The following is a 55,739-nucleotide window of genomic DNA, read 5'->3' as shown; positions in this document are numbered from 1 at the left end:
CCACGTCATTCCGCTTTACACCCCCGAATGCCGCCAGTGCAAATCGTGCCTGAGCGGCAAGACGAACCTTTGTACCGCGATCAGGGCCACTCAGGGTAAGGGCTTGATGCCCGATGGTACGACGCGCTTTTCCTACAAGGGCGAGCCGATTTTCCATTATATGGGCTGCTCGACCTTCTCGAACTTCACTGTCCTGCCCGAAATCGCGGTCGCCAAGATTCGTGAGGATGCCCCCTTCAAGACGAGCTGCTATATCGGCTGCGGTGTCACAACGGGCGTCGGCGCAGTGACCAATACGGCCAAGGTCCAGGTTGGTGACAATGTCGTGGTCTTCGGCCTGGGCGGGATCGGTCTCAATGTCATTCAGGGTGCGCGGCTCGCCGGCGCCGGCATGATCATCGGCATCGACATCAATTCTGATCGCGAAGAATGGGGCCGCAAGTTCGGAATGACCCATTTCCTCAATACCAAGGGTATGAGCCGGGACGAAGTGGTGGCCAAGGTCGTCGAGATGACGGACGGAGGAGCCGATTACACCTTCGACTGTACGGGTAATACGGAGGTGATGCGCACGGCCCTGGAGGCTTGCCATCGCGGCTGGGGTACATCCATCGTCATTGGCGTTGCCGAAGCGGGCAAGGAAATCTCCACCCGGCCCTTCCAACTGGTGACCGGTCGCAACTGGCGCGGCACGGCGTTCGGCGGAGCCAAGGGCCGCACCGATGTTCCGAAAATCGTCGATTGGTACATGGACGGGAAGATCGAGATCGACCCGATGATCACTCACGTTCTCAGCCTAGAGGACATCAACAAGGGGTTTGACCTTATGCATGCAGGTGAAAGCATCCGCAGCGTGGTGGTGTTCTGATGGCCGGCAAGATCTATTCTGACGCCGCCGCGGCGCTCGACGGGGTGCTGCGCGACGACATGCTTATCGCAAGCGGTGGCTTTGGCCTCTGCGGAATTCCGGAGCGCCTGCTCACCGCTATTCGTGATAGCGGGGTCAAGGGGCTCACTTTCTGCAGCAACAACGCCGGCATCGACAATGAAGGCATCGGTATGCTGTTGCGCACCCAGCAGGTGAAGAAGATGATTTCTTCCTATGTTGGCGAGAACAAGGAATTCGAGCGGCAATTCCTTTCCGGCGAGCTGGAGGTCGAATTCTGCCCGCAGGGCACGCTGGCCGAACGCATGCGGGCAGGTGGGGCGGGCATTCCCGGTTTCTACACCAAGACTGGCGTCGGCACACAGGTCGCTGAAGGCAAGGAGCACAAGGGTTTCGACGGCGAAACCTATATCCTCGAACATGGGATTTTCGCCGACCTCGCAATCGTGAAGGCATGGAAGGCCGACGAAACGGGCAATCTCGTTTTCCGAAAGACCGCTCGTAACTTCAATCTCCCCGCCGCAACGTGCGGCAAGGTCTGCGTCGTCGAAGTCGAGGAAATCGTGCCGACCGGTAGCCTCGATCCCGACTGCATTCATTTGCCCGGGGTCTACGTCCAGCGCATGATCGTTGGGTCACCTTATGACAAGAAGATCGAATTTGTGACGACCCGCGAAAGGGAGGCCGCATAATGGGCTGGGATCGCAACCAGATGGCCGCCCGCGCGGCCAAGGAACTGGAAGACGGATATTACGTCAACCTCGGCATCGGTATCCCGACGCTGGTGGCCAACCACATTCCTGACGGCATGCATGTAACGCTGCAGAGCGAGAACGGCATGCTCGGCATCGGACCATTCCCTTACGCCGGTGAGGAAGATGCCGATCTGATCAATGCTGGTAAGCAGACCATCAGCGAACTTCCACATAGTGCCTATTTCGATAGTGCTGCCAGTTTTGCCATGATCCGCGGCGGGCACATCGATCTGACTGTGCTCGGTGCGATGGAAGTCGCTCAAAATGGCGATATCGCGAACTGGATGATCCCCGGCAAGATGATCAAGGGCATGGGCGGCGCGATGGATCTTGTGGCCGGCGTCAAGAAGATCATCGTTGTTATGGAGCACACCGCCAAGGACGGAAGCCCGAAGTTCATCTCCGAATGCACGCTGCCTCTGACAGGGCAGAACGTGGTCGACATGATCGTGACGGATCTCGCCGTATTCCAGCGGCCCGACCATGACAGCGCATTTCGTTTGATCGAACTGGCGCCGGGCGTGACCGCCGAGGAAGTAGCCGAAAAGACGACCGCGCAGTACGAAGTCGCTCTCTAGGGATGGCTACCGCATTGGAAACAGTCGAGGAGCACCGTAGCCACGGCGGCATTCAAGGCGTCTATCGCCACGCCTCTTCTAGTACCGGCACCGATATGACGTTCTCGGTGTTTGTACCCGAACACAAAGAAGGCACGAAGCTGCCGGTCCTGTGGTTCCTTTCCGGACTTACGTGCACCCACGCCAACGTCACCGACAAGGGCGAGTTTCGTGCTGCCTGCGCCGAACATGGGATCGTCTTTATTGCGCCGGACACCTCACCGCGCGGCGAGAACGTGCCCGATAATGAAGCATATGATTTCGGCCAAGGGGCCGGGTTTTATGTCGACGCTACGCAGGACCCCTGGGCAGAGCATTTCCGCATGCGCAGCTATATCGAACAGGAACTGCCGGAGCTGCTTGGCGAGCACTTCCCCATCGATATGGAACGTCAGAGTATCACGGGCCATTCGATGGGCGGTCACGGCGCGCTGACTGTCGCACTCCGCAACGCGGACCGCTTTCGTTCGGTCAGTGCATTGTCGCCGATCGCAAGTCCGATTGCATGTCCGTGGGGAGAAAAGGCGCTTGGCGGGTATCTCGGGGCGGATCGCCAGGCTTGGCGTGAATATGACGCCTGCGCACTGATAGAAGACGGTGCGAGATTGCCTGCGCTCCTAGTGGATCAAGGCACGGCCGATGGCTTTCTCGAAGAGCAGCTCAAGACCGAACTGCTGATTGAAATCTGCGAAAAAGCCAGCATGCCCGCAGACATCCGGTTCCAGGATGGGTACGATCATTCGTACTACTTCATTTCGACATTCATGGCCGAACACGTGGCCTGGCATGCGCGACATTTGAAACAGAGCGGCGTCGAGTAGCACTCCCCACGGCATAAAAGCTCTGCCGCGCCCGATGACTGTGGCTTTGCGGGATTTCCCTGCTAGACATGGCGCGATGGGATCTGTGGGAGGCATCATCGGAACGTTTGGCGGCGCGGCTGCCCTGGCACTGTTCGCCTGTGCGTCACCTTCTCGTGCCCAAGAGGCTGGCGAAGATATCCCGGCCTACAGCAACGCAACCGATTTGCCCTCTCCGGTCGCCGACCCCCTCGATGTCGACTTCAGTTCAGATCCCATTCTGGCACTTGGCTCGTCCTCTGCCGATCCGGGGCAGTTTCGCCGCATCGTAGTCGCAGCCGTTGAACAAAACGCTTCCAGTCGTGAAGCCGATGCCAATGTCGCCGTGGCGTCTGCACAACTCGACGAGGCGGAAGCAGGCCGGTTGCCCACCGGGGATGTCACGGTCAGCTCCTACCGGACAATCGCTCGTAATTTCAGCGACGACCCCTTCAACATCATCGAACGTTCGCGCGCGACGCGCCGTACCGATGTATTGGGCGAGGTCGAGTACGTGCTGCTCGACTTCGGCGCCACTTACTATGGTATCGCCGCGGCCCAGGCCCGTCTCACTGCCACGGGGCATGAGCGGGAAGCAGCGGTTTCTGGGACGATTACGCAGTTCGTGTCTGTCTGGTACGCCGTGTTCGCATATCAATCTCTGGTCAGACTGGGTGAGAGCTTCGTATCTTCGCAGGCCGACATACAGGATGCGGTCGAGCGCCGGATTGCACAGGGTGCATCCGCGCGCAGCGACCTCGCTCGCGTCGCTTCGCTAAGAGCGCAAGGCGAAATCCGTCTTGCGCAGTTTCGCCGCCAACTTGCGAGTGCAGAAGCGAGGTTCGAAGAACTCAGCGGAATCGCGCCGCCTGCGCGCCTTCTCCGGGCGCCGCAACTGGTCGATGGCGCGATCAGCCGCGACTACGCTATCAACGCGGCCCAGGCGATACCCGAGGTCCGCAGTGCGGAAGCACAGGCCAGGGCAGCTCAGTCCGAAGCGAAAGCGACCGAAGGTGCCAATCAACCGCGTGTGGCCGCACGTCTCGATGCCGGAAGGTACGGCGTCTACGAGAACGATGGCGATTACGACGTTCGCGGTAGCATCAACCTTCGCTACCGCCTGTTTGGCGGCGGAGGAAATGCGCGACTGAGTGCCGCTCGTGCACGGGCGGATGCGGCCGATGCCGCTGCAGATCGAGTGCGACAGGAGGCCGAACGCGACGCTGCGGTGACGTGGGCCGATGTGCGTGCGCTGGAAGACCAACTGATCGCCCTCGATGCTGCCTATAAATCCTCGCGTCAGACACGCGATGTCGTTGTCACGCGGTTCGGCGCGCTGCGCGGTTCGTTGTTCGATGTTACCGAAGCCGAAAGCGCATATCTTCAGGCCGCAGTGGCCTACATCGAGGGATTGTCCCAACTCGATGCCGCTCGTTATTTGCTGCTTGCCCGTACCGGACGGTTGCTGGAAGCCTTCGACGTGGACGATTTGGAGAACGGGGTGATGGTTGATGGCTGACGAACCAATAGTACAGGTTCCCGGCAAGAGACTGGCCGACTGGCTCGCCGATCCGATCCGCGCCAACTGGCGTACATATTCCAAAGTCGCGTTGGCGGCGACTTTGATCAATCTGTTCGGTCTTGTCACAGCCCTCTTCACGATGACGGTTTATGACCGGGTTGTGCCGAACGCCGCGTTCTCCTCGTTGGCGGCATTGTCGATCGGTCTCGCCATCATTGTCATTTTCGACTTCGGCTTGAAGCTGCTGCGGGCGTATTTCGTCGATCACGCTGGCATGAATATCGACCGCGAAGTCGGCGAAAGGGTCTTTGGGCGCCTGATCGAAATGAGGCTCGAACTGCGTAAGGGGTCGACTGGCCAGCTCACCGGGCTCATGCGCGAACTGGAAACGATGCGTGATTTCTTCGCATCTGCCACTTTGGCGGCAGTTGTCGATGTGCCTTTCATCATAATCACCCTGATCGTGGTGGCATTGATTGGGGGCTGGGTCGTCCTGGTACCGGCAATCATGGTGCCGATCGTCATTCTGGTTGGCCTCTCGGCTCAACCTGCGCTGCAGCGGCTTTCTGCCCGCGCCATGGAGGAAGGGCTGCAGAAGCAGTCGGTACTGGTCGAAACGGTCGGCAGTATCGAGGCGGTCAAGACTGCGGGTGCGCGCCATCTGTTCGAACAGCGCTGGAACCGCGCGGTCGATGGGCATGCGCACGTGTCTTTGAGGCAGCGTCTGATTGCCTCCGTCGGCACAACCTTCGCCACATCTGCGGCGACCATCAGCTATGCGGGGGTGGTAATAGTGGGCGTGTTTGCCGTGGCCGACAATCGGTTGACGCTGGGTGGTCTGATTGCCTGCTCGATACTCGCTGGCAGGGCGATCGCTCCGTTGACGCAGATATCGCAGCTTGTTTCGCGAATAACCGCAACGCGGACCGCGTATCGCCAGGTGCGTGAGCTTATGGAGCGTCCGCCCGAAGGGCCGGATACAAATCCTATCGAGCTGGCCAATCCGCTCGGCGCAATCGAATTGCGCAATGTCAGTTTCCAATATCCCGGTGCGGCGTCAAAAGCGCTCGATGGAGTAAGCTTGGCGATAAAGCCGGGCGAACACGTGGCCCTCATCGGCCGCGTCGGCTCGGGCAAATCGACGCTCGCTCGGATGGTGCTCGGCCTTTATCCCCCGCAGGACGGCATGGTCCTGCTCGACGGCTTGGATATCGCTCAGCTTGATCCCAATTCTCTGCGTAAATCGGTATCTTCCGTGCTGCAGGAACCGTCGCTGTTTTCAGGTACAATCCGGGAAAATATTGCCTTGGGCAGACCCAAGGTCGATGACGAAGAAATGCTGAGGTCCGCCAGAATTTCAGGAACGGATCTTTTCGCAAGTCGAATTCCCCGGGGGTACGACATGAGGCTCGTCGACAGAGGGGAGGGATTGTCTGGTGGGCAACGGCAGTCGATCGCCATCGCCCGCGCTCTTGCTGGCAAGCCTCCCGTCCTGGTCATGGACGAGCCGACCAGTGCGATGGATGCTCAGACCGAAGCTGACCTGATAGACCGTTTGAAGGACGAACTTAAAGGTCGCACGTTGATCGCAGTCACCCATCGACAGCCGTTGCTGGCCCTCGTCGATCGAGTGATCATCGTCGCTGATGCCAAAATACGAGCCGACGGACCGCGCGACGAAGTGTTGGCTCAACTGGCGCAGGGCAATCAGCAAACTCGCGCCGTGGAGAAAAAATCGTGACTGCGCGTGCTGGCGAATCTGGCTCGACCCATTCACCCGCCTCTGATCACGAGGTCGACCGTCCGATCGAGCAAAGTGATCGGGAAACTGAAGAATTGCAAGGTATCGAGAAGATCATCGAGGGTCTCGAACCTTCGGTGGTTTCCCGTATCCTCTTTTGGGGAATTCTCGGCTTCTTCGCCCTCCTGTTTTTGTGGGCAGCGTTCGCCGAAATAGACCGCACCGTGCGCGGGCAGGGCAGGGTGATCTCGAGCAGCGAGCTGCAAGTCGTTTCCACCCTTGGGGGGGGTGTCGTCGAGGACATCTTCGTCAGGCAGGGGCAATCGGTGTCTGCAGGGCAGGAACTGCTTCGTCTTGACCCAACGGAAAGCGAGGCAAATCTCGGCAGTACATCCGCCACGGCAACTGCGCTGGAAATGAAGGTCGCACGATTGCGCGCTGAAGTTTCTGGCGGGTCGCCTCGTTTCCCGGCGCCAGCGGACGAGGAAGCTGCGCGCCAGCGCGAGATCGAGCGTGCGTTGTTTGCGTCCCGACAGGCCAATCTGGTCAGCGCCACCAGCGCAGCGCGCGCAGCGGTCGCCAGTGCGCGCCAATCAGTTGCAGAAGCCGAACGACGCGCGGATTCCTTGGCCAGCGCCGGTCGTGCAGCCAGGGATGAGGCAGAGATGCTGCGGCCGCTGGTTGAAAGCGGCATCGAACCCCGCCTCTCTCTTGTGCGGGCGGAGAGTCAGGCAACCAGCGCAGAAGCCGATTATTCCGGCGCTCTTGCTGCTATCGAACGCGCAAGGGCCAATGTTGCTGAAGCCGAGGCCAATTTGGCGCGAACGCTGCAGGATTGGCGCTCACGCGCGGGCGACGAACTCGCTGCAGCACAGGCCGAGTTGGGCGCGAACGAAGCTACTTTACCTGCTTTGGAGGAACGTCGCGAGCGAACGGCGGTTCGCGCTCCCGTTGCCGGAACAGTAAACCGCGTTCTGGTTACCACACGTGGGAGTGCGGTCGGATCGGGTCAGGAATTGGTTGAGATCGCACCATCGGACGATGCGCTTCTGGTGGAAGTGCGGATCCGTCCGCAAGATATTGCTACTGTCTATATCGGCCAGCCAGCGAAGGTTGGTATCACGGCCTTTGATCAAGCGGTCTACGGCAGTTTCGATGGAAAAGTGGAATCGATCTCGCCAGATTCGATCGTCGATGAAAGAGACGGCGGAATATATTATCTGGTCCGCGTGCGGACACAGGCTGAGGAAATTGAAACAACCCGCGGAGACCTTAGAATCGGAACCGGCATGGTCGCCGATGTCAGCCTATTAGGGGATAAGCGCACCGTGCTGGAGTATATCCTTACTCCGCTCAACCGCTTTTCCAGCAGAGTTTTCCGCGAATAGCGAAGTTCTCGGATAGCTTATCGCGCTTCAGGCGTTGAACGGGCATGATACTGGAAAACACGGTGCTGGATATCGCTGCGCGCGGCATCATTCTGTCTGCGGGAGCCATTTTTTGGGTCGTCATCCTGATCCGCATCAACGGTTTGCGATCCTTGTCCAAGATGACGAATTTCGATTTCGTCATGACCGTTGCCTTGGGCAGCTTGGTGGCTGGGGCGGCACAGGCCAGCAGCTGGAGCGGGTTTGCCCAGGCATCGGCCGGAATGCTCGGCCTGTTTCTGGTCCAGTTTATCGCTGCTTACATCCGCAAGACGTCGGATGTCGCAGAAGCGATTATGCAGAACGAGCCGGTCTTTCTGATGCGCAACGGCAAATTCCTGGAGGACGCGTTACGCAAAACCCGGGTGTCGAAAAGCGATCTGATCGCAAAACTGCGCGAGGCGAACGCGCTTGACCTTTCGTGCGTACGAGCGGTGGTTCTGGAAACCACGGGCGACGTTTCCGTACTGCACGGTGACGCTCTGGACGAAACCCTGATCGGGGATGTCCGGCGTCTCTAGCGCCGGTCCAGCCAGCGTGCAAAAGCCACGCCGCCTGTAATCAGAAACGGAACCAGCACGAAGCTGAGCGCCACCTTGGCGATGACTTGCCCGATGAGCAGATTGGTTATCTCGAATTGCCCGTAAAAGGCGAGCGTGATGAAGATGACCGAATCGATAGCTTGGCTGAGTGCGGAAGCAATTGCGCCGCGCATCATCAGCGAGACGGTTGAGGTACTCTGCGATGAGCCGCGTAGACGCGAAAAAATCCAGACATTGAGTAGCAGCGATACGATGTAAGCCGCGGGCCCGGCCATCCATACGCGCCACAGTGTAGCATGGACGCGCTCGAAAGCTGCGAGGTCCTCACCGCGGAACTCGACCATCTCTACTGAAGCAGGAAGATTCAGTACCAGTTGCATCAGTAGCGAAGCGATGAGCAGCGGAATGAACCCCCACCAAACGATCCTATTGGCGAGCTTTTCGCCGTACAGCTGTGCGATGGTGCTCGATATTACGACCAGCAGCAGAAAGGCGAAGATGCCGGATTCCACGGCCAGTTCGGTCGGCCACAACTGAACCTGCTTGTACGCGAGCACGCCTGCCAAGACGGTCATTCCCCCGTAGATCAAAGTGTAAACGAACAGGCCGAGCGGCATGGCGGCAGCAGCAGGCCGGATTTCGTTGGCGGGTTCTGTCATGGATGGATCTCGTGGAATTCGGGGACGGCGTGGCCATCGGTGAGCAGTGAAAATTGACTAATGGGACGGTGCAAGCAAGACAGCGGCTAATTTCATCCGCAACTTGTAGCGTCCGAAGGGAAGCCGATGTCGCCCATCTTTATCAATATTATCGGCATTCTGGCGATTTTGCTGGTCGCATTCTTGCTGTCGACCGGCAAGCGGAGGATCAAACTCAGGGTCGTCGGTGCAGCTTTCGCGCTGCAGACTCTGATGGCTTTTCTCGTACTGGCCACGAGCGGCGGGCGTGCCGTGATCCAAGGCATGGCCAATGGGGTGGCCGCCCTCCTTTCCTATGCGGACCAGGGAACGCAGTTTCTTTTCGGCCCGAACGAGACGAACCCGTTGGCGAACACCTTTGCACTGGGCGCGTTGCCGGTGATCATCTTTTTCGCAGCCTTGGTCTCGATCCTCTATTATCTCGGCATCATGCAGCGTGTCGTGCGTTGGGTCGGCGGTGCAATCGGCTGGGTGACGGGAATATCGAAGGTCGAATCGCTAGGGGCCGCGGCGAATATTTTTGTCGGCCAATCCGAAAGCCCGCTTGTCGTACGCCCGTACCTCGCCGCACTTGCGCCCTCTCGGCTGTTTACGCTCATGGCGGTGGGCATGGCCGGGGTCGCCGGTACGATCCTTGCCGCTTATGCCGGGCTGCTCGGCAATGCCTATCTGCCCTTTCTCCTGGCCGCCGCATTCATGTCTGCCCCTGGCGGCATATTGATGGCGAAGATCATCATGCCCGATGACGGCGAGCCCTCCCCCGAAGCGGAGGGTGAGTTGCCGTTGCCGCGTGGCCGGATCAGCGGCGAGGGGCCTGCCGCGCTCACCGAGAGCGAGAGGGAAGTGGAGATCGCAGAGACCTTCGAGGAGGGCGAGCGTCCGGCCAATGTCATCGAAGCCGCCGCGCAGGGCGCGCAAACCGGGGTCAAACTTGCGGTCGCCGTTGGCGCGATGGTCCTTGCATTCGTCGCGCTGGTAGCCATGGCCAATGGTCTTCTGGCGGGCGTTGGCGGATGGTTCGGCTATTCGGACCTCAGCTTCCAGAAGCTGCTCGGCTTCGTCTTCGCTCCCATGATGTATCTGATCGGCATTCCATGGGATCAGGCGGGCGCTGCGGGCGGACTGTTCGGGACGAAGATCGTGCTGAACGAGTTTGTCGCATTCATCGAGCTGGGGACGATCGGCCCCGAGGTCCTGACGGAACGCAGTCGCGCTATTATTACCTTCGCCTTGTGCGGTTTCGCCAATTTCAGTTCGATAGCCATTCAGATGGCTGTGACCGGCGGGCTCGCTCCCAACCAGCGGCCCGTCATCGCCAGGCTTGGTTTGCGAGCGCTTGCCGCCGGTTCTCTCGCCAACCTTATGAGCGCCGCGCTGGCAGGTCTTTTCCTACCGCATTAAAGGGCTTCGCCATGACCGATTCGAATACCGATATCGCGGTAGTGTCGCTGGCACAGCCGCTGGACAGCATAGCCGATGAACTGGGCCGTAGCTTTGAGCAATACGGTTTCGCGGTCATCCGCGATCACGGTATCCCGCAGGAGCTGATCGATCGCGCTGAGGCGCTGTCCAAAGAATTCTTTGCGCTCCCCGATGATGTGAAGAAGGCGTATCACACGCCTGGTGGCGGCGGGGCTCGCGGGTACACGCCGTTCGGGACCGAAAAAGCCAAGGATGCCAAGGTCCATGACTTGAAGGAATTCTGGCACGTCGGTCGCCAGCTGCCGGAGGGCCATGATCTGGCAGAGTATATGCCAGCCAATATCTGGCCGGCCGAGATCGACGGATTTCGCGAAACCTTCCTCGAACTTTACGCAGCATTCGAAGAAGCCGGCGGCAGGGTGCTGGAGGGGATCGCGCTTCATCTGGGGCTACCGCGCCAGTTCTTTGCTCCTACGGTAGAGGATGGCAATTCCGTCATGCGCCTTTTGCGGTATCCTCCCCTCGAAGGCGCAGAAGCGGAAGGTGCGATCCGCGCAGCCGCGCATGGCGATATCAACACGATCACATTGCTGCTCGGTGCGGAAGAGGCCGGTCTGGAACTCCTCACCGCGCAAGGCGAATGGAAACCCGTCGCACCGCCGGAGGGTGCGCTGGTGGTCAATATCGGCGATATGCTTGAAAGATTGACCAATGGCCGACTGCGTTCGACCAAGCACCGGGTGGTCAATCCGCGAGGCGAAGCGGCCTATCGCGCGCGGTATTCGATGCCGTTTTTCCTGCATTTCCGCCCCGATTATGTCATCGAGACGCTGCCTTCGTGCATCGACCCCGAGCATCCGGAGAATCGACCCGATGCAATCTCCAGCCATGAATTCCTCATGCAACGCCTGCGCGAGATAAATCTCGCGTAATCTGGTGCAGTGCACCAATTTGTGCGTTGCAAAAAAACCATAATCAGGAAAATTTCAGTCGTTGCCTGATTGCAACACCATCAACGTGTTGTTTCTTAAGTGCAATTTTGACGGGACACCTGAACTCTCGGCAGAAGTATCACGGTTGTCTTGACTCTGTCATATTTCCATCGCTTTGCGGAAACGTGTCCCGCCTAGCGGGGGCTCACCTCTCGCATTGCAATCCCGCATCAAGAGACTGAAGGGGTCTACTCTGATGAAATTCAAGTTTCTCCTGGCCGCATCGGTGGTCAGCACCGCCAGCGCCATGGTCGCCGTTCCTGCCGCCGCGCAGTCGACCGGCTCGCTCAACTTCGACGACGACGTCATCGTCGTTTCGGGTGCGCGCAGCACCGATGTTGGCGGGGTCGATATACCCGATTCGCCGAAGGCCAAGGTTCAGCTCGATTCCGAACTGATCCTGCGCCAGGCACCCGGCCAGACGATCAACGACACGTTGAACCTCGTCCCCGGCGTCAGCTTCACCAACAACGATCCCTTCGGTTCGCTTGGTGGCAACTTCACCATCCGTGGCTTCAATTCGGATCGTATTTCGCAGACGTTCGACGGCATTCCGCTGAACGATTCGGGCAACTACGCTCTTTACACCAACCAGATGGTCGATCCGGAAATCATTGAAGCGGCCACTGTGACGCTCGGCTCGACCGATGTCGACAGCCCGACCGCCGCGGCCGCTGGCGGTACGATTAACATTCGGACGAAGGTTCCGGACGATGAGTTCGGCGTCTACACCGCCACAACGTACGGCAATATCATTTCGCGCGGCAATCCGGGCGATCGCATGATGTATCGCTTCTTCGGCAAGGTCGAAACCGGCGAGCTTACCCCTGGCGGCCTCAAGGCCTTCTTCAGCGCTTCGACCACCGAGAACGAATCCACTTTCTCGAACTATGGCGGCGTCAACAAGCAGCAGTATAACGGCAAGATCTTCCAGCCGCTGGGCGACAACGGCGACTTCATCTCGATCGCTGCTCACTACAATGTGAACCGCAACAACTTCAACGGTTCGCCCTTCCGCTACTCCGGTGAACCGAGTCCCATTCAGGACCCGGAAGACCGTTTCTACGACCTTTCCGACGGCACGCCTTGTACGGTTGTTGCTGGTGTGACAGGAGTTCAAGACGGTTATAACAGTTGCGGCACCCCATTCGAACGCCGTTATAATCCTTCGAACACCGGTAACGTTCGCATCAACTCGCTCTTCACGCTGAGCGACAAGCTGACGCTCACTGTTGATCCAAGCTTCCAGTACGTTAAGGCGAATGGCGGTGGTACTTCGATTGGGTTCGAAGGCGCTTCGCCTGATGGGTTTAACGGCGGTATTTTTGCTGGTGATCCACGCAATCCACAGCGCCTCGATGATGCTGGTAACCCACGGTCGGCTCAGTATTACTATTTCGGCGGAGTCGATCTTAACGGCGACGGTGACGCTCTCGACTATGTCACGATACTTTCGCCGAGCCACACGCGCACCAACCGTTATGGTGTGATCGCCAACCTGATCTACGACATCAATCCCGATCACCGCGTACGTCTGGCCTATACGCTCGACCACGCGCGTCACCGCCAGACTGGCACTGCAGGGCTTCTGCGCCAGAATGCAGAGCCGTTCGACGTTTTCCCTGCCAATGATCCGCTTCTCGATGCGGACGGCATCGCTCCGCAAAAGCGGAACCGGAAATCGTTTGCGATCCTCAACCAGATTTCTGGTGAATATCGCGGACAGTTCGGCGACCTGACTGCTACGCTGGGTGTGCGCGCACCGTTCTTCGAACGCGAACTCAACCAGTACTGCGTAACGACCGACCCGTCGGGCAACGTGAACTGCATCAACGGCGATGCAGCGATCGCCGACTACGTGGCTGCAAACCCGGGCTTCGTGGCGCCGACTTCGGCTACTTACAAGTATGACAAGCTGCTGCCGAATATCGGCCTGAACTACGACATCACCCCGTCGGCCAGCATTTTCGCCAGCTATGCCAAGAACCTGTCGGTTCCGGGTACGGACCCACTTTACGGTTCGTTGTTTGTCGGCGTTGCGCCTGTTCCGGAAACCTCCGATTCGTTTGATCTCGGTGTTCGCTACCAAACTGGCAACATCCAGGCTCAGGTCACCGGTTGGTACAATCAGTACAATGACCGTCTTGCGACGGCGTATGATCCGATCTTGGACCGCGCTATCACGCGCAATCTCGGCAAGGTCGAGAAATACGGTGTCGATGGCAGCATTGCCTGGAAGCCGTCCGATCCGTTCCTGCTGTATGTTTTCGGCTCTTACCTGAAATCCGAAATAGATGAAGACGTGCAGACGGGCGAGACTACCTTTGCTCCGACTGCTGGGAAGCGTGAAGCAGGTGCTCCGCGTTACACGCTGGGCGCTCGCGCACAGGCTGATCTTGGACCGCTCGAACTGGGCGTGCAGGTCAAGCGCACCGGTTCGCGCTTCTTGAACGACATCAACACTATCGAACTGCCGGGATATACGGTGGCCGATCTCGATGCCCGCCTGTCGCTTGGCTACTTCAACGAGGACTTCGACAAGGCGTTCATTCAGATCAACGTCGTCAATCTCCTCGACGAAGTCTATATCGGCTCGGCTCCGACCGGTCTGACCACCTCTGGCGAATTCGTGAATATCGGCGCACCGCGTGCATTCACGGCATCGTTGATCTGGGGATTCTAAGCTTCCAGTTCGTGTAAAGAATGTAGGGCGGCTCTCCTGCTTGGAGGGCCGCCCTTTTTCGTGTGGATCATCGATGGTGACCGGAACGGGCACTGGAGCTATGCGGTTGTTCAGAAATGAACGAGCAAATCACTCGCTACTCCCAGATCCGGCGAAAACCCAACCCATGGGTGATCGCGCTGATCGTGCTCCTTCATGTCGCCATTTTTTATCTCCTGATACGCAGCTTTGCGCCGTCCGCGGTCTCGCAGGTCGAACAGAAGGTCGTGTCTGCCTTTACCGTGACGGTCACGACTCCCGAGCCGGAGCCAGAACCCGATGAACCTGAGCCTGCGGGCGCGCAAGGTGACCCGGGTCGCGAAGCGGTGCCGCAACCCGTTACTGCACCCGAACCGCCCATTCGCAGACCTGAAGCCCCCCCTGCACCCCGCGCGTCGTCGACCGGCACAGCGGAAACATCGGGAGCTACAGACGACGGGGCAGGCACTGGTCGCGTGGGTGACGGCGACGGCACGGGGAGCGGTACGGGCGGTAACGGTCAGGGCGGCGGGATCGCAACCAAGCCAGTCCTGACTCGGGCGATTACCAACGCCAGTGCCTTTCCAGTCCCTCCCGGGGGGAGGCAAGCCCGCATTGGTCAATCGGTCGTTGTCCGCCTGACCGTCTCGGCGGAAGGGCGTGCAACGCAGTGTAGCATCTACCGTCCAAGCCCCTTCCCGGAAACCGACGCGACCGTATGCCGCTTGGCATTGGACCAGCTACGGTTCGAACCGGCAAGGGACTTTGCCGGCAATGCAGTCAGTGCGACTTTCTTCTACCAGCAACGCTTCTTCAATTAAGAAGCTAGCTCTTTGGATCAGGACAGACTGCCGACCATTTCGACAAGCTCATCCTTGCCGTAGGGTTTGGTAAGGAGGCCCGAGGCTCCAAGCTCTTCCACACGGTCCTGCATTTCGCCGTACCCGGTCGCTAGCCAGAAAGGTATGCCCAGTTCCTGCAGCTTGCGGGCCACCGGCTCGCTGTTCTCCCGTCCGAGATTGTAATCGAGAATGGCCATGGCGGGAGGAGACTTCGCCAGCGCATCCAGAGCGCCGGCGACGGAGCTTTCTATGCGGACCTTCGCGATGCCCATCTCTTTCAGACAGTCTTCCGCATCGAGAGCGATAATCATGCTGTCTTCAACCAGCAGGACGCTTTCGGGAAGATTATCCAACGCTGTTGCCTTTCGTTGCTTTGCCTGGGCAGCCGCGCCGGCAGTTTCGCGCGCGCGCCATTCGACGAAGCGGGCAGGGATGCAGAAGCGCGCCTCTACCCCTTCCAGCCGGTAATCGATTTCCGCAGTGCCTTTGAGTTCATAAGGGATGGAGCGCTCGATGATGGTGCTGCCAAAGCCCCGCCGCTTGGGCGGCTTGACCGGTGGTCCCGCGCTCTCGCGCCAGGTTGCACAGAAATTGTCGTCGTCATCGCGGCTGACGATCACTTCCAGCTGACCGGACTGATCGCTGAGCGAGCCGTATTTGGCGGAGTTTGTCATCATCTCGTGAATGACGAGCGCCATCACCGTATAGGCTTCCGGCGCGATCATGGCCTCGGGCCCCTGCACATCCAGGCGGTCCTTCTTGCCTGTCAGATAGGCATTGGCTTCGGTTTCGATGAGTTCCGAAAACGGGGCGTGAGACCAGTTGCCCTTGGTGATATTGTCATGGGCCGATGCGAGTGAACTGATCCTTCCACCAACGATCTGAGCGAAGGTGTCGATATCGGGCGCATCGTGCTTCGATTGGTTGATCAGGCCACGGATAAGATTGAGGATATTGCGAACGCGGTGATTCAGTTCCGCAATGAGCAGTTCCTGCTGCTGCTGAGCCTTGGCCCGCTCTGCGACGGCCTCGTCGGTCAAACGCAGAATGATTTCGAGCAGGGTGACGCGCAGGCCTTCAGCAATGTCCAGTTCTGCTTCCGACCATTTCTCCGCACGGCCCTCTACGGTTTCCTGCCACGCTTCGAAGCTCTTTCGTGGCGTGAGGCGATCGCCATTCGGACCTGTTTCGACCGGTTTTTCCGGATTGCCCGCCCATACGACCGTTTGCGTAAGCGGCTTGCGCCAGAGGACCAGATAATCGCGCGGTGTGCGCGATACGGGAATAATCAATGCCCCCGCCGCGCGATCGGCAAACCGCGTCGCCCGTGGCATTCTTTCCGCGATCTGTTCGCTTGCCAGCAGCCGGCTCGTCGCAGCGGCATTCAGGCCAGGTACGATGGCGCGGAATTCTTCCTCGTTCGGGGCAGACCCACGTGAATCGTAAATATCCTCGACGAAGATACTCACGCCGTCATGCGGAATGACCTGCTGGATGACCGGTTCGATCATGGGCAGGCTGGAAGACAGGGGCGTCCCTGCTGCCACGTCACGCATCAGACGCGTGTGGATATCGCGCCCTAGTTCGCGCCGGTTGGCGATCTGGCGCGATAAGGTGCGGTCCAGTACCAGTGAGAACAGTTCGGAGAAGAGCTCCGCCGCTGTTCGCTGCGTGTAAGGCAGCAGTTTGGGGCCGTAATGATGGCAGGCGAAGAGCCCCCACAGCTTGCCACCCACTATGATCGAGATGGAGAGCGAGGCTCCCACGCCCATATTGTGCAGATATTCGATATGGATCGGTGAGACTGCACGTAGTGCGCTCATGCTGAGATCGAGCGGTTCACCTTCGAGCGAAATGCCGGGCTCGATCGACACGGGTTCAGCTTCGACATCGGCGATGATCCGAAAGCGATTACGCACATAAAGGGCGCGGGCCTGCGTCGGAATATCCGATTTGGGATAACGCAGACCGCGGAATTTCTCGAGATCTTCCCGGGCTGCTTCGGCGATGACCTCTCCTGAAAGATCGTCGCGGAAGCGATAGACCATGACCCGGTCGATTTGCAGCGTGTGACGAAGCTGCCGGGCAGCCTCCTCGACGAGTGGCAGCAAATCCGCGTGCTTCTCGAGGCGGCTCATGATTGGCCGCAGGACGGCCAGCTGGCGGTTGAGATCGCCCGCCGCGTGAGGCTCGATTTCGATTATCGTGTTCGCACCTGACGAATGCAGCGCACAGTCGAACAGATCGTCCGTACCGAACAAGGCTACCCCGAAAAGTCGTTCGACCTGATCGGGAATGGCCAGGTTCGCCGCCGCGCTGCGCAGCAGATCCATCGCGCCTGGCGTCATCAATCGCGTCAGGCTGGCACCTATCTCGACGGTGCGTCCACGCCCGAAGATGTCTTCCAGATTGGTTGATCGATGCGCGACAAACCAATCCGAGTTGACGGCGATCAGTGCGCCGAAAGCCTGAATCTGGCCCAACTGGTGGATTGGTTCACGATCGCAATTGGACAGCGTGACATTGGATGGGTTCGTCATGCTGGCTCAATTACCCGAGTGTTCATGGCTACTTGCTGAAAATGGGAGAATGTCGCTTGCGCTGCCATTAGGACCGCTTGGTCGTCCGGCAAACTATGCGGCCTTTCTAGTGCGGGTCGCAGATCTTGCCAGAACTGCACCATCCGGGGATCGGAGAGGAACGCGGTCGGAAGTGCAGTGCCTGTCTTCTTCAACCGCTTCAAAAGCGCGCGATTACCTAGTGAAGAACCGGCCAGCACCCAGACCGTACCCATGGGATCGGCATCTGGCGACGGGGCGAAGGCAGGCGGGTTGTCCGGCAGCGCGCAGCGCAGCGCCGCCAGATCGCGCGCGATCAGGTCCGTCTGGTGCGGAGGCATGGCCTCGACTTGGCTTTCCTGAAGCCAGTTCTCGACACCGACCCGGGCATGCCATTGGATTTGAAGAAACTCTGCATAAGCTGCCTCGTCATCGACGACGAGCTCGCCCATTAGCAGATCCAGCCGTTCATGGCTGTCCGCGGTCGCTTCCCTGAGATAATCCCTAGTGGTGCGACCCACTGCCTTAGATATCGGCATTCGCTCGGCCTCGCTTTCCCTACCGCTGCGCCCACGGAAGCGGATGCAATAAACAATCGATGGCCGAATGCACGCCCTTCCTCGACGCAAAGCGAACGGGGTTGCAAATGGTTCCTGAGAAGCGAAATTTGGACTGTGTAGTGCGCCTTGGTTACTTCGGCGCGATCAGCTTTTGCCCTTGCTGGCGGATAGCACTCGCAACCATGGGTTCGACGAACGAAAGCGCAGGGGGCAGGTTTACTTCGAAGATAACCTGCGCATCCTCGATGATGACGCTGCCGTCGATGCCCTGACCCATGGCCTTGACCGACAAGTCCATCCGGTCCTCGTTCGGCCAGGCCGTCTGCACATCTGCCACGCCCCCGGGAACGAACTGGCCGATTTCATGGCTGCGTGCGTGGAGGCGGCGCCGCACCTCTTCCTTGCCGATGTCGTGGGGAATAGGAACGCGCATCAGCTCTTGTTCTCCAATTGCGGGCTCGTCTGGGCCCCTTCGCCGAATTTGTAATCCAGATAGCGGTGCTTGATCGCGAGATCGTCGAGCGAGCCTTCCGCAAGCTGCCGGGTGATGGAATCGATTTCGCCGCTGATCTTGCCGAGGCTGTCGGTCAACTGCTCGTCCGGCGTAGAACCGGCGCGCTGTTCCTTGCGCAGATGGGCAGGGATGCGGCGATAGCTGTCGATCATCTCGGGCAGCTGCTCGCCCACCAGGCTGCGCACTTCGCGCGCCTTGGGGTGGTTCTGGTCGAGCCCTTCGAGTTGCAGGCCCAGCGCATCGAGCTGCACGCCCATGTCGTCGATTATCCGCGCGGCTGGCGCAGGGAGGGCGGGGCGCTGCGCTTCGAGCCACAATTCGGTGCGGCCGACCATCTGCCGGACGTTGCCCTTGTTGATGTCCGCCCGCTTGGGCGTGCCCATTTTCGGATAGCTGGAAAACACCGCAATCGCGATGATGCTGGCCACCAGAACACCCATCACGCCCCAGAAACCGATGCCGCTGAAGATCGCCCCGGCGACGCCGCTTGCCAGCCAGATCGCAAATACCGCGATCACGACGTTGCGGACCTTCTTCAGCAGATGATCGCGCTTCGCCTTGGCCGAGCCCTGCCCGATCGAGGGCGCGCGCCGGTGGCGGCCGCCTTCGCGGTTGTCGCGCACCAGCGCCTTGCTTTCGGACAATATCCGGTCGCTGTCGCGGGTGAGGTCGTTCACGATGCCGCCCTCAGCCCTCGATGCTCAGCAGGCCGCTTTCGGCAACCTGCTTCTGGGCCTGCGCCTGGCCTTCGGCGCGAGCGATATAACCTTTGGACTTCTCGACCTCGTCGGTCAGCAGCGTAACCGTCTGCTTCATGCTGTCGAGCGCGCGCAGCTTGAAGCTGTCGACCTCGTCCATCGTGTCGTAGATGTTCTGGAACGCGCGCTGCAGCGTTTCGAGCGGGATCGTGCTCGCGGCGGCCTGTTCGTGGATCTTGCCGGTCTGGTCGCGCAGCAGAGTGCTGGTGGAATCGATGATGCCCGCAGTCGTTTCGTTCAGGGCCGTGATCTGTCCCAGCACAAGGCGCTGGTTCGTCATCGCTTCGGCCACGGTTACCGCGGTGCGCAGCGCACCCACGGTCGTGGTGCTGGCACGGTCCACCCCTTTGACCAGCTCGACATTGTTCTTCTTCACAAGGTCGAGCGCGAGGTAGCCCTGCACGCTGACCGCCATCTGCGTGAGCAGGTCCTGCGTACGCTGGCGGACATAGAACAGCGCGGTTTCGCGAACCGCCTTGGCTTTGGCCGGATCGGTCGCGTCGAGTTCGGCGGCCTTGTCTTCCAGCTTCTGGTCCAGCGTGTTGGAAATGTGGATCATCTGTTCCAGATTGCCCATCGCCTCCCACAGCTTCTGCCGCTCCACGTCGATCGCGGCATTGTCCATGATCAGTTCGTCCTTGCCGCTGGCAAGGTTGTTGAGGATCGACTGGATGTGCGTCTGCGCGCTCTGGTAGCTGCGGAAATAATTGGTCAGCTTGTTGCCGAACGGAATGATGCCGAGGATCTTGCGCGGGCCCGCCAGCTTGCCGCGCTTGCCCGGATCGAGATCTTCGACGACCCGGCGCAATTCGGCCAGATTGGCGCCGACGCCTTCGTCCTTGTCCATGGCCCGCACCGGGCGGTCCAGGAAACGGTTGGACATGCCGGCCGCGGCCATGATTTCCTTGCGGCCCATATTGGTGAGCTGGTCGACCTTCTTGCCGAACTCCGGCGAATTCGCATCCTGCGAAATCAGGTCTTCGACAAACCCGTCGACCTTGGTTTCCAGCTTGCTCTTCACCTCGTCCGAAACCGGCACCAGCCCGGCAGCCTTCTCCGGCTTGACCTCGGGCACCGGATCGGGGGGCGTCAGGTCGAACGCGGTTTCGGTGGCAGTCTGCGTTTTCGTATCGCTCATGGGCGCAGGTCTCTCCAAGCGGCTATGATCCTGTATTAGGGTGGCAATACACGATCTTCAAGCGCACTGTCACCCGGCGCGGCGATAGTGCCGCGCCCTGGCGGGCAAGCGCAAGGCAATTCTGCTGCCGGAAAATCCTCAGGCAGCCAGGTCGAGCGGGGTGATCTCTCCCGATAGGTACTGCTTCTTCGCTTTCGCCCGGCTCAGCTTGCCGGAACTGGTGCGGGGCAGGGTGCGCGGGGGGACCAGTTCGACGACGCAGCTCATGCCGGTCACGCCGCGCACCTTGTCCGCGATCTGGTCGCGCAGCTTGATCCGTTCCTCGGGGTCGGACACCCGGCAGTGGACCAGCACGGCAGGCGCTTCTTCACCGCCTTCGGTATCGATGGAAAAGGCCGCGATGTCGCCGTGGTTGAAGCCCGGCAATTGCTCGACCGCCCATTCGATGTCCTGCGGCCACAGGTTCTTGCCGTTGATGATGATCATGTCCTTCGCACGGCCGACGATGAACAGGTAATTGTCGGCCATGTATCCCATGTCGCCCGTGTCCAGCCAGCCATCGACCAGGCAGTCGTTGGTGGCTTCCTCGTTGCGGAAATAGGAATGCATGACGCTCTTGCCGCGGCACCAGACCTTGCCGATCTGGTGATCGCCGCGGATCTGGTCGTTCTCCCCGCGGATTTCGACTTCCATGCCCGGGATCGGCTTGCCGCAGTTCACGATGGCGCGATACCGTGCGGGCTTGGACAGGTCGCGCGGACGCCCCGACAGGCGCTCTTCCTCGACCAGTTCGACCCGGATGCCTTCGCCCGGGGGCATGACGGTAACGGCAAGCGTCGCCTCGGCCAGGCCGTAGCTGGGATTGAAACTGCTCGCCTGAAAGCCTGCATCGGCAAAGGCGTTGACGAAGTTCTGCATCACGTCGGGGCGGATCATGTCGGCCCCGTTGCCTGCAACTCGCCAGCGCGACAGGTCGAACCGATCCTCGACATGCGTCTGGCTCGAAATGCGGCGTGCACAGATGTCGTAACCGAATGTCGGCGAATAGCTCAGCGTGGTGCCCTTGTTGCGGCTAATCAGATCGAGCCATGCAAGCGGGCGGCGCGCAAAATGTTCGGTCTTGAGATAATCGACCGAAACCTGGTTGGCGATCAGCGACAGGAAACAGCCCACCAGGCCCATGTCGTGATACCACGGCAACCAGCTGACCACGCGGTCGTTCGTGCCGATTTCCATCGATTCCGCATGGCCGCGCAGATTGTGCAGCAGCGCTTCGTGGGTTACCGCAACGCCTGTGGGAAAGCGGGTCGATCCGGACGAATATTGCAGATAGCAGATGTCTTCCGGCTTCGCTTCGGGAAGCTCGGCCTGGGGCGCAGGGCGCTGGTTGAAATCTTCCCAGCTTTCGCCCGCGCAGCCCTGGCGATCGGCCGCGGCCTTGGCCATGTCCGCAATCTCGCCCGGATAGATCAGGATTTTGGGATCGGAACTCTGCAACTGAACGGAAAGCTGGTCGATATAGCTTTCCTTGCCGCCGAAGGTGGTCGGCAGCGGCAGCGGAACCGGCCATGCCCCCATCAGGGTACAGGCACAGAAAAGCGCCGCGAATTCCGGGCTTGTTTCCGCGACGATTGCAACGCGGTCTTCCTTTTCGATGCCCATCGCAACCAGGCGGTATGCACCCTGGATCGCATCCTCGCGCATCTGCACATAAGGGTAACTGCATTCCAGCGTGCCACGCATGTCATGGAAGTTGAGACCCTTCGCACTCCGCGCAGCGTAGTCGATGGCTTCGTTGAAGGTCGCGAAATCCGAACGGCGACGCGGCAGGTCGCAATCGTTCGGCGTCGGCGAAATTTCGGCGTCGGTCATAATTTTCGGCGATACCCGTGAATAGCTGGTGCCTTACGGCTTACCTCATTGCGCTGTTAATGCGCAAACCGGCGGCTGCGCACTCTCCCACGTTTCCCATTCTTAAAGGACTGTGGCAGGAATATGGCCGATGAATGATGAACGCGCAACATCTGGTCACACTCGCCGCCGCGCAAAACCGCTTGATCGCAATCGACTGGAAGAATTGGCGCTCGCCTATGTGGCGCGATTTGCGACGAGCGCGGGCAAGCTGCGGACCTACCTCAGGCGTAAATTGCACGAGCGCGGATTTGTCGATGGCGAAGAACCCGACATCGAAACGCTGATCTCCAGCTTCGTGGACAAGGGCTATGTCGACGACGAAGCCTATGGCCGCGCCAAGGCCAACGATCTGGTCGCCCGCGGCTATGGCGGGCGGCGTGTCGAACAGACCTTGCGGTCCGCCGGCATCGCGGAGGATCTTCGCGAAGTCCTGCAACCGGACGAAGCCCACATGCGACAGGCGGTTGTGGTTCTCGCCCGCAAACGCCGGTTCGGGCCGTTCGGGCGACTGGGCGAAGCGAGCGCCGAAGACGCCCGCAAGCTTCGTGAAAAGCAGCTTGCCGCAGTGGTCAGGGCGGGCCATGATTTCGACATGGCACGGCGCGTCATAGAAGCGTCCACGGTCGAGGAACTGGAAGAATGGGTCACGGAAGCTTCGGACGAACTCGGCTGAGGGGATCGGGCTGCGCTCTCGCCATGCTGGCGGCGCTGGCCGCCTGCTCGCCCCAGACCCAGGCCGAAGCGTCGGCGGACAAGGGGCCGGCTGCCGCTGGCACCGCGGCGGCTGGCAATCATCCGATATCCGGTTTGCGGGTGGTGCCGCTGACCGTGACGAGTGGGGACGAACGAATCGGCTTCAAGGTCGAAGTCGCCGATACGCCCGAATCTCAGGCGCGGGGACTGATGTTTCGCACCGAACTCGGTGATTTCGAAGGCATGATCTTCCCCTATGGTGGGGTGACGGCGCAGAGCTTCTGGATGAAGAACACGCCGCTGCCGCTCGACATCATCTTTATCGGCCCGGATCGGCGGATTTCCAACATCGCCGCGATGGCAGAGCCTTATTCGCTCGAATCGGTCTATTCCGTCGGTCCGGTGCTCGGTGTGCTCGAATTGCGCGGCGGCCGGGCACAGGAACTTGGCATAGAGCCGGGCGATTTGGTGGAATGGTGATCATCGAATGGCTTGGCCACCGCGTGCGAATCCGCTAACCGCGCGACCATGAACTTCCTCGGCAAGATTTTCACCTGGTGGGACGGCGCCACGATCGGCACTCTCCTGTGGTCCTCACGCAATGGGGAGCATGTCGGCACAGATGTGCAGGGCAACCGCTATTATCGTTCGAAGAAGAAGACCGGTGACGGCCGGGAACGTCGCTGGGTCATTTACGAAGGCACCAATGACGCAAGCCGCGTTCCGAGTGAATGGCACGGCTGGCTCCATGGGGCGTTCGACGACATACCGGAAAGCAATCTTCCGCCTGCTCGTATCTGGGAAGCCGATTATACTCCGAATGCCACTGGCACGGTAGGCGCCTACCGCCCTGCCGGTGCGCTCGAAATGGGTGGCAAGCGGGCCAAGGCTACAGGCGACTACGAAGCCTGGTCGCCAGAGGCGTGACCATGCGCAGGGCATTCGCCCTTGTCGCTGCGACGGCGGCTGTTGCGGCCTGCGGGCAGGAAACTGCCGAACCCGAAGATGCCATCCGGACTACGATCCCGGAAAGCGTGCAGCAGGCGGAAACGCCTGTGCAGCCTGCCGACGAAGCGAATATCGGCACACCCATGGCGGAACGGGTCGCGACGCTCGGCCTCCTCAACAAACGCAACAATGTCAGCCAGGATCTCGAAATGCGTCCCGGCGAAGAACAGCGTATCGGCGACGTCATAGTCCGCCTTCAGGCGTGCGAGCGCACGGCTCCCTGGGAAATGCCGAAGGAAACGGGCGCATTCGTGCAGCTGCTCGTCCGGCAACGCGGCACCGAAGACCAGTTCGCGAAAGTCTTTTCGGGCTGGCTGTTCAAGAATTCGCCCAGCCTGAATGTCGTGGAACACCCGATCTACGATGTCTGGGTCAAGGACTGTGCGATGGATTTCCCGGGCGAAGAAGAGGCTGCGAATCGCGCGACGGCGTCGGGTAGCGACGCTGCGGGATAGCCGTCTGCGGCGATCAGCATGTCCATATACCGCGATTGCGGTACGGCGACGGCCCCCATGGTGGCCAGATGATCAGTCATGAACTGGCAGTCGAGCAGGGCAAAACCTGCCTGACGCATCGCCGCGACAAGCCATGCCAGCGCGACTTTGCTGGCATCGGTGGTGCGGCTGAACATGCTTTCACCGCAAAATACCCGCTCGAAGCTGACGCCGTATAGCCCGCCGACAAGCTCGCCGTTCTGCCAGCATTCAATGGAATGGGCGTGTCCGGCCGCATGCAGCGCGCGGTAGCTCGCCTCGATCCTGTGGCTGATCCAGCTTTCGGCATGTTCCTCGCGCGGGGCGGCGCATTCGGCAATGACATCGGCGAAACGGGAGTCGCAAGTGACGTGAAAACGATCTTGCCGCAGCACTTTCTTCAGGCTTTTCGAAAGACGAAACCCGTCGAGCGGAATGATCGCTCGCTCGCGTGGCTCCACCCAGTAGACTTCGGGATCGCTGCGGTGGTCGGCCATGGGGAAAACGCCGCCACGATAGGCGCGGAGCAGAAGTTCGATCGGAATTGGGGGCGAAACGGGAGCATGCATAGGCTGGAATAATAGCACTTCATCTCAACAAGCGATATGCGCCTTGCCAAGTGTCGGCGGCCATACTAATGCGCGCCCTTCCTGCAGGGGTGTAGCTCAGCTGGTAGAGCATCGGTCTCCAAAACCGAGGGCCACGGGTTCGAATCCTGTCACCCCTGCCATTTCCTTGTCCTTCAGCGCTTGTGCGCGGCTTGCCTGCGCCCTATCGCGCTGCCCATGACCGACAAGAAAAGCGAACGCGATCTGTCTGATCGCAAGTTCTATCCGGCCGACAAAGAAGCCGAATTCGAAAAAACGCAGCTGCAAACGCCGCAGACGGCCCATCCTGCCTATAAACTGGCATTTCAGGATACGGACTTTCTCCTGCGCGATGAATTGCGCCCGGTGCGGTTCCAGCTCGAACTGCTGAAGCCGGAAATGCTGCTCGACGAAGCGGGCGTGGGCTCCACGCTGGTGATGTACGGCAGCGCGCGCATTCCTCCCGAAGATGCCTGCGAAGCGGCGCTCGAAGGGGCCAAGGATCTGCCCGAAGACGAACGGCGGGTCGTCGAAAACCTCGTCAAGAAAAGCAAATATTACACCGAAGCGTACAAGCTGGCGCGGATCGCTTCCGAACGTTCGATCATCGAAAATGGGAAGCGCCAGTTCGTGGTGTGCTCTGGCGGCGGTCCTTCGATCATGGAAGCGGCCAACAAGGGCGCCAGCGATGCGGGTGCCGAAAGCGTCGGGCTCAACATCATCCTGCCGCACGAACAGGCGCCGAACCAGTATGTGACGCCGTATCTATCGCTGAACTTCCACTACTTTGCGCTGCGCAAGATGCATTTCCTCCTGCGCGCCAAGGCGGTTGCGGTCTTCCCGGGCGGCTTCGGCACGTTCGATGAATTTTTCGAACTTCTCACGCTTATCCAGACCGGCAAGATGAAGCCGATGCCGATCCTCCTGTTCGGCAAGGATTTCTGGACGCGAGTCATCGATTTCGAGGCGCTGGCCGACGAAGGAACGATATCCAGGAAGGATCTCGATCTGTTCCGCTGGTGCGAAGATGCCCAGGAAGCCTGGGATCACATCAGCGCCTTCTACGAACTCTAGCGAGGGATTTCTTCGGGCGGTTCCAACTTGCGGACCGCCTGATGTCCCATCGGGCCCGATCCCTCTCCGAAGCCGGGCGCATTCTCTATCGCGGCATAGGTGAAGGCACGCGCAATGCGCACAGCGTTGACCAGGGGCTGGCGATATCCAAGCATGGTCGCCAGCGCCGAAGACAGCGTACACCCCGTCCCATGCGTATGCCGCGTCTGGATCCGTGCATGGGCGAAGCTGGCTAACTTGCCGGTGGGCGACACGATCCGGTCGAAGACCTGCGTTTCGTCGCCCGCATGGCCGCCCTTCGCCAGCACTTGAACCCCGAAGCGGCTGGCGAGCGCTGCTGCCGCATCGAACACCTCGTCATCGGCGATCGCTTCCCGCCCGGCCAACACGCCCAGTTCGGGCAGGTTGGGGGTGACGACAGTGGCGATGTCCATCAGTGCCGCGAAGCTGGCGATGGTGTCTTCATCGGCCAGAATCGACCCGCTGGTAGCCACCATGACCGGATCGAACACGATAGGTCCTGCAAAGGTATCGAGCCGCTCAGCAAGCAAGGTTGCTGTCTCGGGCGAACCAAGCATACCGATCTTGATTGCATCCGCACCGATGTCGGACAGGCAGCTTTCGACCTGATCGAGAACAAACTGGGGCGACAGCGCTTCCACGCCGATGACACCGCAGGTGTTTTGCGCCGTTACGGCGGTAATGGCCGTCATGGCATAACCGCCCAGCATCGTGATCGTCTTGATGTCTGCCTGAATGCCGGCGCCGCCGGAGCTGTCCGAGCCGGCTATGGACAATATGCGGGGGGGTGGGGGAGCGTTCTCGCTCATCCGGCGCCTGTCGAAGTGCTCTGAGCGCGCAGGCTGGTTGGGGGGTATTTATCGTGAAGCCTCTTGGGGCGTGTCGGGCGGTCCATCAGCTCGCCCTTGCAATTGGGGCAGATGTCATCGAGTTCGTCAGCACATGTCGCGCAAAAGGTGCATTCTAAACTGCAGATGAAGGCTCCAGCGCCTTCGGCAGGCAGTCCAGTACCGCACCGCTCGCATTCGGGTCGCATCTCAAGCATCAGGCGGCAGCCTTTACGGCTTCGCAAATCCGGTCGACTACCGCCTCGACCTGAGCTGCATCGTCACCCTCGGCCATGACACGGATGACCGGCTCGGTACCGGACGCACGAATGACAAGGCGGCCCTTGCCCGCCAGTTCGTTCTCGGAATCGGAGATCGTCTGTTTGACCACTGCATTCTCCAGAGGTGTGCTGCCAGAGTAGCGGACGTTCTTGAGAAGCTGCGGTACCGGATCGAAGACATGAAGCAATTCGCTGGCCGGTTTGCCTGTGCGCACCAAGCTTGCCAGTACGCTGAGCGCGGCCATGGTTCCATCACCGGTCGTGGCATGGTCGGTCAGGATCATATGTCCCGATTGCTCGCCGCCAAGGTTGAAACCTCCAGCACGCATGCGTTCAAGTACGTAACGATCGCCTACCTTGGTGCGCTCAAGTGTCAGGCCCATGCTTTGCAAATATCGTTCGAGACCAAGGTTCGACATGACGGTGGCGACCACTCCGCCACCTCTTAGTGCGCCTTGCTCGTGAAGGCGGGTAGCGATCAGACCCATGATCTGATCTCCATCGACGGCCTTGCCCTTCTCGTCGATCACAATCAGCCTGTCCGCGTCCCCATCCAATGCAATGCCGATATCGGCACCTTCTTCGACCACGCGTTTCCGTATGGCATCGAGCGAGGTCGAACCCACCCCATCGTTGATATTGGCGCCATTGGGCGAGACACCGATTGCGATGACGTCCGCGCCCAGTTCCCATATGGCGCTCGGTGAAACTTCGTATGCTGCACCGTGGGCACAGTCGACGACCACCTTAAGCCCATCAAAACGCGTGTCGGAAGAAATGGACTGCTTTACTGCGTGAATATAGCGACCGCTTGCGTCGTCAATCCGGCGGGCACGGCCGATCTGATCGGGTTGGACCAGCACCGGTTGCTGTTCCAGAAGAAGCTCGATTGCGGCTTCGGCTTCGTCTGAAAGTTTGTACCCGTCCGGCCCGAACAATTTGATGCCATTATCCTCGAACGGATTGTGGCTGGCGGAAATCATCACGCCTAGGTCGGCGCGCATTTCGCGCGTCAGCAGCGCGATTGCGGGTGTGGGAAGGGGGCCAGTCATGATGACATCCATGCCCACGCTGGTGAAACCTGCGACCAGTGCGCTTTCCATCATGTAGCCCGACAAGCGTGTATCCTTGCCAATGACCACACGGTGACGATGGTCGCCGCGTAGAAAATGGGTGCCGGCAGCCTGCCCGACGCGCATGACAGTAGCGGCCGTCATTGCGCCTTCATTCGTGCGACCCCGGATACCGTCGGTACCGAAAAATTTGCGTGTCATTTGTTGGCGATCCCCTTTTTGCCGATTGACCCATGGCCCGATTGGAGCATGAATAAAAGACCGACCGTCCCCCTTTTCGCGCGTAATATCGTGGCTATGTGCAACCACGCGCGCGCCAATACGTTAGGGACGCGAGTACGAAATTCTTTCACACCAACCCAAGAGGGGAAAATCAATGGCTTTTGAGCTGATCGACCTGCCTTACGAAGACACCGCGCTGGAGCCTGCCGTATCGGCAAAGACCCTGTCGTTCCATCATGGTAAGCATCACAAGGCGTATATCGACAAGACCAACGCGGCGATCGAAGGCGGCGATCTGGCAGACATGAGCCTAGAAGACGTCATTGCTGCCGCTCGTGGCAGCAATGCAGGCCTCTTCAACAACTCGGCACAAAGCTGGAACCACGGTTTCTACTGGCATTCGATGGCAGCCGACGAAACCGGCGCTTCCGACGAGCTGAAGAGCATGATCGATGATGCCTTCGGGTCGACGGACGGTTTGAAGGAAAAGCTTGCCGAGCGCGGAGCCGGACATTTCGCCAGTGGTTGGGTGTGGCTCGCCGTGAAGGGCGGCAAGCTGAGCATCGAGGAAACCCATGATGGCGATACGCTCGCAGATCAGGGCGAATTCAATCCGCTTCTGGTGATCGACCTTTGGGAACACGCATATTACCTGGACCATCAAAACGCGCGTCCGGCTTATCTTGATGCGGTTAACGGCAAGCTGAACTGGAAGTTCGCAAGTGAAAACCTTGCGCGCGGAACAACTTGGAAATATCCCGGCTGATCCAAGCTTCATGTGAAGTTTTAAAAGCCCGTCGCCAGGAATGGCGGCGGGTTTTTTATTCGGCGCCCTGTTCCGCGGTGTCTGCTTCGTCGAAAAGATTGGCAGTGAATAACGGTTCGCCAAAAATGAAGCCAACCAGATTGGGCCTGCCGATATGGTCAAATAACGCGGTCAGCATCAACAGGATCGGAACGGACAGCAGCGCCCCGAATACGCCCCAGATCCATGTGAAGTAGGATAGCGCAATGAGGATCATGACCGGATTCATCGTGAAGCGAGCACCGAGTATGGAAGGCGTTACCAGATTTGCTTCAACGGTGTGTAGCGCAAGGTAAGCAAGAGCCGGCACAAGGCCCAGCAAGATTGTATCCGAAGTCCCGATCCCGAGAAGCCCCAGCAATGCAATCATCACAATGGGGCCAACATAGGGGAGGAAATTAAGCAGCGCCGCAAGACCGCCCCACATGATCGGCGCGTCTATGTCTAGGGCCCAGGCGCCCAAGGCTACTATGACACCGACCACAGCGTTGATCCAGCCGACCGTCAGAATGTACGCAGCGACGCGGTCCTGCACTTCGCGAATGACGCGCGCTGCCTTGATGCTGGTACCGAAACTCGCACGACCGAACAGTAGCCGCTGACGAAGGCGCACCCGTGCCTCAATCATGAAATACGCCATCAGGAGCGTCAGCACCACTTCGAGAACCACACTTGGGGTGGCGAACGCCACCTGCTCCAGCAGGCTGGGTGCCGCCAGTACCACTTCGCGCGTGCTGTCGGTGTTCATGAATGTCGCCAGCTGTTTATTCAGCGAGGCGACCCAGGCAAATTGCTCGCGAACTTCGCCGAAGCGGGCCATTACCTGCTGGGCCATGGCCGGAACATCGTCGAACAGCGCGATTGCCGGCTGCAGGATCGTTGCCAGTGCCAGCACCAGAATTGCGAAAAAGATGATGAGAGCGGCAAATGAGGCAAGGGCGTTGGGAAGGCCCCAGCCGTTGAGTTTGTCCGCCAGTGGCGACAGAATAACCGTAAGGACCAGCGCGGTTACCACCGGCAGAAAAACCACGGAGCCGATCGAAAGGACGAATGGCAAGGCAAAGAAAAGACCTAGTCCGATCAGCAAGACGAGCGAGGAAATAAGGCGCAGTTCCTGCTCGGCAAAAGCACGACGACGCGACCGGCGTGGTATCGCCGGCGCATCGCCTTGCTGAGGTGACTCCGTCTCGTTCATAACAGACTATCTGCCTCGCGCTGCAAGATGTGACAAGCGGCCCGAACGCAAAGATAATCTAGCTACGGCTGGAACCCTGCCCTGCGGCCACATCGTCCAATTCTTCGAGAATTGCGCGGTGGGCGGCATCGTCCCCGATCGACCGCTTGGGAATGTTTCCATCCGCCAGCATCGCATTGAGTGCAGCGCGCGCTCGTCCCACACGGCTCTTGATCGTGCCGACCGCGCAGTCGCAGATAGTCGCTGCTTCTTCGTAGGAAAAACCGCCGGCGCCAACCAACAGCAGCGCTTCGCGCCGTTCCGGTGGAAGGGTAAGCAACGCCCTGTGCATATCCGACAAATGGATGGGTTCTTCCTGTCCGGCAGGCGCTGTCAGCACGCGCTCTGCAACGGTTTCGTCATACTCCCCGCGAAAACGGTTGCGGCGCATATCTGTCAGATAGGCATTGCGCAGAATGACGAAGGTCCAGGCTCGCATGCTTGTACCGGGCTGAAAACGCTCCTGTGCGGCCCACGCCTTCAGCAGCGTCTCCTGCACCAGGTCGTCCGCCATGTCGGCGCGCCCGCAAAGACCGCGTGCAAACGCACGAAGGTGGGGCACGACGTCGGTCAGTTCACGCTTGAAATCGGCTTTTTCGGAGGCCGTCCGTTCTTCGGGCGGCATCAGCTGTTGGAATCCAGCTTGTCGATCAGATCCTGAAAGCTGTCAGGCAGCGGCTCTTCGACTACCGAGTCGTAGAGCTGCTTGAGGCCGTTGGCCCAGTCAGGGTCTTTTTCTTTTCCGGACCCGCTGGAAGCGGCAGGTGAACCGCTGGCGGGTTGCCGCTGCGGATTTCTCGGCGTGTGTGATGTCATGGCTTAAAAGATATTGCCCTCTTAGAATTCCCGCCAGGGCCTCTGAACAGACGCAGCAGCGGAAAAATTCGATCCCGAACGTGCTTCGCACAACGCACATGACAGCACAGTGTTCCCACCCATTTCATTTCGGAACCAAATGGCGTGCGCAGCATACTATATCGCCGGGTAAATCGTCAGGGGCAGGAAGCTGGTCACGGAAGAACTCCAACGCAAGGGTCGCCGCAGGCGTTGGCTGATCGATTATCCGCGCGGTATCCCGGTGCTGATATTCGTTCTCGTGACGGCGATAACAGTCCTCAGCGTGTTCTCCATCGAACGCGGTGAGGTCGAACGCGATGCGGCAGACGTATCGCGCAAGGCGCAGGCGATGACGTCGGCAATCGAGCGCCGTGCCTATACGAGCTCGGCATATTTACGAGCAGGGGCGGCCTTGTTTTCCACTCAGGCTGACGTGACCCCCGCGGTATTCCGCCGGTTTGTTTCCGAACTCAGGCTGGATTCCAATTACCGGGGTGCGGAAGGCATTGGATGGGCGCCCGTAGTCGCGGCCAGTCAGTTGCGGTCTTTCGAAGGACGGCTGAACGCCGAGCGTATCAGCGACAAGATGGTCAGGCCGACCCTGCAAGAGCAGCCTCGCGAAATCCTCACCCCGATCCTCTATATGCAGCCCGATACGGCGCGTAATCGCAGGGCGTTGGGATACGACATGTATTCGCAACCCGTTCGCCATACTGCGATGGATCTGGCAGCGGCCAATGATCGCCCCACGGCCAGCGGACCCGTCGTGCTGGTGCAGGAAGGCGGGGGCGATGCAGCCGGCTTTCTTATCTACATGCCGGTCTTCGAAGGTCTGAGCATAACGCGTAACCTCAAGGGCTTTATTTTCAGCCCATTCAATGCATCGCAATTCCTGGGATCGGCCGCAAATCTGGTCAGCTACGAATCTGTCGGTGCCCGGTTGAGGGATGGGGAGGCCCAAGGTGAGCCGATACTTGCGCAGAGCGATGGGTGGATCGATGGCCGCTCCGCTGTGACGCGCGAAGTCAGCCTGGCCAACCGGCGCATGTTGCTCGAGGTGCAGTCGACACGCGTTGAAGGCCTTTCTTCGATGTCGATGATCACCTTGCTGTTCGGTCTTGCCGTTGCCAGCCTGTTAATGCTGGTATCCCGCCTTCTGACACAGCAGACTCTGGAAGACCGCCGGGCGATCATCTGGTTCGAAGAGCAGAACTCCATTCGAAACTCGCTGACCCGCGAACTCAACCACAGGGTCAAGAACACACTCGCCAACGTCCTTTCGATTGTCTCTTTGACGAGGCGTCGGTCGGGAAGTCTGGATGAGTTCGCCGAAGGGCTCGATGGCCGCATCAGGGCTCTGTCGGCCACTCATGATCTTTTGACGCAATCGGAGTGGGGCACTACCCCGATCCGTTCTGTCGTCGATGTCGAACTTGCGCCCTATGCCCGCGACGAGGAACAGAAGCTGGAATTGATCGGCCCGCACACCGAACTTGCTCCAAACGATGCTCTTTCTCTCGGGTTGGCGATTCACGAGTTGGCGACCAATGCGGCGAAATATGGGTCGCTTAGCGTACCGGGCGGCTGCGTGACCGTGCGCTGGAGCCAGATGAACGAAACGCTGGCCAAGATTGAATGGGTGGAAAGTGGCGGCCCTTCCGTGTCGAAACCCATGCGCCGCGGCTTTGGGACCGACCTTATCGAGAAGATTGTGGCGCACGAACTGAGGCATCCGGTTGAGCTCGATTTCGCTCCGGAAGGCGTACGCTGCACCTTGCTGGTGCCAGTTCGCAAGCCGAGCGAGTTCGAATTGCGGAAGAAGGGGCCCAGCGGTCGCGGCCGCGGTCACTAAAACAAGACATTAAAAAAACCCGGGCCGAAGCCCGGGTTTATCATTTCATATTGTTTCCGCTCGGCTCAGCCGAGCGGGCGGCTCGATCCGAAGAACAGTGCCTGGCTGATGGCAGCCCGTACTGTCTGTTCCTGGAACGGCTTGGTCACCAGATACGTCGGTTCCGGACGGTCTCCGGTCAGGAGGCGTTCCGGGTAGGCCGTGATGAAGATCACGGGGACGCTGCTGATCGCAAGGATATCGTCGACTGCGTCGAGGCCCGACGAGCCGTCTGCCAACTGAATGTCGGCAAGGACGAGACCTGGTGTCTTTTCCGCGACAACTTCCTGCGCCTGCGTACGCGTGGCGGCAGTGCCGCAGACTTCGTGGCCAAGTGAGGTCACGAGATCTTCCAATTGCATCGAGATCAGGGGTTCGTCTTCGATGATCAGAACGCTGGTCGCGGATTCCTTGTCGATCTCCGAGATGGCTTCCTGCGCCAGCTGCTCGATATCCTCGGGCGACATGTCCATGATTTCACCGGCCTGGTCGGACGAGAAATCTTCGAGTGTCGTCAGAAGCAACGCCTGCCGATTGAGCGGTGTGACCGACTTGAGCCGGTGCTGGGCCGCATCTTCGTGCCCGTCGCCACCAACGGTTTCAGGCACATCAAGGTAGGCGCTCGACCAGACCTTGTTGAATGCGCGATAGAGGGGCACGCGGCCACCTTCGAGCGATTGTTTGAGTTCACTGTCGGCCAATGCGGCTTCGAGCGTGGCACGGACGAACGCGTCTCCCGTGGCCTGTGAGCCGGTCAACGCGCGCGCATAGCGGCGCAGATACGGCAAGTTACGAGCAATCTGATCACCTAGTGACATTTAGACCCCTTCCTTAAGGTGCGCGCTTCTAACGTCCCGAAACCGCTTAGGTTCCGAGCTGCGGGGTCGCAACCCGCGGTTTGACAAGCGCGCTTTTCCCAGCGCATGCGCACGCCGAAATATCGTTAAACGGGGAAACGATTGTCTTGCACGAAGTAACCGATCCCATTCCGTGTGCTGCATGCCCATTGCAATCCTGTCCGGGGCTGCGGCCGCTGGACGAAACGCAGCTTTCCTACATGCAGGAATTCAAGGCCGGCGAGATTAGGCTTGATCGGGGCGACGTGCTGATCGACGAAGGGGCTTCTTACGATCGCCTGTACACGCTTCTCGAAGGGGTGCTGATCCGATCGCAATCGCTCGAGGACGGGCGACGTCAGATATTGAACTTCATGTTTCCGGGGGATCTGATCGGTCTTCAGGGAGCATTCGACGAGCCGTCGAGCCACACCATCGAAGCGCTGATCGACGCCCACCTATGTCGGTTCAAGCGTGGCGACTTCGCAGGTTTCGTCTCGAAGAATCCTGGTCTGGCATACGACATCACGTGGCTGGCCGCGAAGGAGGAGACCGCTCTTGAGGGGCATATTCTGTCGCTTGGGCAACGCAACGCACGCGAACGCGTCACTTACCTTGCGGTTTGGCTTATCGATCGGGCGCAATCCACGTGCCTGGCAGATGAAAGCAACGTTCTCGCGTTGCCGATTACGCAGTCGCAAATTGCAGATATGCTTGGTCTATCTCTTGTCCATACCAACCGAACATTGCGCCAGTTGCAGCGCGAAGGGCTGGTGGAATGGAAGTCGCGAAAAATCCATGTACCTGATCTTGCGAAGGCGGCTGATTTCGCACAGTTTGATCGCTCTCGTGAAAAGAGCAGGCCGTTCTTATGACTGGCATTTTCGGCAGCTAAAAAAATTCATTGCGGCCGGGAACTCTACTTGAGAAGGCGCGTATTCCCTATGTCACCGCCGAGACCCCCCCTCCCGTCCAAGCGGCTGGTGATACGATCCCGAAAGGCCCCCGTTGAAATCAACGGGGGCCTTTTTTTCTAATTCCAAGTCAATAATCGTGGTCCGTCGGAAATCTTAAAAGTTACCCGAGCATTCCTGCGCTAGTAGACGCGCCCCCTAAGCTTGTGCCAAGGCAAATAACCCATGTGGCAGCTATACCAATTTCCTCTTTGTCCCTTCAGCCGCAAACTGCGCTTGCTGATGGGCGAAAAGAACGTTGCCTACGAACTGGTTCGGGAAAATCCATGGGAAGGGCGAGACGAATTCTGGCACCTAAACCCTGCCGGGCGTACACCTGTTCTGCATGATGCGGGGCGGGGTACCGCGCTATCGGATAGTCAGGCTATCTGCGAATATCTTGAAGAAACGGTAGATCGTAATCCGATGATCAACGGGTCGGCTCTGCAGCGTGCGGAAATTCGCAGGCTGGTCGCGCTGTTCGATGATAATTTTTACGCCGATGTGACCGAACCTGCTCTTCACGAAAAGATGAAGAAACGCATAGTCTTGCGCCAGTCCCCAGATGCGCAGGTTTTGCGCCAGCTCGGCCGGATGCTGCACGGACATCTCGATTACATCGATTGGCTGGTCGACACGCGGCAGTGGCTTGCAGGACCCCAGCTAAGTCTGGCCGATCTAACATGCGCCGCACATCTTTCGGTCGTCGAATATCTGGGCGCGATCGACTGGAAAGGACACGAGCAGACCCAAGGCTGGTATATGGTCGTGAAAAGCCGTCCCAGCTTCAGGCCGCTGCTAAGTGAAAAGATGGAAGGCATACCGCCCCCTCGCGAATACGCTTCGCTGGATTTATAGGACGCGGGCGACTCGGTCGTCGGGGCTGACGCCGAGCAGAGCGGCTACTTTTGGCAGACTGGGCAGAACCACGTACTTCGCCCACCCTGTACGATACGCCGGATCGTGCCGCCATCTTCATGATGGCAGACTTGCCTCTCTCGCCCGTAAACATGAAAGCGCGTGGCAAAATAGCCAAGATTGCCATCGGGTTGCGCAAAATCGCGTAAGGTGGAGCCGCCGTCGCGGATTGATCGTTCCAGCACATCCTTGATCGCCGGCACAAGACGGCGCAATTGCGGCATGGTGACCTTGCCCCCCGCTTTGCGGGGGTTGACCCCCGCCTGCCATAAAGCTTCACAAACATAGATATTACCGAGTCCCGCGACGACACGCTGGTCGAGTAGAAGCAGCTTAATGGCCTGTTTGCGTGCGCGCGTGGCTTCCCGCAGATGCTCAGGTGTAAGCATTTCACCCAGCGGTTCAGGTCCAAGCGCGGCAAAAGGTGGCCACAGGTCGAGCTCTGGCGCTAGCAGGAGGTCAACCGAACCGAACCGGCGGGGGTCGTTGAGGGCAAACACATGATCGCGCGTCGCCAGAACGAGGTGGTCATGCTTGTCGGCTTCTTCGGGATCGATCCGCCAGCGGCCGCTCATGCCGAGGTGAAACACCAGCGTTTGGTCGCGATCGGTGTGAAGCAAGCCGTATTTGGCCCGTCGCGAGAGGCCGGAAATCGTCGCTCCTGTCATCGCCTGAACCAATCCGGGTGGGAAGGGGCGGCGCATATCGGGCCGGTTTACCCGGACACTGACGATCTGTTCGCCATCTAGAAAACGGGCGAGCCCACGCAGTGTGGTTTCGACTTCAGGTAGCTCCGGCATGTCGTGCGCTCTAACACTCTTTGCCCGGCACACAATTACCCCTAAGGCACCCAGCCATGAATGATACCGTTTCCTTCGGCTACGAAGACATCGATGCGTCCGAAAAAACCGGCCGCGTAGGCGAAGTCTTTTCGAACGTCGCCTCAAAATACGACATCATGAACGATGCAATGTCAGGCGGCATGCACCGTCTATGGAAAAACCGCTTCGTTGCTCGTGTGAAGCCTCAGCATGGCGAAACGATACTCGACATGGCTGGGGGGACTGGCGACATCGCTTTCCGCATGGCGGACCATGGCGCCAGCGTCACGGTGTCGGACATCAACCAGAATATGCTCGATGTCGGCCTTGAACGTGCCGTAGAGCGCGGGATCGACGGTCTGGTGTGGAGCCGCCAGAATGCCGAAGAGCTGAGCTTTTCCAATCGCATCTTCGATGCCTACACTATCGCGTTCGGTATCCGGAACGTGACGCATATCGAAAAGGCCCTGAGCGAGGCGCATCGTGTGCTGAAATTTGGCGGGCGGTTCTACTGTCTGGAATTTTCCAGCGTTGAATGGCCCGGCTTCAAAGAAGCCTATGATCTCTATTCGCACAAGCTGGTGCCACAGATCGGCAAGGCCATTGCTGGCGACGAGGATAGCTATCGTTATCTGATCGAATCGATCCGGCGCTTTCCGAACATGGCCGATTTCGAACGTAGGATTCGCTCTGCAGGTTTCGAAAACACGCGCGTGGAACCGATCATGGGCGGTTTGGTCGCCATCCATTCGGGATGGAAAGTCTGACCTGGTGACGCGACCAGCAACGCATATCTGGCGGCTCTTCAAGTGGGGCATCACCCTTGCGCGACACCGCGCACTGGTAGGGATCGAACACGATCCCAACGCACCCGGTCCCGTACGCCGCATGGCGAAGCTCGCCCGTTGGGTGGCTTTCACAGGCACCAGTGGGGAGCGCGATTACGCGGGGGCTTTCCGGGACATTGGGCCTGCCGCCATCAAGTTGGGCCAGACCCTCGCCACGCGGCCAGATCTTGTTGGTGAAGAGCCGGCACGCAATTTGCTGAAATTGCAGGACGATCTGCCGCCAGTGCCCTTCGAAAAGATCAGGGCAAGCATCGAAGCCAGTTTCGAGCAACCGCTCGAAGCTCTCTGGTCGGAATTCGATCCGGTGCCGATCGGCGCAGCCTCCATCGCCCAGGTGCACCGCGCAACGACGACCGACGGCAGGCAGGTTGCCGTAAAGGTCCTGCGGCCCGGCGTTCGCGAACGGTTCGCGCGTGACATAGATACCTATGAATGGGCGGCCGCCCATCTGGAGAGTTTCGGTGTGGAAGCTGCCCGCCTTCGCCCCAGGCTCGTCATTGCCAACTTCAAGCGCTGGACCAATCGGGAACTCGATTTGCGGCGCGAAGCAGCCAGCGCTTCTGAACTCGCCGAGCACATGGTCGGGACGGAAGGATACGAAATTCCGGGCATCGACTGGGATCGTACCAATGGGCGTGTGATGACCGTCGACTGGATCGATGGCATTAAAATCAGCAATACCGAAGCGCTGAAGGCCGCCGGCCACGATACCGAGGAAATAGCCAGCAGGCTTGTCCTCGCTTTCCTGAAACAGGCCATCGCCGCCGGGTTCTTTCATGCCGACATGCACCAAGGGAATCTGTTCGTGAAAGCGGATGGGACCATCGCTGCCATCGATTTCGGCATCATGGGTCGGATCGATCGACGCGCGCGCATGTGGCTCGCGGAAATTCTCTATGGGTTGACCACCGGCAACTATCGCCGCGTTGCGGAGATTCACTTCGAGGCGCAATATGTCCCAAGCTATCACAACGTGGACGAGTTCGCGACCGCGTTGAGGGCTGTTGGCGAGCCGATGCGCGGTAAACCGGTTAGTGAGCTTTCCGTTGGCCAGATGCTCGACGGGCTGTTCGCGATTACGCGTGATTTCGACATGCAGACGCAGCCACATCTTCTGCTCTTGCAAAAGACCATGGTCATGGTCGAAGGCATTGCCACGCAACTCAATCCCAAAATCAACATGTGGGATGTCAGCGCGCCATACGTTCGCAGTTGGATCCGCGATGAACTGGGTCCGGAAGCAGCCATTGCCGATCGCATCCGCGAAGACACCCAGACTTTGCTGCGCATCCCAGAACTCGTTCGCAGGATCGAGGATAGATTCCCGCCCAAGGGCGGCGCGCCGGAGCTACCGCCCCTGCCCGATGTCGAATTGATGTGGGAAAGACGGCGCCGCACCGAAGCAGGTCGCGGCTGGATGGGCTATACGATAGCAGCGGTGGCAGGGGGTCTCGCAGTATGGGCAGCGATAATGCAGGGCTGGATCAACTAAAGGCGGCGCCGTGGGATCGCTTCGCCGGCTGGGACAGGTGGCCCGCACGTATACTGCTGTTGGTCGTGGCAGCGCTTCTTGTTCTTGCCGCTATCGCGCCTCTCAGCGCGAGTTTGGATGGAAAGCCATCGGAAGTTCCATCGCTCATCGGCGATGGGCCGCCGGACGGACAGACTGAATCCGAGCGTGACGAGGATCTTGCGTTCTACGACCGTGTGATCGAGCGGATCGGCCACGGCGAAAACTATTACGACTTCATCGTGGAAGAGCAACGCGCGCGCGATTACCCGGTGCGACCGGGTCTCGCCGTGCGTCTGCCGACGCTCGCCTGGATCCATGCCTCGCTGGGCGAGCCTGCAATGATTGCCCTTGCGATCGCTCTGCTCTTCGCATGCATCTGGGCATGGTGGAACCGATTGGGCGAGGAGCCTGGCGGTGTGCGCTTCCGCCTGCTCGGCACGGCGCTGATGGCAATGGGCGGTTCGCTCGGCCTCAATCGGTCTTTCTTCGTGTTGCATGAGCTTTGGGCGGGGATGCTGATCGCCCTGGCGTTCGGTCTTCATCGACCGGGGCGTTGGGGTGCGGCGCTCGTTGTCGCTGCGCTGGCGCTGGCATTGCGAGAACTGGTTTTGCCCTTCGTATTGTTGATGGCGGCGATGGCGGCGTGGCGCAAGGATTGGCGCGAAGCAACGGCTTGGATCATGCTGGTTGCTGTATTCGCAGCGATCATGGCTTGGCATCTGTCGTTGATAGCTGTGCAGGAGGTGCCTTCCGATCCAGTCGGGCCGGACTGGCTTGTCCTGCGCGGCCTTTCCGGATGGCTCGGGAATATCGTTCTGAGTTCAAACCTGCGTTTGCTTCCGCATGAACTGGCCAGTCCTGTAGTGATACTGATGGCGTTGGGTTGGGCCGGATGGAAATCGTCCGCTGGCACGACGGGTACCTTTTTGTATCTGGGCTACGGTCTCGCATTCATGCTCGCGGGCAGGGCAAACAACTTCTACTGGGGCGCAGTCGTCGCACCGGCGATGTTCATCGGCCTGGCTTTTCTGCCTATGGCGCTACCCTCACTGGTCCGTGCGGCGCGAGGGAACGCATGAATTTGCCCGATCGTCCCCTCGCGGTTTTACCACGCTGGGGCGCAGCAGCGCTTCTGATTGCGACGATCCTTGCGTGCGTATGGAACGTGTTCGCGCTGGAAGCGCACAATTCTGCGCATGAGGCAGATATAGAGCATAGGCTCGCACTTGGCGAGCGTGTCGATATGGACCTCTATCGCGCTATCGACGCTCGGGTCGCGGCGGGCGAGAATTATTACGAAGCGGCGGCTAAAGAACACCGTGAGTTCGGCATGCCGACCAGCCCTTTCGTTACGATAAGAACTCCTGTTCTGGCTTGGACAAGTGCGCTGTGGGGTAGCGACGGGTGGCGCGCAATCGCAGCATTTATGTGGGGCGCCAACGTTCTTGCCTGGTATGCGGCTTTGCGCGGCAGGGGTCGCGTGGAAGCAGCTGTCGGCGCGGGATTGGCAGCATTGTTCGGAATGGTCGCATTCATCCCGGACATCCCTTTCAGTCACGAACTCCTTGCCGGCCTGATGTTATCGCTCGCACTTGCCCTATCGGTGGGCCGTTTGTGGATCAGCGGTCTAATCCTTGCAGGATGCGCCATTGCGCTGCGCGAACTGGCGTTGCCGTTTCTCCTTGCGTGGGGCAGCGCTGCATTACTGGCTGGCGAACGCGCGAAAGTCTTCTCTATCTGCGGAACGCTGATGATAATTGCCTTGGGACTTGCGCTTCATGCGTTCACCGTTGCCGGTATACGTGAACCCGGGGACCTTGTCTCTCCGGGGTGGAGCGGAATGGTCGGGCCGGCGCTCGCTTTGTACGGCATACATGTCACAACATTGCTGCAAACATTACCAGTCTGGCTGGCAGGTCCGCTCGGTGTGCTGCCGCTGCCGGGCTGGTTGGCCGTAGGCGGAAGGCTGGGGGTTTTCGCCAGCGCCTGGTTTGCCGGTTTCATCGCTGCCGTTGCCATCTTTGCGCGGCAGGAAAACTTTTACTGGATGGGACTTTTCGTCCCCGCATATGGGGTAGGCCTGGCCTTCGCGCCGCGTGCAGTGACCGATCTATTTCTTGCCATCAGGTCCGCGTCGTCGGCCACCCCCACGCACGCATAGCGATCATGATGACAATGCAGTGAAGCGCCTCGACGCTCATCGGGACCATCCAACCTTGGTAGGGTCCCTCAACGACCAGATTGATTATGCGCCCAATCAGAGCGATGCCGAACAGTCCGAGAGCAGGTAATAGGACATCGCCCCGCCGCTTCCAGCCACCCCATGCAAGTGACAGTGCCGTCACGTAGAAGAATGCGGTCATGTCGCCCCTGAGGGTAGATTCTCCATGCATCGAAACGATGGCAAGGCCGAAATCTGCGCCCGAACTGCCAGGGTCGATCAGAAAGCCGGTACCAATCACCAGATCGAGTATTGCCAGTGCAAGCAGGATCGCGCTCAGGATGACATGCATGAAGACCTCCCCGTTTTCTCTTTTTTCACCATGTGACGTTAGGGTGAATATTGAAAAACGCCAGTGCTGAACGCTGGCATTGATGTACGGGGGGCGCTAGCAAGCGCATCAATGGCTTTAAGGGAATGCATTCGCCGGTTCGAGTGGCAACGCACGGACATGATGCAAGCGCAGGAACGCCTCGCATGAGCGGGCCGCGAATCCTGCTCGTCATCGGTGGCGGCATTGCAGCTTACAAATCCTGCGAACTCGTCCGCCTGATCCGCAAGGCTGGCGGCTCCGTCACCTGTGTATTGACGCAAGGCGGCCAGCAGTTCGTTACGCCTATGGCGCTGGCCGCTCTTAGTGAGAGCAAGGTTTATACATCGCTTTTCGACCTCAAGGACGAGGTGGAAATGGGCCATATCCAACTCAGTCGCGAAGCCGATCTCGTGGTCGTTTGCCCGGCCACAGCGGACCTGCTTGCCAAGATGGCGGCCGGCATTGCCGATGATCTTGCGACCACACTCATCCTCGCCACCGATAAACCGGTTCTTGCTGTTCCGGCCATGAATGTGAAGATGTGGGAGCATTCGGCAACGCAGCGAAACGCAGATTGGTTACGCCAGGCCGGCGTTGCAGTTATGGATCCGGACGAGGGGCCAATGGCTTGTGGCGAATTCGGCCCCGGGCGCATGCCCGAGCCGCCCGCGATCCTTGCGCGCATCGGTCAGGAACTCGACCTCGATATAGAGGTGCCCGAACTGGCTGTATTCAAGCAGGCACAGCTTTCGGCTCCCGCGGTCCGGGAAGAAATCGAATACGATCTGGACGAACCGCTCGAGCCAGAAGACGAAGAGGAAGTCGTAAAAAGTGGCGGTGGCCTTGGGGGCCTCTTGTCGATGATAATTCCCCGTTCGACTACACAACGCAGCCATGAGCAGATCGAAGCGGAATTGGACGATCTGCCCGAGCCCGACATGCTCGGAGCTGAAAGTCTTGGTGAAGTGAAAGAGCCGATCGCGGATAGCGGTCCGCTTCTGGCCAGCAAAGGGAAGGCATCTTCCGCACCACCGACTGATCCTGCTGCGCTCAATCACGAAGTGGCACGGCAGGACATGCGCGCCATGCCGCAACCGGGCGTTGAGGAAGCACAGACGTCGGGTATTGCTTTTGAAGATTCGCCGCTTGCCGGTCAGGCAGAGTTCGACCCCGATCCCGATCACCGACCTCTGTTTGGTAAACACGTTCTGGTGACTGCCGGTCCCACGCGCGAACCTATCGATCCGGTCCGTTACATTGCCAATCGGTCCAGCGGTAAACAGGGATTCGCCATCGCTGCAATGTCTGCCGCGGCCGGTGCGCGTGTCACGCTGGTCGCAGGCCCGGTACATTTGCCCACGCCGGTCGGGGTCGATCGCATCGACGTGGAAACTGCGGACGACATGGCAGAAGAAGTGCGCCGCGCACTTCCGGTAGACGTGGCTTTCATGGTGGCTGCAGTTGCCGACTGGAAAAGTCGGCATGTGGCAGGAGAAAAAATGAAAAAGCGCGGCTCTGCCCCGCCTGCGCTGATCTTGGCAGAAAACCCGGATATTCTGGCCAGTACGGCGGCCGGTCGTAAACGACCTGCACTTTTGATCGGGTTCGCCGCCGAAACCGAGAACGTAGTCGAAAACGCCAAGTCCAAGCGCAAACGCAAGGGCGCCGACTGGATCATCGCAAACAATGTTTCAGGCGCAGAAGGGGATAGTGTGATGGGCGGTGACCTTAATCAGGTGCACATAGTCACGTCTAACGGGGTCGAAAGCTTACCCGAGATGCCGAAGCAGGATGTGGCGCGCGAACTTGTGCGCCGCGCGGCAGCCGCACTTTTCCCCGTAGAGGACGACGCTGACTGACCCAAAGATTCTCAGGCCGTTGGCCTGCTATTCGGGCAGCAATCCTTTGCCCTCGAACCGGGCAACGGCATGGCGTACGACCTTGTCCAACGCCTCCTCGGAGAAGAAGCCGCCCGGAATCAGGCAGCGCTCGATCAGGACACGGCGAAATGCACCGAATGTTTCCATGTCGGGCGCGCTCGCTTCGCGCCAGAACCGGTCAATCCCATCCTGAAAGGTGATATCGGGAATGTCGTAAACGGCATGCCCCAGCGCAATGACCGGGACTCCCTTGGCCAGCGCCAACGTGCCGCTCGTGCTGTTGATGGTGACCATCCCCTTCGCTCGCTCGGCTACCGGCACGATGTCGCCCCAGGCCATATAATCCACCCGGTCGGACACGCCGAGCAAGGCAGCGATCGAACTGGTCTCTTCAAGCCAGTCGAACACCCCGTTATCCAGCGGGTGTTCCTTGACTACGAGGCGCGCGTCCTTGGGCGCATGCTTGGCAAAGGATCGAATGACCAACATCAGTGCGTCGGTCATGCTCGCAAATGGGGAATGCAGACGAATCTGGGCATCGGAAGCAAGCTGCAACGGGAAAAGGAAGTACGGTGCCTCGGAAGTCAGCAATCTTTCCGTCAGTGCTACAGCCTCCTTGCGTCGATCTTTCCCGCGAGTGAGCTTGCGAGCCCATCCCATACCCTCGATAACGGGGTGCCAGGGGCGATGATTGGCCCAATGCGGATAGTACCAGCGGCTGAAAATGTCGGCGACGTTGAATAGAAGTCCTTCCGTGGCCCGACGACGAAAGGATGACGGCACTTGGCGATGTTCAGGGACAGGCGGCAACTCTGCAGCAATCTGCCGATACCAGGCCGGATCGCGCGGCAGGGACGAATGCCCGTTTACACCACCCAGTTCCAGAGTGACCCAGTCCGGACGGATGTAACCTTCTTCGAACACGTGAACCGGAACGTCCAGTTCCCGGCATACCGCGGTGGCAACCAGATGATGGGGGCGGCAATCGCCGAACAGGACAACGTCGGTGACCCCTTTCTCAGCGATGATAGTCCGTAGCGTATCTGGCCATTCGTCAAGCGACTTGCGATATTCGATACCACCCGGAAGTCGCCAGAAGAGCCGGTCGCCACCGTTGAAATTGACCTTATAGACTTTGTGGCCGGATTTGATGAGCTGTTGACCAAGGCGGCGAAATACCCGGCCCATCAAGCCTTGCAGCAAAAGTACCGTTCGCGGAGAATCCGGCTTTCGGTCCTCATCCGGTTCGCGCGCCGTCATTGGTTCGGGCTCATTGCCTGAGCCACTTGCATGGTGGGCATCACCATTGAAATGTTTGAAATTCTGAACAACCACTACCGTCAATCCTTGCGCCCCTTCATAGGACACTTGGTGTGAAACGCGACGCTTATCGGACTGGTTATGAACATGAACAGGCTAGAGTCTTGAAACTGACATCTCATGAATTGTCACTTGCGTTCACTCGCCCTAACCGGATGGCGTGAGTTTGGCATGATGCATCTCGTGGTTTCCCTGTTAGTGGTCGCACCTGTCGCACTGCTGGTCGATATTTGTGCGCGTCCAAGAAGCGTAAAACGCCTGCGCTCTGCTCAAGGCTCCTTCCTGCTGGTCCAGATTGCTTTGTTCATCTTCGGCATTCTGCTTTTTGTAAGCGGTAATGCTGTTTTGGCAGCAGTCCTCGTTCTGGCGGTAAATCTTCTGTTCGTAGTCGCTTCCAATGCAAAGAACGACATGCTGGGCGAACCCTTGTTATTTTCCGATCTGGCCTTGATCGGTGCGGTGTTCAGGCATCCACAGTTCTATCTCTCTGCTCTGGAGCGATCTCAAAAACTACTCGGCCTTGTCGCTCTGGCCGTGCTCGTTGCGGCGTTCGTTTGGTTGTTCGAAGCAAATCTGGTCACTCGACTGATTGGCTTGGGTATCAGTCTGACTACCGTCATTCTCATGCGCATCTCTCTGGAGACGAAGACCTTTAAAGCGCTGGCATCAGAGCCCGATGCGGATGCAGATGTTGCCAAGCTTGGGCTTGCGAGCACCTTGTTGTTGTATTGGATTCGGTGGCGAGGCGATGCCGAAAAAGGCATGTCGTCGGCAACGGACCCATACGTTTCGGACTTGATAGATGCCTCGGAATGCTCACCCAACGCCGAACCCGAGATCATCGTCGTGATCCAGTGCGAATCCTTCGCCAATCCGATCGAACTGTTCGGAAAACGGGGTGTCGAACTGTCAAACCTCAAAGCTGCAAAAATGGATGCGGTCCTTTGGGGGAACCTGTTGGTTAGCGGGTTCGGAGCTTACACCATGCGAACCGAATATGGGGTTCTATTCGGGCGCGAGGAAGATGACTTAGGCTTTCGCCGCTACGATCCGTATTTGACGGCATTGAAGGATGGCGCGCTGGCGCTACCAAACAGATTGGGGGGCGATCGGTGGCGGAGCGTGTTCGTGCATCCTCACGACATGCGTTTCTACAGCCGCCACCGGATACTTCCTGAGGCTGGGTTCTCCCAATTGATCGATGACAGCGCGTTCGATCGGCCTTCATCCGGCGACGGTCGCTACATTTCGGATGCAGCGCTCGCGGCAAAAATACTGGAGGTTGCTCGGATCGCGACGGAGCGGACTTTCATTTACGCGGTGACGATCGAAAACCACGGTCCATGGTCGAGCGAGGGAGAGCCACTCGTCGCCCACTATAATCGGTTGGTGCAAGCCGGGGATTCCATGCTCGGCCAATTGCGCGATGGCATCGCTGAGTTGGGAAAGCCGGCGCTCTTGGCCTTTTTTGGAGATCACCGCCCAAGCATACCGGGGGCAAGCATGCCGGGCGGCGATCGACATACCCCATATGCGGTCCTGCGCTTCGACGCCGCTGGAAGCGTCATTCCAGGCGGCAACAAACGCAAAGACCTCACGCCTGCCCAGTTGCATCACGCGATCCTGTCACTGGGCAAACAATCGCGGTAAAAGGGTTAGGCCAACTCAGGGTCGGAGCTTGGCTAAAAGCCGATCGCGAAGGCTTGCGGGCAACAGTGCGTCCACCATCCGCAGAGCCGAGAATTGCCAAGGCGTCACGTAATGGCGCTTACCCTGTCTGCCCGCTTCGATGATGCGCTTCGCAGCCTCTTCCACGCTTAATTCAATCGGCCGGCTTGATGAGGCATTGCGAGTGGAAGGAGTGTCGATGAACCCGGGGGCTGCCAGGGTCACGCTCACGCCGTACGGCTCGACGGCAATGCGCAACGCGTCCGTAAAGCGTGCCAATCCCGCCTTCGATCCGGAATAGCCCGCAGCAAATGGCAGAGAGTGATGACCCGCCGCGGAGCCGATCACCACTATCCGGCCATGACCGCGCTCGGCCATTCTTCCCGCGATGGCTGCCGCCATTGCAGCAGGTGTGGCAAAATTTACCTGGGCTGCGCGAAGGACCAGCTCGGGATTTTCGACCAGATCGCCCTTGGCGCGCGTATCGCCGATGCCAGCGACGAGATAGGCCAGATCGAATGGTGCTTCCTTGTCCTGGCTCAGCACGGCATCGATGGCCGCCTGTCCGTCCGTGAGGTCGAAGCAGAACGCCTGCGCTTCTGCCCCTGCATGGCTGACCTTTTCGGCTATCAGGCCGAGTCTCGTCCGGTCGCGCCCCCAAAGGCTAAGGTGTACCCCCGGCGCTGCATGCAGTGATGCCAGCGCTCCACCGAGCGCTCCCGAGGCGCCGGTGCACAGAATTCTGGTCACGGATGCATCTTTCGTCATTTCGTGACCCTTGTGCCACATTGGAGTATCCTCAAATCCTCAATTAGCTGCGTTTCACCGCTTGTTTGTTGACAATCGGGTGCCTTTTCTATCGGGATATTCGTGTGATGAAGGGTCCGACTACCAAAGAAAAGCGCCTCGTTCTTTTCGAGAATCCGTTTCTCGAGATGCTTACGCTCGCGTCCATTTGGCTGTTTGCAGCAGTCTGGATCGTCGTCCTGCCGCTTATCGCCTTTGTCGGCTGGGGCACGGTTTCCGTTTCGACGGCGGTTGGCCTGAGCCTTGGCGGTCTGCTGGTGTGGAGCCTGTTCGAATATATCGCCCATCGCCATCTTTTTCATTGGGAGCCGCAATGGCTTCCCGCGCGCCAGCTCGTATTCGCGATCCATGGCAACCACCATGCCCAGCCGACCGATCATCTGCGCAATCTCATGCCGCCGATCGTCAGCCTTCCCGTCGCCGGGGTCATATGGGCGCTCAGCTACGCTCTGGCGGGGAATGCCGGCACCTGGTTCGTCTTCGGATTCCTGGTCGGCTACGTCCTGTATGATCTGACCCATTACGCCTGCCATCAATGGTCCATGCGCGGCCGCATCGGGAAAGTCATCAAGAAGCATCACATGCGTCATCACTTCATGGGTGAAGACGGCAACTTCGGTGTTACGACGCCTCTGTGGGACCATGTGCTCGACACGCGAATCGGCTCCGCCGGCCGGGTCTCGGCCAAGGCCATGCGCGAACTGCCCGTTCATCCCGCAGAATGATTCTTCGGTAGAAGCGCGGCGTCCTCGATCACCTTCGCGGCGATCTCCATATGAGAATCCCAGTCCGGCTCTTGCCAGGCGGCAACGCGCGTTAGTTGCGCACGTCGCATCGGGCCATCGTGGGTATGGTCCAGTACCGTCCGCTCCCAACCCGGCCCGTCGAGAGGATCCAGATAGTCGGGAGCATTTCCGCCGATTTCGCGATGGGCTTCGATATCGCTCGCGATGACCGGCGTGCCGACCGACAGGGCCTCGGCAATCGGCATGCCGAACCCTTCGGTAAAGGACGGCATCAGCAGCGCGTGGGCGCCGCGGATGGCCGCAGCCAGGTCGCTGTCGCCGCAACCGTTCACTTCCTCCAGCACCGGGCCGAGCGAAGGGCAGCGTTCGAGCATGTCGACGATCTGCTCATTCTCCCACCCGCGGCGCCCGATCACCAGCAAGCGTGGCACATCGTCCGAAGGCAGCGTTTCAGCCATTTTGCGCCACAGGTGAAGCAGCAGTAGATGGTTCTTGCGCGGTTCGATGGTGCCGAGACACACGAAATAGGGCTTTCCATCGGCATAAACGCGCGGTGCCGCTTTCGCGATTGGCTCTGTGCCAAGAAGCGCCACGTGGATCTGCGGCGGGATCCCGCCTTTGCTTTCGACCCATCTCGTTAAGGAGGCACCCGTAGCGGCCGAATTGACGATCACCGCATCGGCCAGCTCTGCCACCGTGCTCATCCGCTTTTCATGAAGCGCCGATCCACCGGGCCGGGCATATTCCGGATACTCGATCGGTATCAGGTCATGCACCATGCAGACGAACCTGGCTTCTTCGCGTTGCAGGATGCGCCGCATCTTGGCGGCGTGCGTGAGGTGGTGCGGCGAAACCTGCACCAGAACGTCGGCGGACCCGATTCCCGCACGCCGCGGAAGCAGCCGTGCCATCCATGGGAGGACCGATGCGAGAGTTCGCTGCCCTGAAGCTCGATCGGTCGCTGTCCAGCGCCTGTCGAGTTCGTCCAGATAAGCGATGGCCGTTTCGCGAGGAATCCTCCCATAGAGGCCTGTCGGATGGACGGCGGCGAAAGCAAGCTTGGGTCCGTACAGGCGAAGCAGTCCACGCGCATAGGCCATCTCTACGCGGTCTACGCCGGAAGGGCCGGAATGCCGCACACGCGAAATCAGCCGCGATATATCCAGAACCGCACGGGTCATCGGTGAACCTTCTTCTGCCCGCGTGAGCGGTGGCGCGCCATGACCCGTCCCTGGAACCGGCGAACCGGTTCGATCCATCCAAGACGGTTGGGCATCTGTTGTTGACCCATGCGTTTCACGAGCACTTCGGGCGGGCACGGTATGCCTGTCACCGGATCGAGATAACGGGGATAGAGCAACAGCACACCAGCAACGAGCTCGTCCAGGGAGAGCTTGCGCGACCTGCGCGGCGGCGTGGTCGCCATATCACGTGTGAGCCCCCAACCCGCGTAAAACGGGATGCCATGGCAGATGACTTCCCTGCCACGCAGCAGCGCTTCGAAACCGGAAAGCGAGGTAAGTACATGAACCGCATCTACCGCATCGAGTAGGTCAACCATCGCTTCTTCACGCACGATGCGGTCGGCATATTGCAGGGCATCTGCATCCACGACCTGGCCATTGCGGTGGCCTGCATCGACATCGGGATGAGGGCGCCACCAGATCTGTGCTTCGGGTTCTTCGGCGCGGACGCGGCGCAGCAGTTCGAGGTTGGATGTCAGCCCGCCGCCGCCGGCCAGCACCGACATGTCGTCTTCCACCTGTCCGGGTACCAGAACGATCCTTCCTTCGCGCGTCCCGATGACCTGCGCGGCCATTCGCTTCGCTGCTCGCGCATATTTGCTGATGCCCGTGTCCACGATCGTCTTCCGCAGCAGGCGCGCACGCTCGATCAGGTCGTGCGAGAATTCCTCATTCTGCAAAATCGTCTCGAGATCGCTCGGATGGCCGGGATCGAAATGGATACCACGCCGGTCCACAATCACGGACGATGGAGGCACCAGATTGCTGCCAAGGCCAACCGATCGCACGAAGCCATCCTCGACGCGAACGATCGGTACCCCTCGTTTTTCTGCATTTGCGAGGAGGGATTTTGAGATGCGCGATGGCCAGACAGCCAATGCGCCGCCACGCGCCTCGGCAACGGCCAGGGCGCCCGCTGAAGTGCGCGCTATTTTCAAAGGTTCGCCTGGCACCCAAAGGAACCGGCGGATTTCTTCGCGCTTCCACCAGCTGATCCCGCATGCCGCGACTATGGTCTGCCCCGCGGTGCCGCGATTGGCATCGATCACTCTGCGCCAGTCTGCCAGCAGTTCAATAGCTTTTGCCGGTTCGAGCCAGCCATCTGAAAACGGATCGCGCATTGGCTCGGCCAATGCCATCGCAGCCCTATACTCCAGTGTCTCCCCATCGTCGCCCGGCTCGCCATAACGGCCTGGCGATAAAACTTGAACGTGAATACCGGCGATGGTGGCCAGTGCGACCCATTCATCATCACCATGAGCAACCAATTTCCCCGTCTGCGACAGGACAGCCCAGGGATCGATATCTGCGCCGTAATCGAGCGCGGCGGTTCTCAGCGGGGATGCATGCGGGTGTCCGATGCAGATCGTCTTCTCTGCCCCGAAACGCGCGCGCAGTTCCGCTGCCTCGGACGCGGAACGAGGCCTGATGGCCATGTCGATAGCAAGTGGAGCGATTGGCTCACTCCAGTAAGATCCCCCGACACGCGCGTTGCTGACGGATCTGAACAAGGCCGTCCGCGTGTCGCCGGTCGGAGCATCCACCTCGGGCGGTGGTGAAAACATATACATGGCATTCGCCAGGCCGGGGAAGGGGGGGGCACGCAGCAACCTGGACGCGGCAGGGGTGGGAAGGGGCGTCATGGGCGCACTCCCCAGGCTTCGAGCTGTAATTGCCCCAAATCGCTGCAGCCAATGACGCCATAGCCGCCCGTCGGAAGTTTGAGGGAAGGTAGTGTGCTGGCTGCATCGCTAAGACCTTGCGCCGCCATCAATGCAAACCGCGCCGCACCATTGCTGGTCACGAGCAATGTCGCCTCGCCGGGATCGGCGTCTTCGAAAAGGTCGCGCCAGGCGGCAATTCGCCCTTCGCGATCAACGCTCCATCCCGTGGGCGGCACCGCGCCAGTTTCCCATGCTTTGAGTGCGTCCTCTCCAATTCTGGCAAGGACTACCTCTTCGGGCTGGTCCTCGTCCGGACCATGATCGATTTCACGCAGAAATGCGGCTGACTCTTGCTCGGGCGAATTCGCCTGCGTCGAGAGGATTTCGCCAGCCGTCTGCCGGGTCCGCTTGAGCGGAGAAACGAGTACGCGCGAAAACTGCCATCCCATGGCGGCGAAATGACTGCCCAGCGCCCGGGCCTGCTCAATGCCCTGCCCTGTTAGGGGCAGATCGGTGCGGGCCCCGATCCTGCGCGGCTGATCGCCGGTTTCAAATGTGTTGCCGTGGCGAACGATGACGAACATGCTGCTGGCTTCTAGCGCTTGCCGCCGGTGCCGCAACCATCCCGCTCACGCGGGGTAAGGGTCGCCCAGTTTTGCAATCGCTTCTTCCGCGAGGGCAAGGTCCGCTGCAGTGTCGATACCCGACAGCGCGTGCTCGGGCGGTGCAACGGGCACAGTCGCAATTTTCCAACCATGTTCGAGAAATCGCAATTGTTCGAGCCCTTCCAGGACCTCGTAAGTTCCGGGCGAATTTCCGACAAACCAGTCCAGCGCCTCGATCGTGTACGCATATAGACCCATGTGCTGCCAGACGGGCGATGTATCCATTTTGCGCAGATCTGCCTCGTTGCGCATTGCTGGCAGAATGGATTTGGAAAACCAGAGAGCATGGCCCTCTGAATCCCTCACACAGGTGGTACCGCTGAAGGGAGCGGTCTGCTTATGTGCTCTCAGCCGATCGAGCCTTGCCCAGTTCAGTTGATATACCGGCGTCGCAACCGACGCGTTGCCTTCGCGTAATATCTTTATCAACGATCCAATCGTCTGCGGCGCAATGAAAGGAGCGTCACCCTGCAGGCAAATTACGCGTTTTGGCTTACCCGATTTCAGTGCCGCGGCGTGTGCCCGGGCCGTTCCGGAATCCAGCGCCGCATCGGTCAGGACGGATCTCGCGTCCAGTGCATTGGCGTGTTCTGCAATTCGTTCATCGTCGGTCGCCACGACAAAATCGCAATTCCCGCAAAGGTCTGCGGCTTCGCGGGCATTGGCAATCACACGCTCTAGCAGAGTGCGCCCGGCCAATGCCATTAAGGGCTTACCGGGCAACCGGGTTGATCCGTACCGCGCCGGTATGACTATGAGATCGCGGCTTTCCATCCTCATCCTTTCAGCCAGCACCGCGGCTCCGGCTGACGGAAAATTCAGCCGATTCCCAGTCGAACCAGATCGTGCATATGAACGATGCCGACCAGCTTTTCGCTGTCCGTTACGAACAGGACCGAAACGGCGTTATCGTTCATCAAGGTCAGAGCTTGTGCTGCCGGCATGGACGGCTCGGCGGTGACCGGACGCGGTGACATATGGCTTCCGATGGGGTCGTCGAGATCATGGATTGCGATACAGCGGCGCAGATCGCCATCGGTGAATGCGCCGACGAGCTTCTCGTCGGCATCGATCACAGCGGTGCAGCCATAGCGTTTGCGGCTCATCTCGATCGTTGCGCTGCGCAGAGTGGCATCGAGGGTGACTCGCGGCAAAGCCTCGTCCGTACCCATGACCTTCTCGAGCGTCGTCAACTGCGCACCCAAGCGACCGCCCGGATGAAAAAGGCCGAAACTGTGGGACGAAAAACCACGAGCCTCGATCAGGGCGACAGCAAGCGCGTCGCCAAGAACCAGTTGCATGGTCGTCGATGATGTCGGTGCAAGCTCGTTCGGACACGCTTCCCGCACGACGGGTAAGGTCAGACAGATATCGGCCGCTTCACCGACCCAGCTCGACCCGTTCGCGGTCGCCACGATCAACGGCAGTCGATACATGCTACAATAATTGACGATGTCGCCAAGTTCGCGTGTCGTGCCCGACCATGTAATCGCGAAGACTACGTCATCGCGCGAAATTGCGCCGAGATCGCCGTGGCTGGCTTCTCCCGGATGCAGGTAGAGCGCGGAGGTGCCGGTCGAACAGAAAGTTGCCGCAATCTTGCGGGCGATGTGGCCGCTTTTCCCGATCCCGGTGACAATGATCCGCCCTTTGGCAGATGCGAAAGCGTTCACTGCCTGTTCGAAAGCATCGCCAAGGCCGGTCTGCTTGAAAGCACTTTTCAGATCTTCCAAGCCACCGATTTCGATCTCGAGCGTTTTGAGGGCGGAGACCATGTGGTCGGAGGCTATTGTATCGTTGATCATAGAAAGGAATTTCTGCGCAACTCTGGAAAACGATGTAGGGGGCGCGTATCTTGAAATCGCTTTGGCGCCCGCAACGGCTCGTTCACCTCTTGGTGCTGGTGATGTCAAGCGGTCACTTCTAGCAGCATGTATTTTTGGGGCGGACTCTACAAGATTTACGGTAGGGCGTTGTAAAAACACCTCAAAGAGCGGTCGATGAGAATGGATTTGAACAAATGATACTGTGTGGTCGCAAGATAACGGCAGAAACCCCGCTATTCGTGATTGCCGGGCCGTGCGTGATCGAAAGCGAACAACATTCTCTTCATGTTGCGGATACCTTGGCCGCCATTGCTCGGCGCCTTGATGTGCAGCTGATTTTTAAAAGTTCCTTCGACAAGGCCAACCGTACGTCTGGCGACTCGTTTCGGGGGCCTGGCTTGGACGAGGGGCTTCGCATTCTCGAAAAAGTTCGTGCCGAAACCGGGCTGCCGGTCCTCACCGATGTACATGAAGCGAATCAGGCCAACCCCGTGGCCGAAGTCGTTGACGTCCTGCAGACTCCTGCCTTTCTCGCCCGGCAAACCGACTTCATCGGCGCCGTCGCCGCCAGCGGAAAGCCGGTCAATATCAAGAAGGCACAATTCATGGCGCCAGGCGACATGCAAAATGTCGTTACGAAAGCCCGGCAGGCGGCGTCGGCAGCGGGCAAGGAAACCGACAATTTCATGCTTTGCGACAGAGGCACGTCGTTCGGATACAACACGCTTGTATCCGACATGCGCGGCCTCTCGATCATGGCGGAAACAGGCTGCCCGGTGATATTCGATGCGACCCATTCGGTTCAACAGCCCGGTGGGCTGGGTTCGCGCTCTGGGGGGCAAAGCCAGTATGTGCCTCTCCTGGCTCGCGCTGCCGTTGCGGCCGGCGTCTCCGGTGTATTCATGGAGGCACACCCTGATCCGGCTTCGGCGCTCTCGGACGGCCCGAATGCGCTGCCGCTTGAGAGGTTCGAATCCCTCGTGTCCCAACTCATGGCCATCGACCAGATCGCCAAAGATGCGCTGCGGGCCGAGGTGTAAGGGTCTTCCCCGCATGAGTTTGATCAACAAAGCCAAGGCCATCGCGCTGGCGCCGATCCACGTTCTTCAATTGGGAACCTCGGCGAAGAGCTTTCTCGACCATCCTCTGATCGGGTCGCAGCGCCTCAATCAAATGGGCCTTCACCGCGCTCGCGTACGCTTTGCGGATGCGATGTGCAGGTGGCGCAGGCGCCGTCTTGCAAAACATGTGCGTAGCGACTGGCGCGAAGCATTCGATCGTGACGGGTTCGTCGTTATCGAAAACGTGGTTCCAGCGGCGGAATTCAGGAAGCTCCGCGAGGCTATCCTGCACTCCGAATGGCCCGCCCGTGAGATGCGTCAGGGCGATGCCATCACGCGTCGCATCGCAATCGATACCGAAATGCTCCAGGCGGCTCCGGACCTAAGGCGGTTCTTGGCAAGAAAAGATATCAACGCGCTATTCCACTACGTAGCGAGCTTTCGCATTACGCCGCTCCATTACGTTCAGACGATCGTTTCCAACCTCGTCGGCGGGGGCACCGATCCGCAGCAGGTTCTTCATGCCGACAGCTTTCACGCCTCCATGAAGGCTTGGCTGTTCCTCAATCCGGTTGCGAAAGAAGACGGCCCTTTCACCTATGTTCGAGGTTCGCACCGCTTTACGCCGAAGCGGTTGGAATGGGAGCACGAGAGGAGCCTCGCTGACCCTAAGTCCATCGACCGCTTGTCTGCCCGCGGTTCGCCACGCGTCGATGCGTCAGGCCTGACGCAAATGGGATTGCCCCCGGCAGAGGCTCTGGCACTGCCGGAGAACACGCTCGTCGTAGCAGATACTGGCGGTTTCCACGCTCGCGGCGCAGCAGAGAAAGCAGGGGAGCGGGTCGAGATCTGGTCTTATGCGCGACGCAATCCGTTCTTGCCTTGGCTGGGCGGGGATCCCCTGAGCATTCCCGGAATAGCCGAGAAGCGCGTAGGTTGGCTCTGGTCCTTCCGCGATCGCTTCGAAAAGACCATCGGACAGC

54 protein-coding genes and 1 tRNA gene (2 of these 55 cut by a window edge) are annotated in these 55,739 nt (G+C 59.4%); 31 read left to right on the top strand and 24 right to left on the bottom strand.

Annotated elements, in window-relative coordinates; all coding sequences use genetic code 11:
• From KYK83_RS12285 to KYK83_RS12250, 8 genes are all read left to right on the top strand, one after another.
• Positions 1 to 868, top strand: partial view of an S-(hydroxymethyl)glutathione dehydrogenase/class III alcohol dehydrogenase gene (locus KYK83_RS12285; protein WP_196847646.1) — the 3' portion only. 245 nt of this gene lie to the left of the window's left edge; 868 of the gene's 1,113 nt are visible here — the last part of the coding sequence; its start codon lies off the left edge, out of view; its stop codon occupies positions 866 to 868.
• On the top strand, positions 868 to 1,578 hold the full coding sequence (locus tag KYK83_RS12280) for a CoA transferase subunit A (protein WP_222828453.1): 711 nt from the start codon (positions 868 to 870) through the stop codon (positions 1,576 to 1,578). Before KYK83_RS12285 ends, KYK83_RS12280 begins: the two co-directional genes overlap by 1 nt.
• Complete coding sequence (locus KYK83_RS12275) at positions 1,578 to 2,219, top strand: CoA transferase subunit B (RefSeq protein ID WP_221597243.1); 642 nt, start codon at positions 1,578 to 1,580, stop codon at positions 2,217 to 2,219. The genes KYK83_RS12280 and KYK83_RS12275 overlap by 1 nt, the downstream gene beginning before the upstream one ends.
• Before the next feature lie 2 nt (positions 2,220 to 2,221).
• Positions 2,222 to 3,079, top strand: coding sequence for an S-formylglutathione hydrolase (gene fghA, locus KYK83_RS12270; RefSeq protein ID WP_222828452.1), 858 nt, complete (start codon positions 2,222 to 2,224; stop codon positions 3,077 to 3,079).
• Positions 3,080 to 3,155: 76 nt separating this feature from the next.
• Positions 3,156 to 4,616 (top strand): TolC family protein, encoded by a 1,461-nt coding sequence (locus KYK83_RS12265; RefSeq protein WP_222828451.1) that lies wholly within the window; start codon positions 3,156 to 3,158, stop codon positions 4,614 to 4,616.
• The gene (locus tag KYK83_RS12260; RefSeq protein ID WP_222828450.1) at positions 4,609 to 6,360 is read left to right on the top strand and encodes a type I secretion system permease/ATPase; all 1,752 of its coding nucleotides are present in this window, start codon (positions 4,609 to 4,611) and stop codon (positions 6,358 to 6,360) included. Before KYK83_RS12265 ends, KYK83_RS12260 begins: the two co-directional genes overlap by 8 nt.
• A complete protein-coding gene (locus KYK83_RS12255; protein ID WP_222828449.1) occupies positions 6,357 to 7,748 on the top strand; it encodes an HlyD family type I secretion periplasmic adaptor subunit in 1,392 nt (463 codons plus the stop codon). The genes KYK83_RS12260 and KYK83_RS12255 overlap by 4 nt, the downstream gene beginning before the upstream one ends.
• A 44-nt stretch (positions 7,749 to 7,792) precedes the next feature.
• Entirely contained in the window at positions 7,793 to 8,308 is a 516-nt protein-coding gene (locus KYK83_RS12250; protein ID WP_222828448.1) for a DUF421 domain-containing protein, read from the top strand.
• On the opposite strand, the gene KYK83_RS12245 is transcribed toward KYK83_RS12250, so the two are convergent.
• Positions 8,305 to 8,988: a queuosine precursor transporter gene (locus KYK83_RS12245; protein WP_103024478.1), complete on the bottom strand. Its 684-nt coding sequence runs from the start codon at positions 8,986 to 8,988 to the stop codon at positions 8,305 to 8,307. The genes KYK83_RS12250 and KYK83_RS12245 overlap by 4 nt on opposite strands.
• Positions 8,989 to 9,114: 126 nt before the next feature.
• On the opposite strand from KYK83_RS12245, the gene KYK83_RS12240 reads away from it, so the two are divergent.
• From KYK83_RS12240 to KYK83_RS12225, 4 genes are all read left to right on the top strand, one after another.
• A complete protein-coding gene (locus KYK83_RS12240; RefSeq protein ID WP_222828447.1) occupies positions 9,115 to 10,428 on the top strand; it encodes a NupC/NupG family nucleoside CNT transporter in 1,314 nt (437 codons plus the stop codon).
• A gap of 11 nt (positions 10,429 to 10,439) precedes the next feature.
• Positions 10,440 to 11,381 (top strand): isopenicillin N synthase family dioxygenase, encoded by a 942-nt coding sequence (locus KYK83_RS12235; protein ID WP_222828446.1) that lies wholly within the window; start codon positions 10,440 to 10,442, stop codon positions 11,379 to 11,381.
• Between the two features lie 256 nt (positions 11,382 to 11,637).
• On the top strand, positions 11,638 to 14,124 hold the full coding sequence (locus KYK83_RS12230; RefSeq protein ID WP_222828445.1) for a TonB-dependent receptor: 2,487 nt from the start codon (positions 11,638 to 11,640) through the stop codon (positions 14,122 to 14,124).
• 116 nt (positions 14,125 to 14,240) lie between these two features.
• A complete protein-coding gene (locus KYK83_RS12225) occupies positions 14,241 to 14,963 on the top strand; it encodes an energy transducer TonB (protein ID WP_222828444.1) in 723 nt (240 codons plus the stop codon).
• 17 nt (positions 14,964 to 14,980) lie between these two features.
• Here the strand turns inward: KYK83_RS12225 and KYK83_RS12220 are convergent, their stop codons facing one another.
• From KYK83_RS12220 to KYK83_RS12195, 6 genes are all read right to left on the bottom strand, one after another.
• A complete protein-coding gene (locus KYK83_RS12220; RefSeq protein ID WP_222828443.1) occupies positions 14,981 to 17,524 on the bottom strand; it encodes an HWE histidine kinase domain-containing protein in 2,544 nt (847 codons plus the stop codon).
• A complete protein-coding gene (locus KYK83_RS12215) occupies positions 17,521 to 17,994 on the bottom strand; it encodes a biliverdin-producing heme oxygenase (protein ID WP_222828442.1) in 474 nt (157 codons plus the stop codon). The genes KYK83_RS12220 and KYK83_RS12215 overlap by 4 nt, the downstream gene beginning before the upstream one ends.
• A gap of 238 nt (positions 17,995 to 18,232) precedes the next feature.
• Positions 18,233 to 18,535 (bottom strand): polyhydroxyalkanoic acid system family protein, encoded by a 303-nt coding sequence (locus tag KYK83_RS12210; protein WP_196847659.1) that lies wholly within the window; start codon positions 18,533 to 18,535, stop codon positions 18,233 to 18,235.
• Positions 18,535 to 19,293: a conjugal transfer protein TraF gene (locus tag KYK83_RS12205; RefSeq protein WP_222828441.1), complete on the bottom strand. Its 759-nt coding sequence runs from the start codon at positions 19,291 to 19,293 to the stop codon at positions 18,535 to 18,537. The genes KYK83_RS12210 and KYK83_RS12205 overlap by 1 nt, the downstream gene beginning before the upstream one ends.
• A 10-nt stretch (positions 19,294 to 19,303) precedes the next feature.
• The gene (locus tag KYK83_RS12200) at positions 19,304 to 20,512 is read right to left on the bottom strand and encodes a toxic anion resistance protein (protein WP_103024487.1); all 1,209 of its coding nucleotides are present in this window, start codon (positions 20,510 to 20,512) and stop codon (positions 19,304 to 19,306) included.
• Positions 20,513 to 20,650: 138 nt separating this feature from the next.
• Positions 20,651 to 22,384 carry a fatty acyl-AMP ligase gene (locus KYK83_RS12195; protein ID WP_196847661.1) on the bottom strand — a complete coding sequence of 578 codons (1,734 nt, stop codon included), beginning with the start codon at positions 22,382 to 22,384 and terminating at the stop codon, positions 20,651 to 20,653.
• A 130-nt stretch (positions 22,385 to 22,514) separates the two neighbouring features.
• On the opposite strand from KYK83_RS12195, the gene KYK83_RS12190 reads away from it, so the two are divergent.
• The 4 genes from KYK83_RS12190 to KYK83_RS12175 are packed head-to-tail and all read left to right on the top strand — an operon-like array spanning position 22,515 to position 24,582.
• Positions 22,515 to 23,099: a regulatory protein RecX gene (locus KYK83_RS12190; protein ID WP_222828440.1), complete on the top strand. Its 585-nt coding sequence runs from the start codon at positions 22,515 to 22,517 to the stop codon at positions 23,097 to 23,099.
• Positions 23,066 to 23,599 (top strand): DUF192 domain-containing protein, encoded by a 534-nt coding sequence (locus tag KYK83_RS12185; protein ID WP_248284440.1) that lies wholly within the window; start codon positions 23,066 to 23,068, stop codon positions 23,597 to 23,599. The genes KYK83_RS12190 and KYK83_RS12185 overlap by 34 nt, the downstream gene beginning before the upstream one ends.
• A gap of 48 nt (positions 23,600 to 23,647) precedes the next feature.
• A complete protein-coding gene (locus KYK83_RS12180) occupies positions 23,648 to 24,046 on the top strand; it encodes an NADH:ubiquinone oxidoreductase subunit NDUFA12 (RefSeq protein WP_103024491.1) in 399 nt (132 codons plus the stop codon).
• A 2-nt stretch (positions 24,047 to 24,048) separates the two neighbouring features.
• Complete coding sequence (locus KYK83_RS12175) at positions 24,049 to 24,582, top strand: DUF2155 domain-containing protein (RefSeq protein WP_196847664.1); 534 nt, start codon at positions 24,049 to 24,051, stop codon at positions 24,580 to 24,582.
• On the opposite strand, the gene aat is transcribed toward KYK83_RS12175, so the two are convergent.
• Positions 24,486 to 25,169, bottom strand: a complete 684-nt coding sequence (gene aat / locus KYK83_RS12170; protein ID WP_222828439.1) for a leucyl/phenylalanyl-tRNA--protein transferase — start codon at positions 25,167 to 25,169, stop codon at positions 24,486 to 24,488. The two genes, KYK83_RS12175 and aat, sit on opposite strands and share 97 nt — an antisense overlap.
• Positions 25,170 to 25,254: 85 nt before the next feature.
• Here aat and KYK83_RS12165 point away from each other — a divergent pair.
• Both KYK83_RS12165 and KYK83_RS12160 read left to right on the top strand, forming a co-directional pair.
• Positions 25,255 to 25,330: transfer RNA gene (locus tag KYK83_RS12165), tRNA-Trp, on the top strand.
• A gap of 55 nt (positions 25,331 to 25,385) precedes the next feature.
• Positions 25,386 to 26,261, top strand: coding sequence for an LOG family protein (locus tag KYK83_RS12160; RefSeq protein ID WP_103024493.1), 876 nt, complete (start codon positions 25,386 to 25,388; stop codon positions 26,259 to 26,261).
• Here KYK83_RS12160 and thiD read toward each other — a convergent pair.
• The 3 genes from thiD to glmM are packed head-to-tail and all read right to left on the bottom strand — an operon-like array spanning position 26,258 to position 28,664.
• Positions 26,258 to 27,091, bottom strand: coding sequence for a bifunctional hydroxymethylpyrimidine kinase/phosphomethylpyrimidine kinase (gene thiD / locus KYK83_RS12155; protein ID WP_222828438.1), 834 nt, complete (start codon positions 27,089 to 27,091; stop codon positions 26,258 to 26,260). The genes KYK83_RS12160 and thiD overlap by 4 nt on opposite strands.
• Positions 27,088 to 27,327, bottom strand: a complete 240-nt coding sequence (locus KYK83_RS12150) for a DUF1272 domain-containing protein (RefSeq protein WP_196847667.1) — start codon at positions 27,325 to 27,327, stop codon at positions 27,088 to 27,090. The genes thiD and KYK83_RS12150 overlap by 4 nt, the downstream gene beginning before the upstream one ends.
• Entirely contained in the window at positions 27,327 to 28,664 is a 1,338-nt protein-coding gene (glmM, locus tag KYK83_RS12145) for a phosphoglucosamine mutase (RefSeq protein WP_222828437.1), read from the bottom strand. The genes KYK83_RS12150 and glmM overlap by 1 nt, the downstream gene beginning before the upstream one ends.
• A 175-nt stretch (positions 28,665 to 28,839) precedes the next feature.
• On the opposite strand from glmM, the gene KYK83_RS12140 reads away from it, so the two are divergent.
• Entirely contained in the window at positions 28,840 to 29,451 is a 612-nt protein-coding gene (locus KYK83_RS12140; RefSeq protein ID WP_196847669.1) for a superoxide dismutase, read from the top strand.
• Between the two features lie 55 nt (positions 29,452 to 29,506).
• Here KYK83_RS12140 and KYK83_RS12135 read toward each other — a convergent pair whose 3' ends face one another.
• Genes KYK83_RS12135 through KYK83_RS12125 form a run of 3 tightly spaced genes read right to left on the bottom strand, consistent with a single transcriptional unit; the run spans position 29,507 to position 31,540 of the window.
• A complete protein-coding gene (locus KYK83_RS12135) occupies positions 29,507 to 30,685 on the bottom strand; it encodes an AI-2E family transporter (protein WP_222828436.1) in 1,179 nt (392 codons plus the stop codon).
• Between the two features lie 58 nt (positions 30,686 to 30,743).
• A complete protein-coding gene (locus tag KYK83_RS12130; protein ID WP_103024499.1) occupies positions 30,744 to 31,349 on the bottom strand; it encodes a sigma-70 family RNA polymerase sigma factor in 606 nt (201 codons plus the stop codon).
• Positions 31,349 to 31,540, bottom strand: a complete 192-nt coding sequence (locus KYK83_RS12125; RefSeq protein ID WP_103024500.1) for a NepR family anti-sigma factor — start codon at positions 31,538 to 31,540, stop codon at positions 31,349 to 31,351. Before KYK83_RS12125 ends, KYK83_RS12130 begins: the two co-directional genes overlap by 1 nt.
• Positions 31,541 to 31,802: 262 nt before the next feature.
• Here KYK83_RS12125 and KYK83_RS12120 point away from each other — a divergent pair, with 262 nt between their 5' ends.
• Positions 31,803 to 33,413 carry a CHASE domain-containing protein gene (locus KYK83_RS12120; RefSeq protein ID WP_346729466.1) on the top strand — a complete coding sequence of 537 codons (1,611 nt, stop codon included), beginning with the start codon at positions 31,803 to 31,805 and terminating at the stop codon, positions 33,411 to 33,413.
• Positions 33,414 to 33,478: 65 nt separating this feature from the next.
• Here the strand turns inward: KYK83_RS12120 and KYK83_RS12115 are convergent, their stop codons facing one another.
• The gene (locus KYK83_RS12115) at positions 33,479 to 34,270 is read right to left on the bottom strand and encodes a response regulator (RefSeq protein ID WP_103024502.1); all 792 of its coding nucleotides are present in this window, start codon (positions 34,268 to 34,270) and stop codon (positions 33,479 to 33,481) included.
• A 239-nt stretch (positions 34,271 to 34,509) separates the two neighbouring features.
• Here KYK83_RS12115 and KYK83_RS12110 point away from each other — a divergent pair, with 239 nt between their 5' ends.
• Complete coding sequence (locus tag KYK83_RS12110; RefSeq protein ID WP_222828435.1) at positions 34,510 to 35,163, top strand: Crp/Fnr family transcriptional regulator; 654 nt, start codon at positions 34,510 to 34,512, stop codon at positions 35,161 to 35,163.
• 264 nt (positions 35,164 to 35,427) lie between these two features.
• Positions 35,428 to 36,099, top strand: a complete 672-nt coding sequence (locus KYK83_RS12105) for a glutathione S-transferase family protein (protein WP_103024504.1) — start codon at positions 35,428 to 35,430, stop codon at positions 36,097 to 36,099.
• A 44-nt stretch (positions 36,100 to 36,143) separates the two neighbouring features.
• On the opposite strand, the gene mutM is transcribed toward KYK83_RS12105, so the two are convergent.
• The gene (gene mutM / locus KYK83_RS12100) at positions 36,144 to 36,959 is read right to left on the bottom strand and encodes a bifunctional DNA-formamidopyrimidine glycosylase/DNA-(apurinic or apyrimidinic site) lyase (protein WP_222828434.1); all 816 of its coding nucleotides are present in this window, start codon (positions 36,957 to 36,959) and stop codon (positions 36,144 to 36,146) included.
• A gap of 56 nt (positions 36,960 to 37,015) precedes the next feature.
• Between mutM and KYK83_RS12095 the strand changes: the two genes are divergently transcribed.
• Genes KYK83_RS12095 through KYK83_RS12080 form a run of 4 tightly spaced genes read left to right on the top strand, consistent with a single transcriptional unit; the run spans position 37,016 to position 41,502 of the window.
• On the top strand, positions 37,016 to 37,747 hold the full coding sequence (locus KYK83_RS12095) for a class I SAM-dependent methyltransferase (protein WP_222828433.1): 732 nt from the start codon (positions 37,016 to 37,018) through the stop codon (positions 37,745 to 37,747).
• Positions 37,748 to 37,751: 4 nt separating this feature from the next.
• Positions 37,752 to 39,320, top strand: a complete 1,569-nt coding sequence (ubiB, locus tag KYK83_RS12090; RefSeq protein WP_222828432.1) for a 2-polyprenylphenol 6-hydroxylase — start codon at positions 37,752 to 37,754, stop codon at positions 39,318 to 39,320.
• Positions 39,287 to 40,420 carry a hypothetical protein gene (locus KYK83_RS12085; protein WP_248284439.1) on the top strand — a complete coding sequence of 378 codons (1,134 nt, stop codon included), beginning with the start codon at positions 39,287 to 39,289 and terminating at the stop codon, positions 40,418 to 40,420. The genes ubiB and KYK83_RS12085 overlap by 34 nt, the downstream gene beginning before the upstream one ends.
• On the top strand, positions 40,417 to 41,502 hold the full coding sequence (locus tag KYK83_RS12080) for a hypothetical protein (protein WP_222828431.1): 1,086 nt from the start codon (positions 40,417 to 40,419) through the stop codon (positions 41,500 to 41,502). Before KYK83_RS12085 ends, KYK83_RS12080 begins: the two co-directional genes overlap by 4 nt.
• Here KYK83_RS12080 and KYK83_RS12075 read toward each other — a convergent pair.
• Entirely contained in the window at positions 41,465 to 41,854 is a 390-nt protein-coding gene (locus tag KYK83_RS12075) for a hypothetical protein (RefSeq protein WP_222828430.1), read from the bottom strand. The genes KYK83_RS12080 and KYK83_RS12075 overlap by 38 nt on opposite strands.
• 185 nt (positions 41,855 to 42,039) lie before the next feature.
• Between KYK83_RS12075 and KYK83_RS12070 the strand changes: the two genes are divergently transcribed.
• Complete coding sequence (locus KYK83_RS12070; protein WP_222828429.1) at positions 42,040 to 43,734, top strand: bifunctional phosphopantothenoylcysteine decarboxylase/phosphopantothenate synthase; 1,695 nt, start codon at positions 42,040 to 42,042, stop codon at positions 43,732 to 43,734.
• A 27-nt stretch (positions 43,735 to 43,761) separates the two neighbouring features.
• Here KYK83_RS12070 and KYK83_RS12065 read toward each other — a convergent pair whose 3' ends face one another.
• Positions 43,762 to 45,015, bottom strand: a complete 1,254-nt coding sequence (locus KYK83_RS12065; RefSeq protein ID WP_222828428.1) for a capsule polysaccharide biogenesis protein — start codon at positions 45,013 to 45,015, stop codon at positions 43,762 to 43,764.
• A 231-nt stretch (positions 45,016 to 45,246) separates the two neighbouring features.
• Here KYK83_RS12065 and KYK83_RS12060 point away from each other — a divergent pair, with 231 nt between their 5' ends.
• Positions 45,247 to 46,725: an LTA synthase family protein gene (locus tag KYK83_RS12060; RefSeq protein ID WP_248284438.1), complete on the top strand. Its 1,479-nt coding sequence runs from the start codon at positions 45,247 to 45,249 to the stop codon at positions 46,723 to 46,725.
• 15 nt (positions 46,726 to 46,740) lie between these two features.
• Here the strand turns inward: KYK83_RS12060 and KYK83_RS12055 are convergent, their stop codons facing one another.
• Positions 46,741 to 47,493 carry an SDR family NAD(P)-dependent oxidoreductase gene (locus KYK83_RS12055; RefSeq protein WP_346729465.1) on the bottom strand — a complete coding sequence of 251 codons (753 nt, stop codon included), beginning with the start codon at positions 47,491 to 47,493 and terminating at the stop codon, positions 46,741 to 46,743.
• 125 nt (positions 47,494 to 47,618) lie between these two features.
• Here KYK83_RS12055 and KYK83_RS12050 point away from each other — a divergent pair, with 125 nt between their 5' ends.
• A complete protein-coding gene (locus KYK83_RS12050) occupies positions 47,619 to 48,275 on the top strand; it encodes a sterol desaturase family protein (RefSeq protein ID WP_222828426.1) in 657 nt (218 codons plus the stop codon).
• Here KYK83_RS12050 and KYK83_RS12045 read toward each other — a convergent pair.
• Genes KYK83_RS12045 through KYK83_RS12025 form a run of 5 tightly spaced genes read right to left on the bottom strand, consistent with a single transcriptional unit; the run spans position 48,260 to position 53,674 of the window.
• Positions 48,260 to 49,477, bottom strand: coding sequence for a glycosyltransferase family 4 protein (locus KYK83_RS12045; RefSeq protein WP_222828425.1), 1,218 nt, complete (start codon positions 49,475 to 49,477; stop codon positions 48,260 to 48,262). The two genes, KYK83_RS12050 and KYK83_RS12045, sit on opposite strands and share 16 nt — an antisense overlap.
• On the bottom strand, positions 49,474 to 51,183 hold the full coding sequence (locus KYK83_RS12040; RefSeq protein WP_222828424.1) for a capsular polysaccharide export protein, LipB/KpsS family: 1,710 nt from the start codon (positions 51,181 to 51,183) through the stop codon (positions 49,474 to 49,476). The genes KYK83_RS12045 and KYK83_RS12040 overlap by 4 nt, the downstream gene beginning before the upstream one ends.
• Positions 51,180 to 51,788, bottom strand: a complete 609-nt coding sequence (locus KYK83_RS12035) for a histidine phosphatase family protein (RefSeq protein WP_222828423.1) — start codon at positions 51,786 to 51,788, stop codon at positions 51,180 to 51,182. The genes KYK83_RS12040 and KYK83_RS12035 overlap by 4 nt, the downstream gene beginning before the upstream one ends.
• 45 nt (positions 51,789 to 51,833) lie before the next feature.
• A complete protein-coding gene (locus KYK83_RS12030; protein WP_222828422.1) occupies positions 51,834 to 52,643 on the bottom strand; it encodes a 3-deoxy-manno-octulosonate cytidylyltransferase in 810 nt (269 codons plus the stop codon).
• A gap of 44 nt (positions 52,644 to 52,687) precedes the next feature.
• On the bottom strand, positions 52,688 to 53,674 hold the full coding sequence (locus tag KYK83_RS12025; protein WP_222828421.1) for a KpsF/GutQ family sugar-phosphate isomerase: 987 nt from the start codon (positions 53,672 to 53,674) through the stop codon (positions 52,688 to 52,690).
• Positions 53,675 to 53,889: 215 nt separating this feature from the next.
• Here KYK83_RS12025 and kdsA point away from each other — a divergent pair, with 215 nt between their 5' ends.
• Complete coding sequence (kdsA, locus tag KYK83_RS12020; protein ID WP_222828420.1) at positions 53,890 to 54,735, top strand: 3-deoxy-8-phosphooctulonate synthase; 846 nt, start codon at positions 53,890 to 53,892, stop codon at positions 54,733 to 54,735.
• Between the two features lie 13 nt (positions 54,736 to 54,748).
• Positions 54,749 to 55,739 carry the 5' portion of a phytanoyl-CoA dioxygenase family protein gene (locus tag KYK83_RS12015; RefSeq protein WP_222828419.1) on the top strand. Its footprint extends 53 nt past the window's final position, so the window shows 991 of its 1,044 coding nt (coding positions 1–991); its start codon is at positions 54,749 to 54,751; its stop codon lies beyond the right edge, outside the window.

The sequence above is a fragment of the Qipengyuania pacifica genome (assembly GCF_019857205.1).
GTDB classification, from domain to species: domain Bacteria; phylum Pseudomonadota; class Alphaproteobacteria; order Sphingomonadales; family Sphingomonadaceae; genus Qipengyuania; species Qipengyuania pacifica.
This window is presented reverse-complemented; position numbering and strand designations above follow the sequence as displayed.

What these genes read in the sequence shown, in the direction of transcription:
- KYK83_RS12250 (WP_222828448.1), top strand. Translation starts at nt 7,793, where the DNA reads ATGATACTGGAAAACACGGTGCTGGATATCGCTGCGCGCGGCATCATT.
- KYK83_RS12025 (WP_222828421.1), bottom strand. Translation starts at nt 53,674, where the DNA reads ATGATCAACGATACAATAGCCTCCGACCACATGGTCTCCGCCCTCAAA.
- KYK83_RS12215 (WP_222828442.1), bottom strand. Translation starts at nt 17,994, where the DNA reads ATGGGCGAGCTCGTCGTCGATGACGAGGCAGCTTATGCAGAGTTTCTT.
- KYK83_RS12235 (WP_222828446.1), top strand. Translation starts at nt 10,440, where the DNA reads ATGACCGATTCGAATACCGATATCGCGGTAGTGTCGCTGGCACAGCCG.
- KYK83_RS12180 (WP_103024491.1), top strand. Translation starts at nt 23,648, where the DNA reads ATGAACTTCCTCGGCAAGATTTTCACCTGGTGGGACGGCGCCACGATC.
- KYK83_RS12220 (WP_222828443.1), bottom strand. Translation starts at nt 17,524, where the DNA reads ATGACGAACCCATCCAATGTCACGCTGTCCAATTGCGATCGTGAACCA.
- KYK83_RS12085 (WP_248284439.1), top strand. Translation starts at nt 39,287, where the DNA reads ATGGGCAGCGATAATGCAGGGCTGGATCAACTAAAGGCGGCGCCGTGG.
- KYK83_RS12070 (WP_222828429.1), top strand. Translation starts at nt 42,040, where the DNA reads ATGAGCGGGCCGCGAATCCTGCTCGTCATCGGTGGCGGCATTGCAGCT.
- KYK83_RS12125 (WP_103024500.1), bottom strand. Translation starts at nt 31,540, where the DNA reads ATGACATCACACACGCCGAGAAATCCGCAGCGGCAACCCGCCAGCGGT.
- KYK83_RS12160 (WP_103024493.1), top strand. Translation starts at nt 25,386, where the DNA reads ATGACCGACAAGAAAAGCGAACGCGATCTGTCTGATCGCAAGTTCTAT.
- KYK83_RS12230 (WP_222828445.1), top strand. Translation starts at nt 11,638, where the DNA reads ATGAAATTCAAGTTTCTCCTGGCCGCATCGGTGGTCAGCACCGCCAGC.
- KYK83_RS12225 (WP_222828444.1), top strand. Translation starts at nt 14,241, where the DNA reads ATGAACGAGCAAATCACTCGCTACTCCCAGATCCGGCGAAAACCCAAC.
- fghA (WP_222828452.1), top strand. Translation starts at nt 2,222, where the DNA reads ATGGCTACCGCATTGGAAACAGTCGAGGAGCACCGTAGCCACGGCGGC.
- kdsA (WP_222828420.1), top strand. Translation starts at nt 53,890, where the DNA reads ATGATACTGTGTGGTCGCAAGATAACGGCAGAAACCCCGCTATTCGTG.
- KYK83_RS12210 (WP_196847659.1), bottom strand. Translation starts at nt 18,535, where the DNA reads ATGCGCGTTCCTATTCCCCACGACATCGGCAAGGAAGAGGTGCGGCGC.
- KYK83_RS12140 (WP_196847669.1), top strand. Translation starts at nt 28,840, where the DNA reads ATGGCTTTTGAGCTGATCGACCTGCCTTACGAAGACACCGCGCTGGAG.
- KYK83_RS12050 (WP_222828426.1), top strand. Translation starts at nt 47,619, where the DNA reads ATGAAGGGTCCGACTACCAAAGAAAAGCGCCTCGTTCTTTTCGAGAAT.
- KYK83_RS12035 (WP_222828423.1), bottom strand. Translation starts at nt 51,788, where the DNA reads ATGTTCGTCATCGTTCGCCACGGCAACACATTTGAAACCGGCGATCAG.
- KYK83_RS12265 (WP_222828451.1), top strand. Translation starts at nt 3,156, where the DNA reads ATGGGATCTGTGGGAGGCATCATCGGAACGTTTGGCGGCGCGGCTGCC.
- KYK83_RS12135 (WP_222828436.1), bottom strand. Translation starts at nt 30,685, where the DNA reads ATGAACGAGACGGAGTCACCTCAGCAAGGCGATGCGCCGGCGATACCA.
- KYK83_RS12095 (WP_222828433.1), top strand. Translation starts at nt 37,016, where the DNA reads ATGAATGATACCGTTTCCTTCGGCTACGAAGACATCGATGCGTCCGAA.
- KYK83_RS12080 (WP_222828431.1), top strand. Translation starts at nt 40,417, where the DNA reads ATGAATTTGCCCGATCGTCCCCTCGCGGTTTTACCACGCTGGGGCGCA.
- KYK83_RS12105 (WP_103024504.1), top strand. Translation starts at nt 35,428, where the DNA reads ATGTGGCAGCTATACCAATTTCCTCTTTGTCCCTTCAGCCGCAAACTG.
- KYK83_RS12130 (WP_103024499.1), bottom strand. Translation starts at nt 31,349, where the DNA reads ATGCCGCCCGAAGAACGGACGGCCTCCGAAAAAGCCGATTTCAAGCGT.
- KYK83_RS12075 (WP_222828430.1), bottom strand. Translation starts at nt 41,854, where the DNA reads ATGCATGTCATCCTGAGCGCGATCCTGCTTGCACTGGCAATACTCGAT.
- KYK83_RS12060 (WP_248284438.1), top strand. Translation starts at nt 45,247, where the DNA reads ATGATGCATCTCGTGGTTTCCCTGTTAGTGGTCGCACCTGTCGCACTG.
- KYK83_RS12045 (WP_222828425.1), bottom strand. Translation starts at nt 49,477, where the DNA reads ATGACCCGTGCGGTTCTGGATATATCGCGGCTGATTTCGCGTGTGCGG.
- KYK83_RS12185 (WP_248284440.1), top strand. Translation starts at nt 23,066, where the DNA reads ATGGGTCACGGAAGCTTCGGACGAACTCGGCTGAGGGGATCGGGCTGC.
- glmM (WP_222828437.1), bottom strand. Translation starts at nt 28,664, where the DNA reads ATGACACGCAAATTTTTCGGTACCGACGGTATCCGGGGTCGCACGAAT.
- thiD (WP_222828438.1), bottom strand. Translation starts at nt 27,091, where the DNA reads ATGAGCGAGAACGCTCCCCCACCCCCCCGCATATTGTCCATAGCCGGC.
- KYK83_RS12110 (WP_222828435.1), top strand. Translation starts at nt 34,510, where the DNA reads ATGCAGGAATTCAAGGCCGGCGAGATTAGGCTTGATCGGGGCGACGTG.
- KYK83_RS12280 (WP_222828453.1), top strand. Translation starts at nt 868, where the DNA reads ATGGCCGGCAAGATCTATTCTGACGCCGCCGCGGCGCTCGACGGGGTG.
- KYK83_RS12150 (WP_196847667.1), bottom strand. Translation starts at nt 27,327, where the DNA reads ATGCTTGAGATGCGACCCGAATGCGAGCGGTGCGGTACTGGACTGCCT.
- KYK83_RS12190 (WP_222828440.1), top strand. Translation starts at nt 22,515, where the DNA reads ATGAATGATGAACGCGCAACATCTGGTCACACTCGCCGCCGCGCAAAA.
- KYK83_RS12200 (WP_103024487.1), bottom strand. Translation starts at nt 20,512, where the DNA reads ATGAGCGATACGAAAACGCAGACTGCCACCGAAACCGCGTTCGACCTG.
- KYK83_RS12245 (WP_103024478.1), bottom strand. Translation starts at nt 8,988, where the DNA reads ATGACAGAACCCGCCAACGAAATCCGGCCTGCTGCTGCCGCCATGCCG.
- KYK83_RS12240 (WP_222828447.1), top strand. Translation starts at nt 9,115, where the DNA reads ATGTCGCCCATCTTTATCAATATTATCGGCATTCTGGCGATTTTGCTG.
- KYK83_RS12275 (WP_221597243.1), top strand. Translation starts at nt 1,578, where the DNA reads ATGGGCTGGGATCGCAACCAGATGGCCGCCCGCGCGGCCAAGGAACTG.
- KYK83_RS12065 (WP_222828428.1), bottom strand. Translation starts at nt 45,015, where the DNA reads ATGACGGCGCGCGAACCGGATGAGGACCGAAAGCCGGATTCTCCGCGA.
- aat (WP_222828439.1), bottom strand. Translation starts at nt 25,169, where the DNA reads ATGCATGCTCCCGTTTCGCCCCCAATTCCGATCGAACTTCTGCTCCGC.
- KYK83_RS12115 (WP_103024502.1), bottom strand. Translation starts at nt 34,270, where the DNA reads ATGTCACTAGGTGATCAGATTGCTCGTAACTTGCCGTATCTGCGCCGC.
- KYK83_RS12260 (WP_222828450.1), top strand. Translation starts at nt 4,609, where the DNA reads ATGGCTGACGAACCAATAGTACAGGTTCCCGGCAAGAGACTGGCCGAC.
- KYK83_RS12040 (WP_222828424.1), bottom strand. Translation starts at nt 51,183, where the DNA reads ATGACGCCCCTTCCCACCCCTGCCGCGTCCAGGTTGCTGCGTGCCCCC.
- mutM (WP_222828434.1), bottom strand. Translation starts at nt 36,959, where the DNA reads ATGCCGGAGCTACCTGAAGTCGAAACCACACTGCGTGGGCTCGCCCGT.
- KYK83_RS12175 (WP_196847664.1), top strand. Translation starts at nt 24,049, where the DNA reads ATGCGCAGGGCATTCGCCCTTGTCGCTGCGACGGCGGCTGTTGCGGCC.
- KYK83_RS12195 (WP_196847661.1), bottom strand. Translation starts at nt 22,384, where the DNA reads ATGACCGACGCCGAAATTTCGCCGACGCCGAACGATTGCGACCTGCCG.
- KYK83_RS12030 (WP_222828422.1), bottom strand. Translation starts at nt 52,643, where the DNA reads ATGGAAAGCCGCGATCTCATAGTCATACCGGCGCGGTACGGATCAACC.